The sequence below is a fragment of the Leifsonia sp. 10L418 genome (assembly GCF_056395445.1).
Genome location: NZ_JBFTJN010000001.1, coordinates 1 through 57,671, shown reverse-complemented (window position 1 = coordinate 57,671; position 57,671 = coordinate 1). Strand labels below are relative to the sequence as shown.

49 protein-coding genes (1 of these 49 running past the window's edge) are annotated in these 57,671 nt (G+C 64.3%); 27 read left to right on the top strand and 22 right to left on the bottom strand.

Translation table 11 applies throughout. From position 1 onward, the window contains the following. Window positions 1–2,579 carry the 3' portion of an ATP-binding protein gene (locus AC1DCF_RS00245; RefSeq protein WP_477209267.1) on the top strand. It extends 811 nt beyond the left edge of the window, so 2,579 of the gene's 3,390 nt are visible here — the last part of the coding sequence; the start codon falls outside the window, past its left edge; the stop codon is at window positions 2,577–2,579. Next, window positions 2,576–3,766 (top strand): Wadjet anti-phage system protein JetD domain-containing protein, encoded by a 1,191-nt coding sequence (locus AC1DCF_RS00240; RefSeq protein WP_477209266.1) that lies wholly within the window; start codon window positions 2,576–2,578, stop codon window positions 3,764–3,766. Before AC1DCF_RS00245 ends, AC1DCF_RS00240 begins: the two co-directional genes overlap by 4 nt. Before the next feature lie 54 nt (window positions 3,767–3,820). On the opposite strand, the gene AC1DCF_RS00235 is transcribed toward AC1DCF_RS00240, so the two are convergent. The 5 genes from AC1DCF_RS00235 to AC1DCF_RS00215 all read right to left on the bottom strand — a co-directional run bounded on the left by AC1DCF_RS00235 (window position 3,821) and on the right by AC1DCF_RS00215 (window position 7,839). After that, the gene (locus AC1DCF_RS00235) at window positions 3,821–4,057 is read right to left on the bottom strand and encodes a hypothetical protein (RefSeq protein WP_477209265.1); all 237 of its coding nucleotides are present in this window, start codon (window positions 4,055–4,057) and stop codon (window positions 3,821–3,823) included. A 69-nt stretch (window positions 4,058–4,126) separates the two neighbouring features. Continuing rightward, entirely contained in the window at window positions 4,127–5,368 is a 1,242-nt protein-coding gene (locus AC1DCF_RS00230) for an ATP-binding protein (RefSeq protein WP_477209264.1), read from the bottom strand. An 83-nt stretch (window positions 5,369–5,451) separates the two neighbouring features. Beyond that, window positions 5,452–6,087, bottom strand: coding sequence for a hypothetical protein (locus AC1DCF_RS00225; protein ID WP_477209263.1), 636 nt, complete (start codon window positions 6,085–6,087; stop codon window positions 5,452–5,454). Between the two features lie 215 nt (window positions 6,088–6,302). After that, window positions 6,303–7,166 carry a metallophosphoesterase gene (locus AC1DCF_RS00220; RefSeq protein ID WP_477209262.1) on the bottom strand — a complete coding sequence of 288 codons (864 nt, stop codon included), beginning with the start codon at window positions 7,164–7,166 and terminating at the stop codon, window positions 6,303–6,305. 16 nt (window positions 7,167–7,182) lie between these two features. Beyond that, window positions 7,183–7,839 carry a hypothetical protein gene (locus AC1DCF_RS00215; protein ID WP_477209261.1) on the bottom strand — a complete coding sequence of 219 codons (657 nt, stop codon included), beginning with the start codon at window positions 7,837–7,839 and terminating at the stop codon, window positions 7,183–7,185. Between the two features lie 537 nt (window positions 7,840–8,376). Between AC1DCF_RS00215 and AC1DCF_RS00210 the strand changes: the two genes are divergently transcribed. Continuing rightward, window positions 8,377–9,549: a hypothetical protein gene (locus AC1DCF_RS00210; RefSeq protein WP_477209260.1), complete on the top strand. Its 1,173-nt coding sequence runs from the start codon at window positions 8,377–8,379 to the stop codon at window positions 9,547–9,549. A 171-nt stretch (window positions 9,550–9,720) separates the two neighbouring features. On the opposite strand, the gene AC1DCF_RS00205 is transcribed toward AC1DCF_RS00210, so the two are convergent. Further along, entirely contained in the window at window positions 9,721–9,918 is a 198-nt protein-coding gene (locus tag AC1DCF_RS00205; protein WP_477209259.1) for a hypothetical protein, read from the bottom strand. 193 nt (window positions 9,919–10,111) lie between these two features. On the opposite strand from AC1DCF_RS00205, the gene AC1DCF_RS00200 reads away from it, so the two are divergent. Both AC1DCF_RS00200 and AC1DCF_RS00195 read left to right on the top strand, forming a co-directional pair. After that, entirely contained in the window at window positions 10,112–10,729 is a 618-nt protein-coding gene (locus AC1DCF_RS00200) for a hypothetical protein (RefSeq protein WP_477209258.1), read from the top strand. Between the two features lie 2,181 nt (window positions 10,730–12,910). Next, window positions 12,911–13,864, top strand: coding sequence for a hypothetical protein (locus AC1DCF_RS00195; RefSeq protein ID WP_477209257.1), 954 nt, complete (start codon window positions 12,911–12,913; stop codon window positions 13,862–13,864). Window positions 13,865–14,243: 379 nt separating this feature from the next. Here the strand turns inward: AC1DCF_RS00195 and AC1DCF_RS00190 are convergent, their stop codons facing one another. The 3 genes from AC1DCF_RS00190 to AC1DCF_RS00180 form a co-directional block, all read right to left on the bottom strand. Next, the gene (locus tag AC1DCF_RS00190; protein ID WP_477209256.1) at window positions 14,244–16,325 is read right to left on the bottom strand and encodes a DNA primase family protein; all 2,082 of its coding nucleotides are present in this window, start codon (window positions 16,323–16,325) and stop codon (window positions 14,244–14,246) included. Next, window positions 16,325–16,678: a hypothetical protein gene (locus tag AC1DCF_RS00185; RefSeq protein ID WP_477209255.1), complete on the bottom strand. Its 354-nt coding sequence runs from the start codon at window positions 16,676–16,678 to the stop codon at window positions 16,325–16,327. The genes AC1DCF_RS00190 and AC1DCF_RS00185 overlap by 1 nt, the downstream gene beginning before the upstream one ends. 992 nt (window positions 16,679–17,670) lie before the next feature. After that, the gene (locus AC1DCF_RS00180) at window positions 17,671–19,170 is read right to left on the bottom strand and encodes a recombinase family protein (RefSeq protein WP_477209254.1); all 1,500 of its coding nucleotides are present in this window, start codon (window positions 19,168–19,170) and stop codon (window positions 17,671–17,673) included. 15 nt (window positions 19,171–19,185) lie between these two features. Between AC1DCF_RS00180 and AC1DCF_RS00175 the strand changes: the two genes are divergently transcribed. The 3 genes from AC1DCF_RS00175 to AC1DCF_RS00165 all read left to right on the top strand — a co-directional run bounded on the left by AC1DCF_RS00175 (window position 19,186) and on the right by AC1DCF_RS00165 (window position 21,683). After that, the gene (locus tag AC1DCF_RS00175) at window positions 19,186–19,587 is read left to right on the top strand and encodes a DprA-like winged helix domain-containing protein (protein ID WP_477209253.1); all 402 of its coding nucleotides are present in this window, start codon (window positions 19,186–19,188) and stop codon (window positions 19,585–19,587) included. A gap of 93 nt (window positions 19,588–19,680) precedes the next feature. Next, complete coding sequence (locus AC1DCF_RS00170; protein WP_477209252.1) at window positions 19,681–20,748, top strand: phosphodiesterase; 1,068 nt, start codon at window positions 19,681–19,683, stop codon at window positions 20,746–20,748. Between the two features lie 2 nt (window positions 20,749–20,750). Next, window positions 20,751–21,683 carry a tyrosine recombinase XerC gene (locus tag AC1DCF_RS00165; protein WP_477209804.1) on the top strand — a complete coding sequence of 311 codons (933 nt, stop codon included), beginning with the start codon at window positions 20,751–20,753 and terminating at the stop codon, window positions 21,681–21,683. Window positions 21,684–21,736: 53 nt separating this feature from the next. Here the strand turns inward: AC1DCF_RS00165 and AC1DCF_RS00160 are convergent, their stop codons facing one another. Then, entirely contained in the window at window positions 21,737–22,315 is a 579-nt protein-coding gene (locus AC1DCF_RS00160; protein WP_477209251.1) for a M23 family metallopeptidase, read from the bottom strand. A gap of 350 nt (window positions 22,316–22,665) precedes the next feature. Here AC1DCF_RS00160 and rpsB point away from each other — a divergent pair, with 350 nt between their 5' ends. The 9 genes from rpsB to AC1DCF_RS00115 all read left to right on the top strand — a co-directional run bounded on the left by rpsB (window position 22,666) and on the right by AC1DCF_RS00115 (window position 29,274). Beyond that, complete coding sequence (rpsB, locus tag AC1DCF_RS00155) at window positions 22,666–23,595, top strand: 30S ribosomal protein S2 (protein WP_441790444.1); 930 nt, start codon at window positions 22,666–22,668, stop codon at window positions 23,593–23,595. 11 nt (window positions 23,596–23,606) lie between these two features. Then, a complete protein-coding gene (tsf, locus tag AC1DCF_RS00150) occupies window positions 23,607–24,434 on the top strand; it encodes a translation elongation factor Ts (RefSeq protein WP_477209250.1) in 828 nt (275 codons plus the stop codon). 112 nt (window positions 24,435–24,546) lie between these two features. Further along, window positions 24,547–25,278 (top strand): UMP kinase, encoded by a 732-nt coding sequence (gene pyrH, locus AC1DCF_RS00145; protein WP_477209249.1) that lies wholly within the window; start codon window positions 24,547–24,549, stop codon window positions 25,276–25,278. Window positions 25,279–25,309: 31 nt separating this feature from the next. Continuing rightward, window positions 25,310–25,864 (top strand): ribosome recycling factor, encoded by a 555-nt coding sequence (frr, locus tag AC1DCF_RS00140; RefSeq protein ID WP_441790447.1) that lies wholly within the window; start codon window positions 25,310–25,312, stop codon window positions 25,862–25,864. Between the two features lie 12 nt (window positions 25,865–25,876). Beyond that, window positions 25,877–26,857: a phosphatidate cytidylyltransferase gene (locus AC1DCF_RS00135; RefSeq protein ID WP_477209248.1), complete on the top strand. Its 981-nt coding sequence runs from the start codon at window positions 25,877–25,879 to the stop codon at window positions 26,855–26,857. A 48-nt stretch (window positions 26,858–26,905) separates the two neighbouring features. Beyond that, complete coding sequence (locus AC1DCF_RS00130) at window positions 26,906–27,451, top strand: DivIVA domain-containing protein (protein ID WP_441790449.1); 546 nt, start codon at window positions 26,906–26,908, stop codon at window positions 27,449–27,451. A gap of 114 nt (window positions 27,452–27,565) precedes the next feature. Next, window positions 27,566–28,162 carry an aggregation-promoting factor C-terminal-like domain-containing protein gene (locus tag AC1DCF_RS00125; protein WP_477209247.1) on the top strand — a complete coding sequence of 199 codons (597 nt, stop codon included), beginning with the start codon at window positions 27,566–27,568 and terminating at the stop codon, window positions 28,160–28,162. Window positions 28,163–28,218: 56 nt separating this feature from the next. Then, complete coding sequence (locus AC1DCF_RS00120; RefSeq protein ID WP_441790451.1) at window positions 28,219–28,518, top strand: hypothetical protein; 300 nt, start codon at window positions 28,219–28,221, stop codon at window positions 28,516–28,518. Between the two features lie 21 nt (window positions 28,519–28,539). Then, window positions 28,540–29,274, top strand: a complete 735-nt coding sequence (locus tag AC1DCF_RS00115) for an alpha/beta hydrolase (protein ID WP_477209246.1) — start codon at window positions 28,540–28,542, stop codon at window positions 29,272–29,274. Here AC1DCF_RS00115 and AC1DCF_RS00110 read toward each other — a convergent pair. Then, window positions 29,271–30,320: an AI-2E family transporter gene (locus AC1DCF_RS00110; protein WP_441790453.1), complete on the bottom strand. Its 1,050-nt coding sequence runs from the start codon at window positions 30,318–30,320 to the stop codon at window positions 29,271–29,273. The two genes, AC1DCF_RS00115 and AC1DCF_RS00110, sit on opposite strands and share 4 nt — an antisense overlap. A gap of 51 nt (window positions 30,321–30,371) precedes the next feature. Next, on the bottom strand, window positions 30,372–31,985 hold the full coding sequence (locus tag AC1DCF_RS00105; protein ID WP_477209245.1) for a coiled-coil domain-containing protein: 1,614 nt from the start codon (window positions 31,983–31,985) through the stop codon (window positions 30,372–30,374). 212 nt (window positions 31,986–32,197) lie between these two features. On the opposite strand from AC1DCF_RS00105, the gene AC1DCF_RS00100 reads away from it, so the two are divergent. From AC1DCF_RS00100 to AC1DCF_RS00090, 3 genes are all read left to right on the top strand, one after another. Continuing rightward, on the top strand, window positions 32,198–34,018 hold the full coding sequence (locus AC1DCF_RS00100; protein ID WP_477209244.1) for a DUF8094 domain-containing protein: 1,821 nt from the start codon (window positions 32,198–32,200) through the stop codon (window positions 34,016–34,018). Continuing rightward, window positions 34,015–34,995: a tetratricopeptide repeat protein gene (locus AC1DCF_RS00095; RefSeq protein WP_477209243.1), complete on the top strand. Its 981-nt coding sequence runs from the start codon at window positions 34,015–34,017 to the stop codon at window positions 34,993–34,995. Before AC1DCF_RS00100 ends, AC1DCF_RS00095 begins: the two co-directional genes overlap by 4 nt. A 244-nt stretch (window positions 34,996–35,239) precedes the next feature. Further along, entirely contained in the window at window positions 35,240–36,700 is a 1,461-nt protein-coding gene (locus tag AC1DCF_RS00090) for a S8 family serine peptidase (protein WP_477209803.1), read from the top strand. Between the two features lie 155 nt (window positions 36,701–36,855). Here AC1DCF_RS00090 and glgB read toward each other — a convergent pair whose 3' ends face one another. Then, the gene (gene glgB / locus AC1DCF_RS00085) at window positions 36,856–39,072 is read right to left on the bottom strand and encodes a 1,4-alpha-glucan branching protein GlgB (RefSeq protein WP_477209242.1); all 2,217 of its coding nucleotides are present in this window, start codon (window positions 39,070–39,072) and stop codon (window positions 36,856–36,858) included. Beyond that, complete coding sequence (locus AC1DCF_RS00080) at window positions 39,069–41,090, bottom strand: alpha-1,4-glucan--maltose-1-phosphate maltosyltransferase (protein WP_477209802.1); 2,022 nt, start codon at window positions 41,088–41,090, stop codon at window positions 39,069–39,071. Before AC1DCF_RS00080 ends, glgB begins: the two co-directional genes overlap by 4 nt. Before the next feature lie 164 nt (window positions 41,091–41,254). Between AC1DCF_RS00080 and glgP the strand changes: the two genes are divergently transcribed. After that, window positions 41,255–43,852, top strand: coding sequence for an alpha-glucan family phosphorylase (glgP, locus tag AC1DCF_RS00075; RefSeq protein ID WP_477209241.1), 2,598 nt, complete (start codon window positions 41,255–41,257; stop codon window positions 43,850–43,852). Between the two features lie 12 nt (window positions 43,853–43,864). On the opposite strand, the gene AC1DCF_RS00070 is transcribed toward glgP, so the two are convergent. From AC1DCF_RS00070 to glgX, 3 genes are all read right to left on the bottom strand, one after another. Further along, window positions 43,865–44,788, bottom strand: a complete 924-nt coding sequence (locus AC1DCF_RS00070; RefSeq protein ID WP_477209240.1) for a S1C family serine protease — start codon at window positions 44,786–44,788, stop codon at window positions 43,865–43,867. A 75-nt stretch (window positions 44,789–44,863) separates the two neighbouring features. Then, window positions 44,864–45,361, bottom strand: coding sequence for a Cys-tRNA(Pro) deacylase (gene ybaK, locus AC1DCF_RS00065; protein WP_477209801.1), 498 nt, complete (start codon window positions 45,359–45,361; stop codon window positions 44,864–44,866). Beyond that, window positions 45,348–47,465, bottom strand: coding sequence for a glycogen debranching protein GlgX (gene glgX, locus AC1DCF_RS00060; protein WP_477209239.1), 2,118 nt, complete (start codon window positions 47,463–47,465; stop codon window positions 45,348–45,350). Before glgX ends, ybaK begins: the two co-directional genes overlap by 14 nt. Before the next feature lie 33 nt (window positions 47,466–47,498). Between glgX and AC1DCF_RS00055 the strand changes: the two genes are divergently transcribed. The 3 genes from AC1DCF_RS00055 to AC1DCF_RS00045 all read left to right on the top strand — a co-directional run bounded on the left by AC1DCF_RS00055 (window position 47,499) and on the right by AC1DCF_RS00045 (window position 51,008). Continuing rightward, the gene (locus AC1DCF_RS00055) at window positions 47,499–48,686 is read left to right on the top strand and encodes a cysteine desulfurase family protein (RefSeq protein ID WP_477209238.1); all 1,188 of its coding nucleotides are present in this window, start codon (window positions 47,499–47,501) and stop codon (window positions 48,684–48,686) included. A gap of 58 nt (window positions 48,687–48,744) precedes the next feature. Continuing rightward, window positions 48,745–49,929 carry a tRNA 2-thiouridine(34) synthase MnmA gene (mnmA, locus tag AC1DCF_RS00050; RefSeq protein ID WP_477209237.1) on the top strand — a complete coding sequence of 395 codons (1,185 nt, stop codon included), beginning with the start codon at window positions 48,745–48,747 and terminating at the stop codon, window positions 49,927–49,929. 209 nt (window positions 49,930–50,138) lie between these two features. Further along, window positions 50,139–51,008: an LLM class F420-dependent oxidoreductase gene (locus AC1DCF_RS00045; RefSeq protein WP_441790465.1), complete on the top strand. Its 870-nt coding sequence runs from the start codon at window positions 50,139–50,141 to the stop codon at window positions 51,006–51,008. A 94-nt stretch (window positions 51,009–51,102) separates the two neighbouring features. Here the strand turns inward: AC1DCF_RS00045 and AC1DCF_RS00040 are convergent, their stop codons facing one another. Next, the gene (locus tag AC1DCF_RS00040; RefSeq protein ID WP_477209236.1) at window positions 51,103–51,984 is read right to left on the bottom strand and encodes an SDR family oxidoreductase; all 882 of its coding nucleotides are present in this window, start codon (window positions 51,982–51,984) and stop codon (window positions 51,103–51,105) included. Window positions 51,985–52,093: 109 nt separating this feature from the next. Here AC1DCF_RS00040 and AC1DCF_RS00035 point away from each other — a divergent pair, with 109 nt between their 5' ends. Continuing rightward, window positions 52,094–52,747: a GNAT family N-acetyltransferase gene (locus AC1DCF_RS00035; protein ID WP_477209235.1), complete on the top strand. Its 654-nt coding sequence runs from the start codon at window positions 52,094–52,096 to the stop codon at window positions 52,745–52,747. A 108-nt stretch (window positions 52,748–52,855) separates the two neighbouring features. On the opposite strand, the gene AC1DCF_RS00030 is transcribed toward AC1DCF_RS00035, so the two are convergent. Genes AC1DCF_RS00030 through AC1DCF_RS00020 form a run of 3 tightly spaced genes read right to left on the bottom strand, consistent with a single transcriptional unit; the run spans window position 52,856 to window position 54,400 of the window. Then, window positions 52,856–53,152 (bottom strand): hypothetical protein, encoded by a 297-nt coding sequence (locus tag AC1DCF_RS00030; protein ID WP_477209234.1) that lies wholly within the window; start codon window positions 53,150–53,152, stop codon window positions 52,856–52,858. 51 nt (window positions 53,153–53,203) lie between these two features. Then, window positions 53,204–53,641 (bottom strand): nucleotidyltransferase domain-containing protein, encoded by a 438-nt coding sequence (locus AC1DCF_RS00025; RefSeq protein ID WP_477209233.1) that lies wholly within the window; start codon window positions 53,639–53,641, stop codon window positions 53,204–53,206. 57 nt (window positions 53,642–53,698) lie between these two features. Next, window positions 53,699–54,400 carry a class I SAM-dependent methyltransferase gene (locus AC1DCF_RS00020; RefSeq protein WP_477209232.1) on the bottom strand — a complete coding sequence of 234 codons (702 nt, stop codon included), beginning with the start codon at window positions 54,398–54,400 and terminating at the stop codon, window positions 53,699–53,701. Window positions 54,401–54,696: 296 nt separating this feature from the next. On the opposite strand from AC1DCF_RS00020, the gene AC1DCF_RS00015 reads away from it, so the two are divergent. Then, on the top strand, window positions 54,697–55,569 hold the full coding sequence (locus AC1DCF_RS00015; RefSeq protein ID WP_477209231.1) for an alpha/beta fold hydrolase: 873 nt from the start codon (window positions 54,697–54,699) through the stop codon (window positions 55,567–55,569). Between the two features lie 22 nt (window positions 55,570–55,591). Here the strand turns inward: AC1DCF_RS00015 and AC1DCF_RS00010 are convergent, their stop codons facing one another. Further along, window positions 55,592–56,500 carry a PhzF family phenazine biosynthesis protein gene (locus tag AC1DCF_RS00010; RefSeq protein ID WP_477209230.1) on the bottom strand — a complete coding sequence of 303 codons (909 nt, stop codon included), beginning with the start codon at window positions 56,498–56,500 and terminating at the stop codon, window positions 55,592–55,594. 329 nt (window positions 56,501–56,829) lie between these two features. Between AC1DCF_RS00010 and AC1DCF_RS00005 the strand changes: the two genes are divergently transcribed. Then, a partial coding sequence (locus AC1DCF_RS00005) for a DUF222 domain-containing protein (RefSeq protein WP_477209229.1) occupies window positions 56,830–57,671 on the top strand: 842 nt, incomplete at its 3' end.

Here is a 57,671-nt window from a genome sequence, read left to right as displayed (position 1 = left end):
ACTTCAAGATGACCGACGAGGCGGACAAGGTCAAGGCGCTGCATCGGCTGCCCGGACTGCAAGTAGACCTGACAGACGCCGAGGAGAAAGAACTCCTGATCCGTCAGTTCGGCGCCGACGACCAGGGACCATCCCCGTTCCGTCTGTGGCTGCTGCGCACTGAGCGGGGACTGCTCGACACCGCTGTGACGGAGAACCGTCGCGCGAATGCCGAGACGGTCGCGACGTTCACGCAGGCCAAGGCCGACGAAGCAGAATACGAGCGTCAGCTCGCTCAGATCGCTGACGACAAGCGCAGCAACGGCGGCGACGCCATCGACGAGCGCCGCGACGAGATGTCTCGCCTCGGAACCAGTCGTGACGGGGTGTACGCCGCCAATCTGAAGTTCCAGACACGCACCGAGGCCATCGGCCTGATCGTGCCCGAGACGTTTGAGCAGTTCACCGAGGCGCAGGTCGCAGCGGTGGACTTCTTGGCTGGTTTGAGCGCGCGAGAGACAGTGCTTCAGACGGAGGAAGAAGCGCTCCGGAGCGAACTCTCCCCGTTGACCAGCCGCCATGTGGATCTGATGGGCGAGAGGAAGTCCCTCACAGGGCGCGCTGGCAGTGTCGATCGTCGACCGCACGATGCGAGGGTGCGGATGGCGAAGGCGGCAGGTCTTGACCCCATGGCCGATCTGCCGTTCGTGGCCGAGCTCATCGACGTGCTTCCGGAAGAAGCACACTGGCGCAAAGCTGTCGAGAGCACCCTCGGCGGCATCGCTCGGACCGTGCTTGTTGACCGGCGCATTCGCGACCAGCTCTCCGCCGCAATCGACGGGATCTCGATCCGGCCCCGCATCCGTTTTCAGGCCGTCACCCTCGCCGAGCACGAGGACTGGCGAGGTGATCCCGACCATATCTCGGGGAAGCTCGCGTTCAAAGACTCACCCTTCTCTCGCTGGGTCCAGGACCGGGTCGGCGACCCTGGCGTTGATCACCTCTGCGTTCCCGACTCGGCCTCTCTCGGCGGCGGCCGGGAACCGCGCGTCACCCCCTCGGGACAGACCCGCAACGGCGACAAGGGCGCGCACGGCGAGTCCGGGGACGGCGACATCATCGGCTTCTCCAACGAGCGCAGGCTCGCCGACATCAACAGGCTTCTCGACGAGCTCGACCCGCAGATCACCGCGGTTCGCACGCTGATTGACGACGTGCAGGCGCGCATGGCCGATCTCCGCCGGCAGAAGGAGGCGCACGTCTACGTCCAGGACACGGTCTGGGCCGATATTGACTATCTCGGAATCGACCAGCGCATCGGTGAGCTGGAGGACGAAATCGCTAGGCTCCGCGCGGCCAACAAGATTCTGGATGCCCTACAAGCTGAGGAAGAGCGCATCAAGCCGCTGTTGACGCGGGCCAATCGTGACAAGGTCTTGGCTCATTCTGGTCTGGAGAAGCTAGAGAAGCGCCACGGTGATCTCGTCACAGGGCAGGACAGCACGCAGGACGGCGTGGACGCGATCGTCAATGCGCAGACGGCCACCGTGACCGAGGCTCAGCAGGTCTACTTGGATGCTCTGTTCAGTAGCAACTGGGATGCCACGAGCCTGGAGTCATTCAGCGCAAACATGCGTGCGCTGCGCAAGCGTCTGGGGGACGAGATCGAGACCGCGCGTCGAGGTGCCCGCAACGCTTCGAACGCGATGGAGAGCATCTTCGAGGCGTACAAGAGCCGATGGACGGAGCACAACCTCGGTACAACGGTCACGTCCGCGGACGGATACCGTGAAATTCTCGACAGGATCCAGTCGGAGGGGCTGTATGAGCGTCGGGATCGGTGGCGGCGTGAGTTCGCCGCCTGGTCGAGCGATGACCTGCTGCGCCTCAACGATGCGTTCGACACCGCCCTCCAAGACATCGAGGACCGTCTGCGACCAATCAATCGAATCCTCGAGACGCTTCCGTTCGGTGGCAAGGGAATCTTGCAGATCAACCGCCGGCCTCAGCAGAGCGCCGAACTAAGTGCGTTCCGCCGCGGCCTCCGCGAGCTCTCGTCAGGGCTCGCACACGAGCTCACCGATCAGCAGGTCGAGGCGCGGTTCAAGAAGCTTCGCGAATTCATGACCCGTCTGCGCATCCCCGAAGGACACACGAAGTCCTCGACCTCGCAGCGCGACCGGTACCTCGACGTGCGGCAGCACGTCGTCATCACCGCGGTCTGTCTCGATGAGAACCGGCACGAGCTCGCCAACTACGACTCCCTCGGCGGCAAATCCGGAGGGGAGACGCAGGAACTCATCGCGTTCATCGTCGGCTCGGCGCTGCGGTACCAGCTCGGCGACGAGTCCCGCTCTCGGCCCCGGTTCGCGCCGGTGTTCCTCGATGAAGGGTTCGTGAAGTCCGATAGCGAGTTCGCTGGCCGGGCCGTCAAGGCATGGCAGGACCTCGGATTCCAGCTCATCATCGGCGCGCCTCTCGACAAGGTGACGGCGCTTGAGCCTCACATGGATCTGCTTCTCACCGTCACCAAGAACGATCGCGGGTACTCGTACGTCGTTGATCTGCTCGACGAACCTGATGCCGGAGACGACACATGAAGACACCTAACCTCGTCACGGCGGACATCCGCGGTCGCCTGAGCACGAAGTGGCACATGGACTTGGTCGGCGAAGCCGCCGCGTTCCCGCACACATTCTTCCTGGGGCGCCCGGACTCCGCCGAACTGCTGCACGACTACGCGCCCACCCTCGCGTCGACGGTCGAGTTGCAGGACTGGGCTCGACGTACCGGCGTTTCCCTTGACTACGAGAACCGCAACGCCAAGGGCAGCAGCGTGCAGGCCGTACCTACTCACGCACGAGTCGGGTCGATAGATCACGCCGCAGCGATCGCCGCCGGCGACTGGCCTGACAAGCTAGAGCAGGCTCGAAAGCGGCTCGTCATCCTGCGCGATCGGTTCCCCGACGTGATCGAGATCGGTCGCGCCCTGCGGCTCGTCAACACGTACTCGGACGTCGACTTCGAATTGCTCCTCACCGTCACCGACTGGTACCTCCAGGACCCGACTCGTGCAACGCTCGGCGTCACGCCGCGACAGGTTCCGATTCCCGGTGTGCATGCGAAGTGGCTCCAGTCCCACCGGGCCGGCGTCCAGGCTCTCACTGGCCTTGACGATCTTGGCTTCTTGCCCGGCCACCCGCCCCGTATTCACTTCACCTACCTCGACCCGGAATACAGAGGAACTGGTGCGCGCGTCCACGACTCGGCCACAGTGGGCGATGCCTTCGCGCCTGCCTATCAGCCCCAGGTCGTCGTCATCTCGGAGAACAAGGACACGGCCATCCATTTCCTGCCGATTGCTGGCGGGATCTCCGTCGAAGGTGTTGGCAAGGGTGGCAAGACGATCGCGTCGTTCCCCTGGATTCGAGACGCTCCCGTAGTGGTGTACTGGGGCGACATTGATAGAGATGGCTACGAGATACTCGACGGCTACCGAGGCGACTTCGAACGCGATGTCCCCTCGATCCTCATGGATCCGGTGACCTACGAGGCGTACGAGCGGTTCGGTACCGACTTCGACAAGAACGGGAAGGCGATCACGGCGGGAGCACCGAAACCCGTGGAGACGCTCCATGCTGACGAACGGGCCGTGTACTTGCGTGTCCTGGACGTCGAGCACACAGGGCATCGGCGGCTCGAACAAGAGCGGATTCCGTTGGAACGGGCACGAGAGGCTGTAGAGCTGGTCCGTGAACGGTCTGGATCGGGCAGCGCAGACCAGTGACCGGAGGGTAAGAGAGCTCGGCGCGACAGGGTGCCCGGAATTGTGTACCTGTCGTCAGCGGCCATTCTGGGCTTCGCACTCCTCATCCGCGATGCGTGCGAGCGCTTCGTTCATACCGGCTCGCGCCTCTTCTGGACTCAGCTCGCCGGTGAGGACTTTGAGGACTCGCGACATCGTTTCGGCGTTGGGGAAGTGGCCGGCGAGCTGCTGGCCCTTCTCTATGACGGCCATACCCTGCTCCACATTGAGGTCGGGGCGGTCATGGCTATCGGAGGGAGGGTTCTCGGTCATTGGGACCGCCATTCAGTGGATTCAGGATGCTGGTTGGAGCTGGCCTCAGTTCGATTCAGCTCGTTGTAGTTACTCGACATCTGGCCAGTCGCTAGTGAGGAATGCCTCCACTGCGCGGTGGCGGAACGTGTACGGCTTGCCGCGGTTAATGATGCCTCGCACCGAGTCGAGGCGCTGTGACGTCGGGCCAGCATCGGTGGCTTTCGCCAGGCCCATCTCCTGTGCGATGCGAGTGAGCTTGCGCTCGTTCGCGGGCAATTCAGCCATGGCCTGGATGAATTCGCGCTCACGTACTGGGAGGCGGTCAAGGATTCGCTCCACGTGGGTCACGGCCTCAGCATGCGCAGCCTCCCAGCCGGCCAGAACCTGGTCGCGAGTGATGAGGTCGCCCGTTCCCGCGTACCAGGCCCGCTCACCGGCGAGCTGGAACAGGAACGGCTCACCGCAACAGATGTCGATGACGGCGGCGGCCGCGCCCTTCTCCATGCGGATGCGGCTGACGCCAGCGGTTGACGAGGGGTCAGGCGCCGGCCAGCCGTCGATGATGAATGGCTGGAGAGCGGCGGCAAGGTCGTCTTCACCGAGCGCGGAGAGCGTGGTTGTCTGAAAGCGTCTGGCGAAGGTCGCTCCGGTGCGGGCGCCGGCCAAGTCCGCGAAGTCGGGCAGGCCTGTGAGGTAGACGGTGATCGGAAGTGATCGGGTCGTCTTGAAGCCGCCGGGGAGTGTGATCTCTTCCTCGTGCACGAGGGCGTCGCCGAGCGCGATCAGCAATTGCGAGAGCGCGTTCTCATCGGTGACGTTCTGAATCTCGTCGACGTGGATGAGGACCATGATGTCGCCCTGCCGGATCGCGGCGCGGCCAACCTCGACGAGGAGCTCGGTCATCGCGGTATATGGCTCAGGACCCTCTTGCTGACGCAGGGTGAGAGAAATGCCGGATGCTGCGACAGCCTGCACGCGGTTCAGCGCATCTTTGATCTTCTGCTCTCGGGACGCGGCGAGACCAGCCTTGTCGGCGAGCTTCAAGATCGCGGCGGCGACGAGCTTCAGCGGATCTGCGCCAGAGGGAATGCGCAGCTGCGGCGTGACCCAGTCTCCTGCGGCGGCGGCATCGCGTGCAATGCGGCGTACCAGGGTTGACTTACCGAGGCCTGCTTCGCCAAGGATCGTGCGTCCCCTCTCCGGGAGGCCCGCCAGCCGTCGCGGGCGCACGATGTCGTGCCAGTCACTGAGTTGCGTGGCACGACCGGCCCAGACGTCGGGGACGTTGTCGGAGCCGGGCGTGAACGGGCTGTTGAGTGGGGTACGCATGGTGATAACTTTATCAGGGATTACTCTCGTTGATAAAGTTATCAGCACGTTTCTTGAGCCCGTCAAGAATTCAGCACCCGGGGTTACTCGAACTGGCGACCAATGATGCGCTCGACCGTGGTGGCCTGCTGGTTGATGACGATGCCAGGATCCGCGTCGCCAAGCGGCTCGGGCGCCTCGTCGCCAGGAGCGCCAAACTCCTCGTCAAACCAGTCGATGAAGCCGAGCGTCGTGCCCCACTGCTTCGTGATGCGTTCGTGGATGGCACGCTGATCGTGGCCCGGGAGGAACGTTCGAGTGCCGGCGACTTCTTCGCCGCAGCCACAGGCGCACGTCTTGGCTCCAGCCGAAGGGTAGGTGACCGGGTTCCGGAATCCGTCGACAGGTGAGTCGTAGAGCCGGTCGAAGTCGGGGTCCCCCTTCGCGAGCAGGAGACCGTTGATCGCGAACTTGATCGACTTGCCATCGAGGCTTGCGATCTCGGTGATCGGGTCACTCAGGTCGAGCTTGACGACCATGACCACTCGGCCGTCGTGCGAGAAGGTCGCGAACTCTTCCTTGTAGACGCGGCGACCGAGGAACCAGATACCGCGGTTCCGCTTGAAGTTCTGCTCATGATCTTTCGCGGGGTCCCAGCCCAGCCAGTCACGCTGCATCGGGTCGAGGTGCTTGTCGGGCCAGTCGTGGCGAACGTCGCTGAGCTTGAGATTTAGGGGCACGATTTCTCCTCGCTTGATAACCTGATTGCTTGGGTTTAGTTTATGGGTACTGGAGATAAGTGCAACCCTGGGGTCTGGGTTATGTATTAGCGTTGCGGCGGAGGTCGTAGATTCGCCCAGCCGGATAACCCGTCGACCAGGGGCTTCGGGGCTTTCATCAGCGAACCAGGGCGGGAACGGGTGGTCTTGCCTTGTCGAGCCGACATGGCTCCAGCTCAGTCAACACTTTCCTCATTATTTGGCCTTGTCGTGTACTGGGCCTCCCAATCTTTGGTCCGTCGAACCCGTGGCGGCTTCGGTGTGCCCCTCAACCACCGCCATTTCAGTGTTGAGAGCTCAAGGAGAGCGAGATTCTTGGCCTGACCGTCACGCCCGAGTGACACGACCTGCTGTCCCGAGGGGAGCGTGGAAGCGTCACCCAAATGCATATGGCCGTGAAACAGAACCTTCGGGGCGAGTCCTTCCCAGACTTGCGTGACGAGCGCGCGCGACTGCCGCGAGTATTCCAGCGCCTCCGGGCCCCAGCGCATCGGGTTGCTGCTGAGCACGGACTCCGTAGCCGGGGTGCCCCCATCGATGGTTTCGTGCATGACCAGGACCTCTGTCTGACCGCCGTAAGTGGCATGAGCTACGTCTTGCGCCGTCGGCAGCTCGCTACGGAACCAGTCGACGCCCGCGGATCGCATTTCAAAGTCGACCGAAGCGGCACCGCCGAACGAGGCGAAGGTTCTCTTGCCGATTTCGAATCGATAGCCGCGGGGGAGAACCTCAACCACCGAGCTCAGCACCACTGGCCTGCCGGGGTGTGAGCTGAACTCTTTGTCGAGCCAGTCCCAGTCTTCGTGGTTGCCAGGGGTGACAAGCACGCGGGAGATCCCGGCCCTTTCGCACCAGAAATCGACAGCGTCGAGGTACTTGCGACCTCGCACGCCGGACCAGATTCCAAAGTCGCCGGCGTGCAGGATCGTCCGTACGCCCGAGGTTTCACGGGCGATTGCGGGGATCGCTTTGCCAATCCAGTCGGTGTTTCCGTGCCAGTCGCCGGCCACTACTAAATGAGTCTCGTCGATCGGGATCAACGGAGCCATTCGACGCTCACCACCAATCGCCAGCCTCAACAATCTGCGTCACCTCGCTGATGGCACCGCCGTCACGGAGCCATTCGACCGGAGTTTTGCGCCCCTCGGCGACGAGGCTTGACTGGGGCGTCGACATGAACCCGGCAACAATTTGCCAACGCCATCGCGGAGTGATGACCCTGATGATTTCGGCGAGACCGGGAAGAAGCTTCGTTGGAGATCCGACGTCGAACTGCCAGGTGGGGAAGCGGAGTTGGCCTGATAGTTCGATCGCGTACAGGCGCCCTTCGGATACAGAAGCACGAACGGCGTCTTCGTTCCAGCTCAGGAAGCCGGTGACGGTCTCCATCGACTCTGTTTCGAAGAGGGCGAACAGCCCAACCTCAGCGGCGCCAAATTGCAAGCTTCCTCGGTTCACGGATGCCGAAGTCTTTGCCCACTCTTCAGCAGTAAAAGTGCCCGACTCGATCAAGAAGCACACTTCGTTCTCGGTGAGCTTTTCCATCGAGATAGGTGCCATCGCCAGCAGCATTTCGGTAAGCGAACGAACTATGTAGTCCGAGTCGCGTCCCAAAAGGGCTACTGCTTCCCCGAAGCGTCGCAGTGCGTCGTCCGCCACTTGCTGGCCGACTCGTCGAGCGGCGCTGTCAGAAGGAGGTGGCGTAAGGCTCATGACCAGCAGACTAGAGCAGCTTTCTTCGCCCAATGCGGGTGTGTAGACGAGTCGTAGGAACGTACTTTGCGTTTCCGAGCTGCAGTTCTTACTCAGAGATGAACAGATATGGCCACAGACCGAACACCTCACGGAGCCCGATTTTGAGATCTCGACTCCCGAGGGATTCACAGGTTTGGAAGGACTGGAGCTAGTTACTTCGGCGGATTTACTCTGCAGATTGATGCGCCCGGGTACATGGGCGGTTCTTGATCACCTGAGGTTGAGAGCTGATGCTAGCTATGAAGAAGTATCCACAGGAGCTCAGAGGCTGGCGGTCCTCGCTCGTTGCCAGACTCATGCGCTCCGGGACCGGTTACAGCCCACATCGCGACAAGTAGCTCGCGCGAATAGACCCGGCAACCCGAGAACTTCCAAGGATGACCCACGCATGGCCACGATGAATATTGTCGCTAACTGGTTTCGCGGTGGCTCAGCCGTCCGTGCCTGGACTGCCGAAGCCCGTTGCAGTTTCGCGGTCACTGTACGATCTGCATCATGACTAATGCCCCGCCCGGTTGGTACGCGAATGGAGTTGACTTGGAGTCGTGGTGGGATGGCGAGCGATGGCACGACGTTCATCGTCCGGTCAACAGCACAGTCAGTCCGACGCCAGTTGCCGAATATGCACCGCCGAACGCCTCACAACTGTCAAATTCGGGAGTCCCCGCGCTACTTCTTGGCGACGGCATCAACCTGGAGCGTGGCTCGTCCGGGTTGAAACTCGTCGGTGTTTCGCGTCTAGGGCGGTACACGATCGGCGGGGAGCAGAAGCACATCCCGTACGAGGATCTGTTGACGGTTGAGCTAGTCTCCTCCGGCATCAGGCTACGAGCGGGTAAACACCCGGTCACGGTGCCGATTGGGCGTTCCAATAGGGAGGCCGCTCGGCGCTTCGTTGAGGCACTACTCGAGCAGCATCGAACGACGACGAGCCAGACCATCGGGTCGGGTGAGCGCCTGTCTCGGGCCGCGAAGGCCGCCCTCATCGAAACCGGAGTTCAACGAGCGTTCGAAGCTAGGATCCCGAACCTTCGCGAAGTAATTCGTTCTGGAGACATCGAGGCCGAAGGCCGACAAACCATCGAACTCAAGCGATGGGCGCGCGAGCAGGGCATGAGGTCGTGGGAGGAGCATGTTGACCAGGCGGCGGCAAAGATGCGAGAAGAACTCGACTTGAACCCCCTCGTCTTGATCGGCCGTCTGGGTTCGATACGCGTATATGAGGACCGCCTCGTAGACGGCGGTGAGGCGCATCCCATCGACGCTTTCACGGAAGCACAGGTCTACCTCGATGGCCAGATTCAAGTCACAACTCGCCCGAGCATGGGTGCGGCATTGGTGACTTCGATTTTGCCAGGTACGGCACTGATTGGTGCAATGGCGTTCGGTAAGGAGAAACGACACGACTCACGAGTTGCGTCCTTCCAAGTAGGTTCCACGAACTGGACCTGGAGCGGCTCTGTGCCGCCCCAGACCATCAGCTATCCGCGCGCCCTGGCGCAACGCATCAACGCAATTGCGTCCGCACTTCAGGATGCCGCGGTTGCCAGGCCACCGGCACCTGACCAGCTCACGCAGCTTGAACGAATTGCGGCGTTGGAGCAGTCGGGAGCCCTAAGTGCAGAACAAGCAATCGCAATGCGGTCGAAGGTGATCGCTGAAAGTTAAGATAGCCGTCCCGCGGGACCAGGCGTGCACGATTGTTTCAGCTGCCTGCCGAGCGGCAGTTCACCTGAACATGTAGCTTTTTTGAAATCATGCGCTGCGAAATCGTCCGAAAGTACTCGTTCGGAGCGCTTTTCACCCATTGAGCCTTGCTCGCACGTCTCCCAAGGAGCTCTAGAGGAGCTGCTCGAGGTAAACGCGAGCGGTCGAGGTGCCAGGCTCGATCTCGGTCAGACCGCTGTCGACGATGGTGGCGACCGAGGGGTCGTCTGCGCCGCCATCATGTGCGTGCTCGCTGAAGCGCAGCATCCCGACCTTGAGATCGGGCTTGTCGGCCCAGGCAAGGCGCGTGCTTATCGACGAGGCAAGCACCAGGCGCCGAGCATATGAGCGACCTGCGCCGCGGCCGTGTGCATTCAGGCGCGAAGCCTAGCTTCAATCCCGGTAGTAGGTGCCCGCGTGCGGCGAGCGATCAGTAAAGAACGGTTTCGGGCCTAATTCCCCTCTCGCATGTGCGCTCTTGATGTCGCGGTCGTTCGTGCTGGCTGGCTGGCATCATGGACGCATGGCACAGCACGGTATTGCGGTTGTTGGGGATGACCTCGAAGCGACCTATCACGTGCGACTACGCGCCGTCCAATGGGCCAGTTCTCTCCTGCGGCAGCTCTCGCACTCGAGCGATCGTGAGGCGGTTTCCATCGCGGCCCATTGGGCGTTGAATGCGGTGTATGACCTTTCGGAGGTCTACTGGCCACTCGTCGCGCCGGAGGTAGTGAAGAATCCCGGGAAGTCAATCGGTGGACAGCTCGGGCGCACGGACCATCTCGCGCAGAGCCAGGCTGGAGAGAAGGTCAGCGCGCTCCTGATCGCCCGAGGTAAGGCAACCCACGAGCTTAGTCTCGTGAGCGAGCTCAGTTCATTTCGGGAGCTGCCCTATGAATTCGCGAAGCTCACCGATTGGGCCTGGGCGCAGCCCACGTGGAAGGAGAATGAACATCTGAAGCGACAGACCAAGTGGTTCAGCACGCACATTGCCGGGCGGGCGCTCTGGGTGCCGATTGACGCGGCGTATTACTGGTTCGCCGATCGCGGTCCCGAGTTCCTAACTGGCGAGAGCCTCACTGGCGCGGTTGATTGGGTCAGCGACCTTGCTCTCGTCTTTCACTCAGTCGAGGAGCGTTAGCAACGCAGATCAGGTGATTGGTGCAACTCGGACGATTACCGACGCGGCCCTTCGGTGCTGAATGTTGGTTGAGCTGGGGAGCGGGGCGTGTGCGGCTTAGGGGCTCTGGCGAGAAGACCTCTGCGCAGAGAGTCCGTTTCTGCGGACTCTCGTGACTAGGTGAGAGGAAACCGCCGTGAAGTAGAAGCCCGCGGCAGGCGCGAGTGCGCCGCGAACGAGCCTGGAATGGCTGGGCGGTGACAACTGCCGTGGAGGGCGGGCAGTCAGCCGTACGTGTGACCTAGACGCATCAGCGTGTCACCATCGGTCGCCACGATTCAGCGAGCATTGACAGTGCTGCGGGTGAGGGACTATCAGAATACGGGCCCCATGTTCGAATTGGCAGGTTTGGACCAGATGTTGTCCACTATTTGACCGGTGAAGGTCAATTATTGGACAAAAGCCGGCGGGGTTTTGGCCACTGATGGCGGCCGGCTCGAGGAGCGCAAAAGCTGGGTAATGTCTGGCCACTTGTTGGCCATTCTCTGTTCTTTTTCGGGCATTCATTGGGCATTGGCTGGCCGCTCACTGGGTTATGGTGCTCAATCCGCCAGGTATCGATGTGTGTGATGCCGGGCGGTCTGCAAGCCCGCCGTTGCGAGGCGCAGTGAGCGCAGAAGTGATGCGCGCGCCTCGAGCTCTGTGTCGAATTCGCTGCTGCGTTGCAGCTGCTCTGTATCGACCCAGGCGACCAACGATCATGTCGACTGTCGTCTCCACGAGGTCGCTACGCGGTAGAACCAGAACAGCCGTGGCCCGGCTGTCGCGAGTCCCGTATCGACCTCCTTGCGTCGATCGAAACGGATGTCCGAGACGAGCTCGGACAGGGCTGAAGTCGCATCAGAAGATACTCGGCATAGCCGAGTATCGCGCTGCTGGGAGCAGAGGCGTCCGCGTAAACGCGGCCGACGACGGGGTCGGAAAGAGCATGGTGACAAAGGCGGTCACCAAGCTCTGCGTCGCTACGCTCCAGGTTGTCACCATGATGCCACTCCGTTCTTAATCATGGTGACAACCAAACCCCGTCTTTCCGGGGCCAAAGGGTGCCTCTGTCACCATCCCAAAGCTTGTCTCCTACGTCGACTGGGATGGAGACAGAGAGAGTGGAACCACCCTTTTTCCCCGATGAAGCAGCAATTATGACCACGATTCTCCGCTGAAGCTCCGAATGCGAGGGAGAAAGGAAAAGGGCATAAGGGGGGATGGCTCCGACCGGCGTTTTCCAATCCGCTGCGCTACTTGGAAATCTTGGTCTGAGGTCGGCACAGCCGACATCCCTTCGGTCGCCCCAGTGACTCTCGCTTCGCTCGGTCTCTGTGTCTTCCTCTCCCAAGTCGCTGCGCTTCTTGGGCCCTTACTTCGTCGCTTCGCTCCTTGCCTTCTCAACATCCCTGCGGGGATGTCTCGCCGGTGCCCACGCCCTCCGCGCGTCCGGGCTGCCGACGCCGTGGCCTCCGCTTCGCTATGGCCTCGGGCGCCGACAGTTGATCCGCACGCCGATCTGTCGTGATCGCGACTTGTTCAGCGAAGAGAACCTCTGTGACCGCCGTCGCGATGGCATCGTCCAGACTTTCGGGCCCTGCGTGCAGGGAGCAAGTCGCCATCCAGTTCGGACGTATCTGACTGGAGGCCCGACGACTCCAGCATGAAGGTCGTGAAAGCAATCACTAGCGAATTCATTCACAGAATCATTTGTCGAAAGAATTCGTGCGCCCGGCCCGCTGGTCCTGTTGGGAGTGACGTAGCCATGCCAAGTCTGCAGCTGGGGTGCCATGGCAAGGAAGGCCCCGGGGCGAATCATTCACTGAACGATTTCCGAAATCATTTATCGAATGATTTCGGGCGTTCAGCCCACCGATATTGGAGACGAGCAACGCCGTGCACCGAAGTCGCAACTGCCGCGACACGCCGAGGAGCGCGCCCTTTTGTTCGTAAACGAGGACATCGCGATCAGGTAGTACGGGCGAAGCCGATGAAGCCAGGGAAACATCTATCCTCAGTGCTCATGAACCGCAACACATCTTCGACGGATCCAAGGGTCCGTGCCTGGGGAGAAAAGAGTTCCAAAGCCCGACAGCTGATTCTCCGCCTTGTCGGAGACATCGACACGGTCAGAGCGATCGTGAACTCGGGTGGCTGCTGGTGAGCGCCCACAGCAGGCCGCTCGTGTTCCAAGCGGAGCGGGACCTAGAGGACTACCTTGAAACCCATCTCTCACCTATTCTTTCGCTTCTCGGACTAGAGGTGATGATAATCGGGAGACAGATTGAGGCGGGGGCCCGACGGGCCATCGATTTGCTTGCCATCGACGCAACCGGTGTCCTCTACATCGTCGAGTTGAAGCTGCACCAAGCCGGCCCAACTGTGACCACTCAGGTGCTTGTCTACCGGCGCTGGATCAAACGGCTCGAAAGAACGGATCTCATTCGTGTGGTTTCTGACGGGCGGCTCCACATCAACCTGGAGACTGCGTTCCGACGGCACTTTGGCCACCCGTTGCCGGAAACTGTGAACGAATCCCAGGTGCTTGTGATCATCGGCGACTCGATCCACCCCGGCGCTGCGACCAGCATCTTGGAACTTAAGGACGAGGGACGTTCGGTCGCAGCGTTTCGCTATGTAGTCCAGTCGGGCGTCGTCAGTCTTGTTCCGTGCTGTCGCGATGACCATGACGTTGACGCGCGGAAATCGCACATCGGGTTTTGGCCGCCGGCATCTCCAGCGCCTCATCGCCCTGCGATGCCAAACACGGCGTCGCCCTACACGGTGTGCATTGACGAAAATTTCCTAGAGTTTTGGCTGACTCAGGCCCAGAGTTTCGTCGGTCCCCTGGTGACTTTCAAAATCTTCTATGAGCGATACCGGAACTGGCGCCACGCGCAAGCGGCCGGAGGCGTGCAGGTGCCGCTCCTTACCCAAGGGTTGTTCGGGCGGCAGCTAGCAGCGATGGCCGGGACATCTGGCGAATGGATGCGCGTCTTCATCGCGCCGGGGAATGAGAACGTCCACGAACCGTTGACTGCCCGGACCTCAGTTCGGACGCATCGCGACGCTGATCACAGGATCGTGGCCTACCAGAGGAACAATGCTGCCTGAGGTAGTGGCGAGCTCAAGTTCCTAGGTGGCTTCATAAGGAAGTCGTGACAGGACGCTTCCGGCGACAATGTAGGTCGCCACACTCAAATGCTTTTACGAGGCTGACAGTCGCTGGCTATCTGAGCGTGCTCCAACCCGTCGTGGACCGTGCTCTCCTCTGCTGCGGATCGCGTACGGGCTGCACAGCGCTGCTCGAGCGCTGCACGGCCCGCGAACGCTGCGGCCCTCACGGGCTCCTTCGCGCTTCTGTCGTACGCGTCTTGCTCGACCCGGACCTCTGCGATCTGTTGAGCTCAAACCTCAGAGCTGCGCCTGTATCCAGCTCAGAGTGGGTGCTGTTCATAAGAATTCCCGGCATCGCTTCCCGACGCGCACCTGATCAGGCCGCTAGATCCGCGTGCGCTGCGAGCGCGGCGTACAGCGCCACGTCCAGATCTCGCGAGTGGCTCAGCACAGCGTCGTCGTAGCGGGGCTGTGACCTGACCTTGCACCCACCGCACATGGAACCCATGCGGCGCATCGCCGCGTGCTCGCGCACGTGCGCCAAGTCAGCCACCCCGTCGTCCTTGACCGCACGGCGCTCCCAGAGGGCCGCGTCCTCGGCGACCAGACGCTTGACCTCCCGCAAGTCCTCCACTTCGGGTCCAGGCGCTCCGGCGGTCTTGAATAGGGGCGCGGACACGCTGGGTGCTGTCAGCGCCGCAGCGGCCGCGGCAGCGGCGCGGGACCGCGCGATCGCTATCCGGTCCCGGAACAGTGCGCCACGGAACTGCTTCTTGTTGTCGAGGGCGTTCCACTTGTGGTCCAGGTCGTACTCTGCGATCAGTGGCTCCTTCGCCATCATGTGAACCGACGCCTTTTTTGCCGTACGAGGGGGGAGAGCGGCCCAATCCCCGCCAGATTCCTTCACTGCGGATCGAATGCTCTCCTCAAAGGTTGAGCGGTCGACCAGCCGGCCGCCCGGCTTGTTGCGCGCGAACCACGCTTTGAACAGCTCGTATAGCAGCTCAAACGGCAGGAGGTCCCATACGCACTCGTCCTTGTGCTCGGCCCAGAACTGGCGCGCTGAATCGTTGTGCAGCTTCGCGTCATTTAGTAGGGCCCGAGTGGCATCGGTTTCACTGAATCCCGTGAATTTCATCTCCAGCGCGCGACGAAGGATGTACTGCAGCACGTCGGGACGGCGCATGTAGACATCTTTGATGTATTTGCGGTCGCGGCCCTCAAACTCCGCCGTCAGCGGGATGAAGAGCCACCGGCGCCACATGCTGTCGGAGTGGTCCCCGAATCGCGGCAGGGCATTCAAACAATGTACCTGCGTACCTTCGAACGTCTCGTTGTAGGGGGGCTTGTACTTCGGGTTCACGAAGTACGACTCACGGGTAGCCAGCATCTTGATCGTCTCCGCGTTTTTCACGAAGTCATTGGTCGCGTTTTCATCGGAGACCACGAGCGACTTGCCGGACAGCAATGGCAGCGTCGCATCTTTGGCCAGCGTTGCCACGCTCGCGCTCAGGGTGTTCGCGTTGCCAGCCAACTCGCAGACCGCACGGATGATCGTTCCTTTTCCGTTGTTGCCGACTGGGTTGTACAGAGCAACTGCCTTGTTTGTGCGGACATTGGGTTGTGCCACCGCTGCGAAGAGCTCCCAGAGCAGCTGCTCCGTCCCAGCGTCGCCGTTGGCGATCGCGAGGATGCCGGAGTCGACGTCCCAGTCAGTGCCGTCCTCGTCGTTATGGATCAACGGGTTCTGTGCGTCGGGAACGTAGGCGATGGGTACGCGACTGAGGAACACGCGGTCCGGGGAAAACGGGTGCAGCTCGCCTGTCGCGCGGTGATAGTCGCCATTGGCAACAGCGGCCCACTCGTGGCTTGTCCCATGCCGCATGTGAGGCGCGTGCACACGCAGCGCAGCCATCATGTCCTTCTGGAACTGCAAGCCGCCGTTGGCATACCTGGCAGCAGCGGCAGCGATCGCGTCGGTGCTATTAAGGTAGACCCCGCTCTGCGGGCGGTAGATGACCAGAGGGTCGTTATCATTCGGAATCGCGTCCTCGTCGTGCGAGGGGATGAGCCTCACCACGCGATGCAGAACAGCGAGTATCTGAGCGACCTGACTGTGCGACAGCGTGCGAAGCAGTTGTAGCTGGTTCTTTGAGTTTGCGTCGGCGTTCTTGCCGACCTCTGCGACGCGGCCCGCGTTCTCGATGCGAAGCTCTTTGTTCGTCAAGTCGAGTAAGTCCGCCTCGATCTGTCGCGGGTGCGGCGGGCAGTCTGGATTTAGGGAGGCGAGATGCTTGGTCGCGACTGATTCGACGATTGCGTTGTAGGTGCGCGGCCATAATGGCCCGGCCGGACCTGATCCGGTAGAATTCTCGGTAGCGCCGGCAAACGCTTCTGGGTCCGCTCCACCTTCGGTGGGGCGGATTCTTTCTTCTGGGGATAGTGAGTTCACGGTCATCACGCCACCCCCTTGAGGCGGGCAGCGATGCGGTCGCACTGCTCGTCGGAGAGCGGGCCGCTGAACGCGAGTACACGGTTGGCCGCGATCTCCAGCTCGGCGATGGCGGCGCTAGCTCGGTCGGTCGAGACCTTCACGCGCTCGAGCGCTTCGAGCGCTGAGAGGCGCACGTAGTACTTGATGCCGACGCGCTCGTGGGGGAGCCTGCCGTCCTTAACGCGGCGGCGGATGGTGTACATAGATCCGAAGCGGCGATCGCCGCGCTCGTTGCGGATCTCTGACGCCTCGGCGAAGTCGAGAAGAGCATCGTTAGTTGCTGCGGAGGGCCGCAGGATGGTAATCGTAGGGGGCATGGTCAACCTCAAAAGTTTCGTAACTTTCAAGGGACCGAGTCGCCGAACCTATTAGGGGTTACTTGGCGGTCGTGCACCGACGGTGCGCGTCCTCTCGTAAAACGAACGTCGAGGTGATGTTGCCAGTGCACTTCGAGGGTGTTCTCTGCCCTTAATTCATTCGGGCCATGAACATTCTACTTAGGCATGCATAGCAACTCACGCGATTTGGCTGGTCGGCGTGTCGCTGAGCCCCACATATTCACTGCCGGGAACCGCTCGTCCGGGACGCGTTCAGGGAAGCGGCGAGGGCCCGTCCTGGCCTGCATCGGCACTGGGGTGACACGGGTGACGGGCTGTCACCCGCCTCGTCACCCGCCGTTTGGCCGAGATATCAACGTTCCGAGGGCGCCGGGTGACTGGGTGACACTCAAGCTCGAAACTCTATATAGGGAGAACGAAATAATGGCCGGTTCTGAAATCCCTTCATATAGTCAAAAAAAGTTGTCACCCTGTCACCCAAGCAGCAAAGTCCGTGGAATATCGCGGCAGAACCGGGTGACAGGTTGGGTGACAAGCGGGTGACAGAGCGACCGCTCCGTCACCCGGTCCGCCACCACCCCATGAACTCCTTTCCGGCGAGCATAGCCACGGCCTCCGGGTGCGCAGGCGTCTGTGCCGCCCCTTCCCTGTGCAATGAGAGCGCAGCCAGCCGGGCTGGAGGAACTCTTGGCGGCACAGATCGCCGCGCAGCAGCGGCCGGCCGGATGCCGGCCGAGCAGGCTTTCCTCTGTGTGCCGCTGCTGTGGCCATTTCGCCTCACCTGGCACCTCATGCAGATCCTCGCGCGATCTCCGCCCGATAGAGATGTCGTGCAGTCAGCCCGCCGACGTCCCGAATTCGACGCCTTGCCAGGGTTGGTCCCCCTTCCCCAGCCGCCCATTAGCGAGCAAGGCTGCCATGGTCGGGGCTTGCCGCCCCGGCAGTGACGATCGGCTGCCTCAGAAAACGCTTCAGTCCTCCGGCAGTTCCCATTCGATGCGCATAAGTGCCCACGCCCGCTCGGTGTACTTCGCCCCAGTCTCAGGATCGATGCTGCGTGCGCCCTTGCTCGCAGGCTTGATCGTAAGCCGCAGACCGAGATCGGAGATGATGCGCCGCCGCTCCAACACCGCCAGTGAGTCCCACCTTTCGGGGAGGGACTCGGCCAGCCGAATGTCGCTTAGCGGCGACTCTGCCCTGATAGTGGCGAGCTTCGCAAGGGTGCGCCCGAGGCGCTCGCTCAGATCGGCGAGTTTCTCGCGGGCTTTTGCCTTGTCGATGAGTCCCTCGCCGACCAGTTCCATGACGTCATCGCGTCGCCGCTGGAGGTCGGCGACTTCATCTTGTAGTGGGATGGCGTCGTCGCTTGGGCGTATCGCTTTCACGACGCGCTCGTCCGCCAGCTTCTTCAGCACTACCATCCTCACGAGCGCGTCGACATACTCCCCGCGGATTGATGCGCAGTGCTTGTCGACGCAGACGTACGTGGTCGTCTTGGCACGAGTACCATCCTCGCGCAAGACTGGCACACGAACGGGGTTGCCCTTCGCGTTCAGTCTGTTGGTCCGGGTCCTTAGGTCTTGAGCGTGACTGAACATCTGCCCGCCGCACACGCCGCACGTGAGCATCCCGCTCATTAGGTGCTTCGGCGTCACCGCCCACGAGCGCTTCCTTTTGCGATTGAGCTTCAGCTCTCGAAAGTCCTTCCACTGCCGAGCAGTCAGGATTGGCTCCCACTGGATCTTCTTGCCCTCGTCGAGGTCGACCTCCTGGCCTTTGTACGTGGGGATGCCGCCGTAGTGCGAGTTCTCCAGCAGCCGCTGGACACGTCCCCCAATCCACTTGTCACCGAGCAGCGGCTTAATGCCGCGCGTATTCCAGTCGATCGCGAGCCGGCGGTAGCTCGCGCCCTTGAGCACGCGCTCGTACCCCTCCTGGATGACCGCAGCCTCCGCGGGCACCTGCACGATCTTCCCACCGATCCTTTCGTAGCCGAAGGGCCGGAGGCTGAACTGCCAGTGGCCGTGCTCGGCGAGCTGTTGGTTCTTGGATAGCTGGCGAAGTCGTTTCTGTTCGCCCTCGTATTGCGACCACGCGGCGACTGTGCGGGCGACGGCCCGTCCAGCCGGCGAGGCAAGGTCCAGACCGTTCTCCGCTGAGGCTACGAAGTACACAGGGATGCCGACGTCGATGACGCGCTCCAAGTCCTTCGTCAGACGCAACAGGCGATCCTGGTGCCACGCGACGATTGCGTTAGGTTTTGCCGCGAGCATGGCCTCGAAACCGGGACGCGGTCTGCCTGTAGTCGCGCTCTGATCATTGTCGCTGTAGACATGCTCGACCTTGAGATTCAGCTTCTTCGCTAGCTTCCGGCAGTCCTTTTCGTGCCGCTCGACGCCCAGTTCCTCGCCGCTTCGATCCTGCGACATGCGCACGTAGATGACGCAGCTTGCTTGATCAATTTTTGCCATAGCAAGAGGATATCCTTGAACAACCCTGCAGGGCATGCGGCCGCGCTGGGGAGGCCGCTCGGCGCGGTTCCCGGCCCTGTCACGAGCCCGACGTCAAGCGGATGTCACCGGCTGATCCGCGAGTACGACGCAATCTGTGTCACGAACGCCGCCGAGATGGCGGAACTCGTCGGTTCGATGACCCAGGTGATGTTTGAATTCGCCGACGATGGCGCACCGCAGGGGGCCATCGGTTCCGGGCGCACGAGTGAGCAAGTCCGCGTGTTCGATGCACTCAGCACCCGGGCGCCTCGCCCCATCCCCGACATTGCGCGCCGCGCCGGGTTGTCGACCGGATCCGTGATCGGAGCGCTCGGCACGCTCGACATGGAGGGGGCGGTGCGGCGGCGGGAGTCCGGCTGGGTACGGGCGAGGTAGTGGGGAGGGCGGGGGAGTTCCGGCGCTCATCGGCCCGGTTCCGTGCGCTGTCGGTGCAGCCGTTTAGTCTGGAGCCGAGGGCGAAAGGACACCATGAAACCAGAGCTTCCGCAGTTCGGCCAGTGCCCGCCGGCGACGAGCCTGATCGTGCACCTGAGCGACACCCATTTTCTCGCCGACGGAGCGGCGCTCTACGGCTCCGTCGACACCGACGGCACCGTCATCCAGGCCATGGCGCAACTCGAGCGTTCGGGGATGCGCCCTGACGCGATCGTCTTAACTGGGGACATCGCCGACCGCGGTCAGGCGGATGCCTACCTGCGGGTTCGCGAGATCATCGAAGCGACGGCCGAGCGGCTCGGGTCCACCGTCGTCTGGGTGATGGGCAACCACGATGATCGCGGCGCATTCCGCTCGACGCTCCTACGTGAAGCCGCGCCAGACAAGAGCTCCGACTCCACAGGATCGGTTTCGGCAAGCTCAGTGGAACGCCGTTCCACCGACGAATCCGCCGTCGACGAATCCGCCGTCGACGAATCCGCCATCGACCACTCCGTCAACGATCAGTCCTCGCTGGAACGGCATTCCATCGACCAGCGCGTCGAACACCCGGTCGATCAGGTCTTCGACATCGACGGCCTGCGGATTATCGCTCTCGACACGAGCGTGCCCGGATACCACCACGGTGAACTCACTCCTGAGCAGCTTGAGTGGCTCGCCGACATTCTTCGCACGCCCGCCGCGCGCGGAACCCTGCTCGCTCTGCACCACCCGCCGGTGCCAACCCCGCTGCCGCTGATGAACATCCTGGAACTGCGTGAGCAGCAGCGACTCGCCGACATCGTCGCGGGCAGCGACATTCGCGCAATCTTGGGCGGCCACCTCCACTACGCGACGACGGGCCTGTTCGCCGGAATCCCCGTTTCGGTCGCGGCGGCCACCTGCTACACGATGGATTTGAGCGCTCCGATCCGTGAGCTCACCGGCGTCGCCGGAGGCACGTCCCTCAACCTCGTGCATATTTACGATGATCAAGTCGTGCACTCCGTGGTACCGATCGGTGCATTCGACATCGCGACCCGATTCCCCGCGGGATACCTCGACCAGATGGAAGCGCTGAGTGCCGAAGGCCGGCTCGAAGCGTTCTCCCGTCAGTCGTGACGATGCACGCCCAGATCGAGCAGTACCTGCTGTACCTCACTCTTGAACGCGGCTTCTCGGAGCACACCGTCCGGGCCTATCGGACCGACTTGCGGCAGCTCGCCTCGTTTGCGGCCGAGCACGCCGTGGACTCGACCGATGGGATCACGCTTGAGCTGCTCCGTGACTGGGTCTGGGCGAGCAGCCAGGCGGGACTGGCCAAAGCGACGTTGTCGCGTCGGGCGGCATCGGTGCGCAGTTTCACCGCCTGGCTCGCGCAGACCGGTGCGCTGCCGAATGACCCGGGTGTGCGGTTGAAATCGCCGAAACCCGGCCGACCGCTGCCGCGCGTGATCAACCGGGTGCAGATGCAGGAAGTGCTGGCGTCGCTGGAGCTTCACGCATCGACGGGGGAGCCGAACGCCCTGCGCGATCTTGCCGTGGTCGAACTGCTCTACGCCTCGGCCCTGCGCGTGTCCGAGCTGGTCGGCCTCGACATCGCGGATGTGGATCTCGACCACCTCACCGTGCGAGTGACCGGCAAAGGCTCGAAGGAACGAGTGGTGCCGTTCGGGGTTCCGGCACTCTCGGCGATTGTCGACTACCTGCGCCGAGCACGCCCGGCCCTGGCCTCGGCCGCACTGACTGAGCGTTCCGCCTCGGCGCCGCAGCCCGCTCACAACGCGCTCTTTCTCGGCACGCAACGGAAGCGACTCGGTGTGCGGGCTGTCTACCGCGTGGTGGCCGGCCTGGTTGCCGACCTGCCCGGAACCGGCCCAGCCGGGCCGCACGCCCTGCGTCACACGGCGGCGACACATCTGCTCGACGGTGGAGCCGACTTGCGCGCCGTTCAAGAGCTTCTCGGGCACGCGAGCCTCGGCACCACCCAGATATACACCCATGTCTCCACGGAACGATTGAAACAGACCTACCTCACGGCGCATCCGCGGGCCTGATTTGCGGCGTCGACTCTGCGGCGTCAACTCTCGAGTGTCTGGTGCCCACGGTGCTACCGCGCATCGCGCGGCAAGAGCACGGCGCGGGGGACTCCGCCCAGCATCGTCAGAGGTGATAGATACTGGCCGTGCAAACGCACCCCGAAGTGAAAGCAACCCGGAACGCAATGAACGCCGGCTCCGCCCGTGAACGTGACCGTGCCGATCTGCTGACCGGCGCTCACCCGGTCGCCGACCGCGACACTCGCTTCGACCGGCTCGAAACTCGACCGGAGGTCGCCGGCATGATCGATCGCAATGACGGGGCGATCGACGACGACGCCGGCAAAGCTGACGGTGCCGTCGAACGGCGCGAGCACCGCCGTGCCCGGCTCGGCCGTCAGGTCGATGCCGCGGTGCCCAGCCGCATAGGGCGTCGGGGGCGCAATATAGGGGGCGCTGATCTCGATGGGTAGTCCTCGCGGCCACTCCCATCTCTCTGCAACGTCGATCCGCACGAACTGAGCGGAGTAGACGGGCGTGGGCTGCGGAGGAGCAGTGATCGGAGCAGGGGCCAGAGGCGTTCCGGCAACCGCACCGGTGCACACCGGAACCACGAGAACAATCCTGATCAATCGAGTAATGAGCTGCATGCCTCAACCGTGCCGAGCGCGGGGACGGGGAGGCGGGCCGAGTGCGCATCCGTGGAGAAGCTCACCGGCGCCCGGCTGTGTAGAGATCAGGCGTGTCGTGATCCGGGGTGCAGTGACCAGCCGTGCAGAGGCAATCGGGGCGGCGCGGAGGTGATAGAGTTTTCGAAGCATCCCGGTGATTCGGGATGACTACGCGTGCCCACTCGGCTCCAACATCCACTCGGTCCTGACATCTTCTCGATGTTTGGCGGATGCGTGCCGGGCACCAGGAGTGGTGATCGACCGATCACCGCGCAAACCGATTGGCGTGCGCCGGCTTTGCCGCGTGCGTCGGATAAGGAGAACGGCTCATGGCCGTCGTAACAATCCGCCAGATGCTCGACAGTGGCGTCCACTTCGGGCACCAGACCCGTCGTTGGAACCCGAAGATGAAGCGCTTCATCTTCACCGAGCGCTCGGGCATCTACATCATTGACCTGCAGCAGTCGCTAGCATTCGTCGACAAGGCCTACGACTTCGTCAAGGAGACGGTTGCCCACGGTGGCACCATCCTCTTCGTCGGCACCAAGAAGCAGGCTCAGGAGTCCATCTCCGAGCAGGCAACGCGCGTCGGCCAGCCCTACGTCAACCAGCGCTGGCTCGGTGGCCTCCTCACCAACTTCCAGACCGTTTCCAAGCGTCTTGCACGCATGAAGGAACTGGAAGAGCTGGACTTCGAAGACACCGCGAAGAGCGGTTTCACGAAGAAGGAACTGCTCATCAAGAAGCGCGAGCTCGTCAAGCTTCACAAGAGCCTCGGCGGTATCCGCAACCTCACGAAGACGCCGTCGGCGCTGTGGGTTGTTGACACCAACAAGGAGCACCTCGCCATCGACGAAGCCAAGAAGCTTGGCATCCCCGTCATCGCGATCCTCGACACCAACTGCGACCCCGATGACGTTCAGTACCCGATCCCGGGCAACGACGACGCCATCCGCTCCGTTGGCCTGCTGACCCGCATCATCGCGGACGCCGCAGCCGAGGGCCTCATCCAGCGTCACCAGAAGCCCGAAGAGGGTGCAGAGGTTGAGCCGCTGGCGGCTTGGGAAGCTGAGCTTCTCCAGACGTCGGAGATCATCGACGCTGACACCACCCCGGCACAGTCCTCCGCCGAGACCGCCAAGGTCGCCGACGTTGCTGTTGCAGCCGCTGAAGCCGACTTCGTCGAAGGCGAAGTTGCTGCTGTTGTTGCAGAAGACGCCGCTGTTGTTGCAGCAGACGCTGCTGACGAGACCAAGTAAGGAACCCCCACATGGCAAGCATCAGCCTCGCTGACGTCAAGGCTCTGCGCGAGCGTCTTGGCACGGGCATGGTCGACACCAAGAACGCCCTCGTCGAAGCCGACGGCGACATGGAGAAGGCCGTCGAAATCCTGCGTCTCAAGGGTGCAAAGGGCAACGCCAAGCGCGCTGACCGTTCCACCTCTGAGGGCCTCGTGGCCGCCAAGGAAATCGGCAACATCGCAACCATGATCGAGCTCGCTTGCGAGACCGACTTCGTTGCAAAGGGTGACAAGTTTGTCGCACTGTCCGAGAAGGTTCTGGACGCGGTTGCCGCTGCCAGCGCCACCTCGGTCGAAGAAGGCCTCGCTGCTCCCGCCGGCACCGCCGACGTCGCAACGTTGATCAACGACGAGGCAGCAATCCTCGGCGAGAAGATCGAACTGCGTCGCGTCGCATCCGTCACGGGTGAGAAGTTCGCGATCTACCTGCACAAGACCAGCAAGGACCTGCCCCCGCAGGTCGGCGTTGTGGTCGGCTACTCCGGTGATGACGCTGAGACGGCGCGCAGCGTTGCTCAGCACATCTCGTTCGCGAACCCCGAGTACCTGACTCGCGAAGACGTTCCTGCCGAAGCCGTTGAGGCCGAGCGCAAGATCGTGACCGAGATCTCGAAGAACGAAGGCAAGCCGGAAGCGGCACTGCCCAAGATCGTCGAAGGTCGCGTCAACGCGTTCTTCAAGCAGGTATCACTGCTCGAGCAGGACTACGCCAAGGACAACAAGTTGTCAGTGGCCAAGGTTCTCTCCGACGCAGGACTGACCGTGTCGGGCTTCGCCCGATTCAAGGTCGGCGCCTAAGTCAGAACTTGAGGGAGACCGGATAGCGTAAGCGATCCGGTCTCCCTTTTCTGTGCGCACAGCGCTGCGCCCAGTAGCTTTATCATCAAGATCAATGGAAGGACTCCCACGCATGTCAGAAACAGGCCAGGGCCAGACAATCAAGAAGCGCAGGGTACTCCTCAAGCTGTCCGGAGAGGCGTTCGGCGCCGGCGGACTCGGCGTCAACCCCGACGTCGTCAGTGCCCTCGCGCGTGAGATCGCCGAAGCCGCCAAGACAGTCGAGATCGCCATTGTCGTCGGTGGAGGAAACTTCTTCCGCGGCGCGGAACTCTCCCAGCGGGGGATGGACCGTGGCCGTGCCGACTACATGGGCATGCTCGGCACAGTGATGAACGCTCTCGCTCTGCAGGACTTCCTCGAGCAGGCCGGCGCTGAAACTCGCGTGCAGTCCGCTATTGCCATGACCCAGGTTGCCGAGCCCTACATTCCCCGTCGCGCAGAGCGCCACCTGGAGAAGGGCCGCGTCGTCATCTTCGGCGCCGGCGCCGGACTGCCCTACTTCTCGACCGACACCGTTGCCGCGCAGCGCGCGCTCGAGATTGCTGCCGACGTGGTGCTGGTGGCGAAGAACGGTGTCGACGGCGTGTACTCCGACGACCCCCGCACCAACCCCGATGCGCACAAGATCGACGCCATCACCTACCAGGACGCCTTGCAGCGTGGACTCAAGGTCGTCGACTCGACGGCTTTCAGCCTCTGCATGGACAACGGGATGCCGATGCAGGTCTTCGGCATGGCGCCGGACGGCAACGTCACCGCTGCCATCCTCGGCGCCAACCTCGGCACCCTCGTCTCCAACTAAGATTAGTGAAGCCCACACAGAAGGAGTTCCCGTGATCACGGATGTTCTGTCCGACGCCACCTCACGCATGAGCAAGGCGCTCGAAGCCGCAAAAGACGACTTCGGAACCGTGCGTACCGGTCGTGCAAACCCTCAGTTGTTCTCCAAGATCATGGTGAGCTACTACGGCACGCCGACCCCGTTGAACCAGCTTGCCGCATTGCAGAACCAGGAAGCCCGCACGCTTCTGATCACCCCGTATGACAAGGGTGCCCTGCGCGACATCGAGCAGGCAATCCGCGACACCCCGAACCTGGGGGCCAACGTCGGAAACGACGGCGCCGTCATCCGCGCGTCACTGCCGGAGCTCACCCAGGACCGCCGCAAAGAGTTCGTGAAGATTGTGCGCACCAAGGGTGAAGACGCCAAGGTGTCGGTGCGCAACATCCGTCGCAAGGCGAAGGATGAGCTCGACGCGCTGAAGAGCGAGGTCGGCGACGACGAAGTGGCGCGCGCCGAGAAGGAGCTCGAGCAGATCACGAAGACACACGTCGACGCGATCGACGATGCTCTGAAGCGCAAGGAAACCGAACTCCTCGAGATCTAGGGGTTCAGCGTCATGGTGGAAGATCCTCAGGGGGAGCGCCCGCACCGGCGTGGCCACGGCGTCAGCCGGGCAGAGTTCCGCGCTCAAGTGCGCGCGGCACGAGCCGATGTCGAGCGTCAGGTGCAAGCCACCAGGGCGCAGCTCGATGCGACGAATGCCCGAATTCAAGCCAAAACCGGGCGCAACCTGATCTTGGCAATCTTGATCGGGCTCGCGCTCGGTTTGGTGCTCGTGGTGAGCCTGATTTTCATCAAAGAGCTGTTCATGATCTTCGCCGTGGTGATCGTGGGCTTCACCGCCTTCGAGTTCGCCCAGGCGCTCAGCCATGCCGGGCGCACACTGCCCCGGATACCCGTGGTCATTGCCGCAGTGTCGGTCGTGCCCGCCGCGTTCTACTGGGACGCCGTCGGCCAATGGTTGGCCACCCTGGCCGGCATCCTGCTGATTGCGGTGTGGCGCGTGGCGCAGTGCGCGTGGCCGCGGTATCGCGCCTCGGTCAGTAGTGTGCTGAAAGACATCGGCGCCGGTTTTCTCGTACAGATCTACGTCGTATTTCTCGCGAGCTTCGCCGTTCTTCTCACCACCCAGCCCGGCGGACAATGGTGGACTCTCGCCTTCATCATCCTGGTCATCTCGGCCGATACCGGTGCCTACGTGAGCGGCCTGAACTTCGGCAAGCACAAGATGGCCCCGAAGATCAGCCCGAAGAAAACCTGGGAAGGGTTCATCGGCGCCGCACTGACCTGCTTGGTTGTCGGCGTGCTTCTTGCGCTGTTCATGTTGGGACAGCCCTGGTGGTTCGGTTTGATCTTCGGTGCGGTCATCGTGCTCACCGCGACCTTCGGCGATCTCGCTGAATCACTGGTCAAGCGGGATCTGGGCATCAAGGACATGAGTTCGTGGCTGCCGGGTCACGGTGGATTCCTCGACCGGCTCGACTCGATCTTGCCGTCAGCAGCTGCCGCGTACGCGCTGTATCTGATCTTCGCCTAGCCGTGTCAGGTTTCGACAAGTCGATCACGAGTAGGGGAGAATGAGGCCGTGAGTACTACGTTTCCCCGAACCGGCAAGAAGACCCGTGGCTATTCAGTCAGCGAGGTCGAGAAGTTTCTTGCGTCCGCCCGCAGCGCCTATGACGAGTCGGCTCCCACTGCTCTCACCGCCGTGCAGATCAGGGCCACGGCATTCTCGATGACCAAGAACGGGTATTCTCCCGAGCACGTCGATGCGGCGCTGGAGCGCCTCGAAGACGCGTTCGCGGCTCGCGAGCGTGCGCAGCTTGTGGCGCAGGTCGGCGCAGAGGCGTTGACCGAGAAGGCGCAGGCCGACTCGGAGGTGATCGCCGCCCGGCTCCGCCGTGACGCCGGTCGCCGTTTCTCCCGCGTCAGCTTTCTGAGCCTCGGTTACAACCGTGCGGATGTCGACAGGTTCGCCGGTCGCCTGGTGAAGTACTTCGACAACGACTTTCCGCTGACCGTCGATGACGTTCGCGGCGCGGTTTTTCGCCCGCAGCGCGGTGGATACCGCGAGGTTCAGGTGGACGCCGTGCTCGACAGCGTCGTCGAAGTGATGTTGGCTGTTCGCTGACTCGCCCCGTGCTTCTCCGCCCTCCGCCCCAATCTGGGCTAAGGTCGGGTACCGATGGCTAGTTTCAGAAACGACGTCCAGTCCGTAGCGGTCACCAGACCAGCGAGGGCTGTGATGCACCGACCCCGTTCCCGCAGTAAGGCGTCTCTCTTTCTTTTCGCGTTTTCCGCGGCATCCGCCTTCGTGCTGGTGAACGTGGTTGACCCGTATTCCGGCGCAACGGCGTCGCCGTACTTCCAGGCTGTGGGGGAGCGCTTTGGCGGCCAGGAGGAGCAGAGCATGTTCGTCGCCAGCGGCTTCACCAACACCATCACGCGCGACACGTTCACCTTCACGGCGGCTCCGCCGCCGCCCCCGCCGCCTCCCGTGGCGAAGACGTTCGTCGCGCCGACCGCGGCGATCCCCGACCCGGGTTCGGCTCAGGCCTATGCGGCAGGTGCGGTGTCCTCCCGCGGCTGGGGCGAGGAGCAGTACAACTGCTTGGTGTCGCTCTGGAGCCGCGAGTCGGGATGGCGCGTCAACGCGATGAACGGATCGAGCGGCGCCTACGGAATTCCGCAAGCGCTCCCCGGATCGAAGATGGCCTCCGCCGGATCCGACTGGGAGACGAACGCGGCGACTCAGATCGAATGGGGCCTCGGCTACATCAGCGGGCGCTACGGCAGCCCCTGCGGCGCCTGGGCCCACTCCGAAGACGCCGGCTGGTACTAGCAGCGACTCGCCGCCCGAGATCGGGAGTGTGCGTGGGCAACCTTTAGACTGGTGGGATGCCGCGCAGCAACCGCCCCCGGGGCCGCAAGCCCGGAGGGGACGACGCGGCCGACACCGACCTGTCGAGTGTGCTCTTTGGAACACGTCACACCGAATCAAAACGTGACGGGGACTGGAACGTACAACCCGTACCCGCCATCAAAGCGGTGAAGGTCTACCTGTGTCCCGGCTGCAATCTCGAGATCGCCGTCGGTCGTGAGCACCTCGTCGCCTGGCGCGCCGACGGTGTGACCGGCGACGCTGCCGACCTCGCCGCCCGCCGACACTGGCACACACACTGCTGGCGACTCAAGTAGCAAGCAAGAGAAGGAGCACCCGTGGCGTCCCATGCCGTTGAAGTCCGTGGCGGAATCGAACTTCCGGCCATCCGTGAGCAGATCGAACTGCACACCAGCGACGGCCTGACCCTGGTCGGCGAACTCGCCACCCCGGTCGATCGTGACCCGGTCGCCACCCTGGTCACGTTGCATCCTCTGCCCACCCACGGCGGTTTCATGGACTCCCACATTCTGCGAAAAGCGGCGGCCAGGCTGCCTGCCCTCGCCGACCTGGCTGTGCTTCGGTTCAATACCCGGGGAACCCAGTCGCCGCGCGGAATCAGCGACGGAGCGTTCGGCGAAGGGGTCACCGAGCGTGCCGACGTCGCCGCTGCGATGGCGTTCGTCGCAGAGCGTCGGCTGCCGAACCCCTGGCTCGTCGGATGGTCGTTCGGCACCGAACTCGCCGTCAAGTACGGCTTGGAGCACCCGATCGTCGGTGCGATTCTGCTGTCGCCACCGTTGCACCGAGCCACCGACGTCGACCTGGCCGCCTGGGCGGGAGATTCACGTCGCCTGGTCGCTGTGATCCCCGAACACGACGACTACTTGCGCCCCGATGAGGCCGTCGCCCGCTTCGCGGGCGTTCCAAACGCTCAGCTGATCGCTGTTGCCGGTGGAAAGCACCTCTGGGTGGGGGAGACCCAGTCGCGGCGCATCCTCACTGAGATCGTCGCGCAGGTCAACCCGTCAGCGATCCCACTCCCCACCGAATGGGACGCCGACCGAGGTTAGAGCTCGTTCTGGCGAGGGATGACCACCTGTTTGATGATCATCAGCACGGATGCGGCGACGGGAATCGCAACCAGCGCACCGAGCAGCCCGAGAAGGCTGCCGCCGGCCAATGCCGCGATGACCACGACGGCGCCAGGAACGGAGACGGCGCGGTTCATGATGTTCGGGCTCAGGACATACGCCTCAACCTGCATGTAGATGAGGTAGTAGATTGCCGCGACGAACGCGGTGAGCGTGGAGCTTCCGATTCCCGGAATCAAGCAGGTCAGCACGATGATGATCGACCCGGTGATCGTTCCCACCAGGGGGATCAACGAGAACAGGAATGCGATGAAGGCGAGAAGGGCCGGGAACGGGGCGCCGATGATCGACAGGAAGATGAAGCTCAGCACACCGTTGCAGGCGGCCAGGGCGGCCTGCCCGACCACGTAGCGGCCAACGGCCGTCGTGATCTGCTCGCTGAGGTCAGCGAACCGGGCCCGCTTCGACGCCGGCACGAGCTGGTAGGTCGCGCGCTTGATGTTGTGAAGCGACGCGGTGAAGTACAGCGTCAGAATCAGAATGATCAGGCCACCGAACAGGCCGCTGACAAAGGCGAAACCCGATTGAACGATCGTCGACGTGATCGAGGTGAGGTTTCCACCGAGGTAGTCGGTGACCGACGTGATGATCTTGTCGATGTCCAGCCCGGGGAACTGTGCTTTCAGGTCGTCGATCAACGTTGACGTGTTGATGCCTTCGATGAGCTGAGGAAGGATCTTCGACAGCTTAGAGACCTGGTCGACCACGATCGGGACGATCGCGAGGATGACCCCGGTCAGCACGGCGACCACGCTGAGCAGCACCGTCAAGATTGCTGCCCAGCGGGGGACCTTCTTTCTCTCCAGCCAGGACACTGCCGGGTCGAGGCCCAAGGAGAGGAACAACGCCGCACCGATGTAGATGATGATCGTCTGCAGTGTGATCACCGAGGAGATGATCAGTAGACCGACTCCGACGCCGAGGGTGCCGATCAATCCCAAGCGAAAAGCGTTATTGATCTTCACGCCTCGTCCCCCTCTGTCACGTCATTGCCGAGTCAAGCCTGACTGCCGATGCTACTCGTCGTCGGCGGCGATTCTTTCTGCCTGGGTCAGAACTCCGCGGAGGCTCTCGAAGTAGCCGGCGACGGCATCGCGTTCGACCCTGATCTGGGCCAGACGCGACTCCGCGTCGGCGACCAGTGCCCGGGTGCGCTCCTCAGTCTCGCGGATCAGCTCACGTGCCTTGTCCTCTGCCTCGTGAACGATGCGCTCGGCGTTGTCGTCGGCCTGCTTCTTCTGAGCCTTCGCCTCTTCACGAGCCACCGTGTCGAGCTGCTCGTTCAGTGCACGCAGCTCAGTGGTGCGATTCGTGGTCTCGGTCAGCTGGTTCGTGGCGTCAGCCTGGAACTTCTGCGTCTGGGCGACAGCCTCCTGGTGGCGGGCGAGAAGTTCCTTCTCTGCCTCGTCCCGGCGCGCCTTGAGCTCCACCTCGAGGTCGGCGCGGGTCTGCTCGATCTCACGCTTCTGGCGTGCGGCCTCATGCTCACCGCGTTTGCGGGCAGCGGTCAGGTGGTTCTCGAGATCGATGCGCGCCTGCTCACTCTCCGCGTCGAAGTCGGCACGTGACTGCTCGGTGCTGCGGGCCAGATCGGCGGCGGACTGCTGAATCTCTGCGGCCAGATCGGCGCGAGCGAGTTCGATTTCGTGCGCGACAGCTGCGCGCTTGCGGTCGAGTTCGCGGGACAGGTCGGTGTGCGCCTGGTCACTTTCAACCGTGAGGTCGGCACGGGCCTGCTCGATCTCGCGAGCGAGATCGGTGCGTGCCTGCTCGAGCTCGGCGTCGAGTTCAGCTCGGGCCGTCTCAGTCTCCTGAGCGATCAGGAGCCTGGCGGCGGCAGTCTCGCGCGCCAGGTCGACGCGCGTCTGCTCGGTTTCGGTGGCCAGGTCGATGCGAGCCTGTTCGGTCTCACGCGCGAGATCGGCGCGCTGCTGATCGAGCTCGTGAGCAACCTCGGCGCGGGTCAGCTCGGTTTCGCTGGCCAGCCCGGCGGCGATCTCGCGGGCTTCGGTCGCTTCGCGCTGGGCGACGACACGCACTTCGGCGGCCTCGCGGTCAGCTTCGGAGCGAATCGCTGCGACCTCACGCTTGACGGTGGCGCGCAGTTCGGCAACTTCGGTGGCGACTGCGCCCCGGGCGAACGCTGCTTCGTGGGCGGCATCCTGGGTGATCAGCTCGCGCTCTTCTTCGGCGCGAGCGACGAAGTCGTCGGCCTCGGCACGCGCGTCTTCCAGAATGCGGCGGGCTTTGACCGCTGCGTCAGAGAGCGTGCGCTCTGCGTGCTCTGTCGCATCGCGGCGGAGCGTGAATACCTCGGCGTCGACAGCGGCGCGCAGCTTGTCGGCATCGATGTCGGCCTGGGCGATCACCCGCGTCGACTGCTCTTCTGCCACACGGAGCGTGTTCTCAAGCTTGGTTCCGAGGCCGGAGAAGGTGGGGCTGCCGACCTCTTCGATCTCGGCGTTGAGTTCCTCGATGCGCTGGGTCAGTCGCTTGACCTCTTTAGTCGCTTCGGTACTCTGCGCATTCGACTGGATCAGGTCGCGTCGCAGGCCCTGGATGGCCTTGTCGACTTCGTCCTTGTCATAGCCGCGAAAGGCCTGAGTGAAATCACCCTCGTCGGTCGCCACTGTGTTCTCCTCACATCAAGCCCGATCAACGCGAGCCTCACAATTTTAGCCTGACGCACGGGGCATGTTCGTGCGACTGGCTCAGGCTACTATTAGGCGGCACTCAGGGAGATCAAGTATCGTGATCGGTCTGTGTCTGTTGTCATTCGGGCCCGAACAGGGGAGTGCGTGCACGACTAGCGACCTCGATCTGGCAACACAGGAGGGTTTACGTGCGTTTTGTTTTTGCCATCGTGGCATTTGTACTCGCGGCAGTGATGATTGTGCTGGGCATCGCCCAGCGGACGGTTTTTCTGGAACCGGCATTCACGAGCCTCTCGGCGACCGTGCCCGACGATGCGCCCTATGTGGTCGTCGATTCCAGCGCGCTGTCCGCACACGACGGCGCGCAGAGCGTGACCGTCAGCGGTCCGGGCCCCATTTTCGTCGCCTACGGCCGGAGCGCAGATGTCACGGCCTGGGTCGGCGACTCGAGTTTCGCCAAAGTCACACTGAAGAAAGACGCCGAGAAGTTGTCGGCCAAGGTGCAGAAGGCCGCACCGGCCGACTCGTCCACCCCGGCTGAACCCGCCCCGGCTGAACCCGCCCCGGACGCCGCCCTGCCGACGAACCCGGCCGGCTCGGATCTGTGGCTCGGCGAGTTCAGGGGAGATCGGTCCCTCACCACGACGATCAACGTGCCAGACGGTATCTCGCTGATCGTCGCTTCGGACGGCACCGACCCTGCACCGAAAAACATCAGCATTTCCTGGCCGACGAACAACGCCACGCCGTGGGCCGGTCCGCTCATCGTCGGAGGCGCGCTTCTCGCGCTCATCGGTCTTGCTCTCTATCTGTGGGCTCTTCTTCACCTGCGCCGCTCCCGCGGGCCCCGGCGCAACCTCCCGCGCGGCCCCCGCATGCCCAAGCTTCCCCGTGCACCGCGTCCGAAGATGATCAAGGCGAGCGAGATCACCGGGCAACGGCGTTCCGTGGCGCGCTCGCTCGGTGCCGTCGTGCCGGTGCTGCTGGTGTCGGGTCTCGTGCTCTCCGGCTGCTCGGCTGACTTCTGGCCGAGTTCGGCCTCGTCGCCCTCCGCCACCGGAACTCCGACACCGGATGCCACGGTCGCCCCCGACGCGGCCGCAGATGTGCCGCCGCCGGCCGTGACCGTGCCGCAGCTGGAGCAGATCGTGAAGGAGATCTCCCAGGTTGCGACAGAGGCCGATGCCAGCCTCAACGTCGACGCGATTGCCGCCCGGTTCACCGGCCCGGCCCTCGAGCAGCGTCTCTCCAACTACAAGATCCGCGCGAAGATCGCCGACTATCCCGCACCCACTGCGATTCCTGACTCGAAGTTCGAGCTCATCCTTCCGCAGCAGTCGGCGGGTTGGCCACGCACCGTGATGACCGTCGTCAAGACCAAGGACGATCCGACCGTCGCCCCGATCGCGCTCGTGCTGAGCCAGGAGTCGGCTCGTGCCAACTATCACGTCGACTATGCGGTGCAGTTGGAGCCCGGCGCGCCGGTCCCTGAAGTGGCTCCGGCCTCAATCGGTGCGCCGATCATCAAGCCTGACGTCAAGCTGTTGGTGCTGCCGCCCGACCAGATCGCTGCCGCCTATTCCGACATCCTGCTGCACGGCGAGGCAAGTTCGTTCTACCCGCTCTTTGAGGCAGAGGGCGACTCGTTCCGCGCTCAGATCGCACAGGATCAGCAGGCGAAGAAGGCTGGCCTGCCGACCACCGCATCGATCGAGTTCGGTGCCGCCCCCGGCCCCGGCCCGGCCATCGCGCTCGGCACCATCGACTCAGGCGGAATCGTGGCGGTCAACGTGAACGAAACCGAGACGGTGAAGCCTGTGGATGCCGGCGCGACGGTGAGCCCGTCGGGCGCCAGCGCCGCGTTGTCCGGCGTTGCGGCCACGGCCAAGGGTATTCAGAGCACCTATGGCGACCAGCTCTTGTTCCACGTTCCGGCCGCCGGCTCGAACGAAAAAATCGTCCTCCTGGGATTCGCCCAGGGTCTGATCTCATCTGCGGAGCTCCCATGACCACCGTTCCCCCCTCTGGAGTAAACCTGCGCGGAGCAGTCGACCTGTCGTCGCTCGTGAATCGGCCGGCCCCGGGCGCGGCCGACGCAACCGGTGCCGCCGGTGGCGCGGGTGTGCCCGCCGGTACCGTCATTCCGGTGCCGAGCCTGGTGTTGGAAGGCACAGACACGAACTTCGGTGAGTTGCTTGAGCTCTCGAAGATCGTGCCGGTGATCGTTGATCTCTGGGCCGAATGGTGCGAGCCGTGCAAGACGCTCACGCCGGTGCTGGAGAAGCTGATCGCCGAGTTCGGCGGACGGCTCGTGCTGGCCACCGTCGACGTCGACTCGAACCCGCAGCTGTCACAGGCGTTCGCGGCGCAGTCGATTCCGACGGTCGCCGCGGTCATCGGCGGACAGCCGGTGCAGCTCTTCTCGGGCGCCGTGCCCGAGGCACAGGTGCGCGAGGTGTTCGAACGCGTGTTGGAACTTGCTGCCTCGAACGGCGTCACCGGTACTGCTTCGGCCGCGGATGCCGATGGCGCCGCTCCTGACGCGGCTCCGGCCGAGCCCGTCGAGGTTCCACTGCCCCCGCGCCATCAGGCGGCGTATGACGCGATCGAGCGCGGCGACTACACCGCGGCCATCGCCGAGTACAAGGCGGCCCTGGCCAGCGATCCCCGGGACACCATGGCCGTCGCCGGTCTCGCCCAGGTCAGCCTGCTCGACCGATTGACCGGAAAGACGATTCCCGTGATCCGCTCTGAAGCCGCCGCCGCGCCGAACGACATCGGCGCCCAGCTGCTCGTTGCCGACCTCGACTTGTCGGGCGGCCACATCGACGACGCGTTCGATCGTCTGCTCACCTTGTTCCCGAGCCAGGATGCGGCAGGCAAGAACGTCATTCGCCAGCGCCTGCTCGAGTTGTTCGAGGTTGTCGGCCTTGACGACCCCCGGGTGCCGCCGGCACGCGCGCGTCTGGCCGCGCTGCTCTACTGATATCTCGTTGGCACGCGCCGGTGGTCCTCCTAAGAGTCGACTAGCTGCTTCGGCGCCGCCTCCCTAGCGTTGCTCCTGAGAAGGCCGAGTGCCTTCTCGCTGTGTTCCACCGTCGGCCCACAACGCCGGACGGTGCCGGACGCAGCGTCTGGCTTCATCGAAGCCACAAGAGATCAGGAGCACGATGTTCACTCTCCGGAGCAGTACCGATTCATCCATGAGACGGCGCGGTCTTGTCGCAGGAGTGGCGTTGACTGCCGCCCTCGGCGCCACTTTCCTCGTTCCCAGTGTGGCGACCGCGGCGACCAACTCGCCCCGCCACGGCACCGCGATCGAGCCCGGCGCGCTGATGAACTACGCCATCAACGTGACCACGGCCAATCGAGGTCAAACGCTCAAAGTGGAGCGTGCCGTCACCGCAGCGGGCGGAACCGTCATCGAGTCGTACGCCGAGATCGGCGTGGTGATCGCCCAATCCGACAACGCCGTTTTCGCTCGCACTCTCGCCGCTGAGAAGGCTGTGCTGTCGGTGGGTGCGACGCGCACGGCCGCAGTGGCCCCGACCGACCCGACGTTCGGCGTGAGCGATCCATTGGCGCCGGGCGAATCCGGCAAGCGCAACTCGAACGAGTCCAAGGCCAAGGCCAAGACCAAGACCACGACGAAGGACGAAGGCGTTGAGGCCGACGTCAACCTCATTCCTGACCCCTCAGAAGGCAAACAGTGGGATATCGCCGCTATCGGCGCCGACAAAGCCCATGAGGTCACCGAAGGGAGCCGCGACGTGCTTGTCGCGGTTCTCGACTCCGGGATCCAGGGCGACCACCCTGACCTGGTCGCGAACATCGATGCGAGCGTCTCGGCAAGCTGCAACAGCGGAGTGCCGAACAGCAGCTATGAAGCGTGGCAACCCACCACCAGCTCGCACGGAACCCACGTCGCCGGCACGATCGCTGCGGCTCGCAACGGTGTCGGCATCGTCGGTGTGGCGCCGAACGTCCGCCTCTCAGCGATCAAGGTCGTCAGCGACGACGGCTTCATCTACCCGGAGGCTGCCATCTGCGGCTTCATGTACGCCACCGCAACCGGTGCCGACATCACGAACAACAGTTACTACATCGACCCGTGGGAGTTCTGGTGCGACAACGCTCCAGACCAGGCCGCGGTGAAGACCGCCGTGGACCGTGCTGTGCAGTACTCGCAGAAGCACGGTGTCCTGAATGTTGCTGCGGCCGGAAACTCGGGACTTGATCTCGCCAACAAGACGGAGGACTCCTCGAGCCCCAACGACACTGTTCCGGTGACGAGACCGATCGACGCGAACTGCCACGATATTCCCGCCGAACTCGACGGCGTGGTGACCGTCTCCTCAACCACGTCCGCCGGCGCGAAATCGGGCTTCTCCAACTACGGCCTGGGCGTCATCGACATTGCCGCTCCGGGTTCGTCGATCCTCTCCACGATCACCGGCGGCGGCTATGGAATCAAATCAGGAACGTCGATGGCCTCGCCGCACATTGCCGGAGTCGCAGCCCTGCTGAAGTCGGCGCATCCGGAATACTCCGGCCTGGCGTTGGCCGACGTGCTGTACGAGCAGGCCACCGATGTGGGGTGCCCGGTCGGATCCTTGCAGTGTGCCGGGAGCACCGAGAACAACGGCTTCTTCGGCGACGGACTGGTTGACGCGCTCAAGGCCGTGAACTGACACGTAGTTCGTCTTTTCTAGCGGGTGGTCTGAAGCGGCGCCCGTCGCTGCGTGTTGTTCACGTTTCGTGGGAAGCAGGAACGCTTGTGTCCTGCTTCCCACCGAAACGCGAGAGATTTCGCGCTCGCATGCTCGGCGGGCCCGGCGAGATTCGCTCAGCGAGTGAAACGTAGCCAGAGGCCGCCGAGCGGTGGCAGCGTGAGGGTCGCGGATGCCGGACGCCCGGCCCACGGGTCGGCAACCGCCGTCACCTGCCCCAGGTTTCCGACCCCCGAGCCGCCGTACACCGCGGCATCCGTGTTGAGGATCTCGCTCCAGGCTCCCGCGAACGGCAGGCCCACCCGGTAGTCGGTGTGCGGGGACCCGGAAAAATTGAAGAGGCAGGCGATCGGGTTGCCCTCGTCGTCCCAACGCAGGAACGACACCACATTGTCTGCCGCTGCGCCGCCGTCGAGCCATTCGAAGCCGGCCGAGTCATTGTCGAGCGCCCAGAGTGCCCGATTCTCCCGGTAGCTCCGGTTCAACTGGCCGACGAGAGTGAACAACCCGCGGTGGTCTGGCTGATCGAGCATCCACCAGTCGAGGCCGCGCTGCTCGCTCCATTCGGAGCGCTGACCGAACTCCTGACCCATGAAGAGCAGCTGCTTGCCGGGGTGCGCCCACATGAACGCGAGATAGGCGCGCACGTTCGCCAACTGCTGCCAGGAGTCACCCGGCATCTTCGAAACGAGTGAACCCTTGCCGTGCACGACCTCGTCGTGGCTGATCGGCAACAGAAAGTTCTCGCTGAACGCGTAGGCGAACGAGAACGTGATGTCGTTGTGGTGATACGAGCGGTAGAGCGGGTCGACCTGCATGTACTGCAGCGAGTCGTGCATCCAGCCCATGTTCCATTTGAGGCCGAAACCAAGCCCTCCGCTCACTGTCGGCGCGGTGACGCCGCCCCAGCTGGTTGATTCCTCCGCGATCAAGACGACGCCGGGATTGCGCTTGTAGGCGGTCGCCGTGACCTCCTGGAGCAGGGTGATCGCCTCGAGGTTCTCGCGCCCACCGAACTGGTTCGGTTCCCACTGGCCGTCTTCGCGGGAGTAGTCGAGGTAGAGCATCGAGGCGACGGCGTCGACGCGGAGTCCATCGATGTGGAACTCCTCGAGCCAGTAGAGCGCGTTGGCGACCAAGAAGTTGCGCACCTGCGGCTGGCCGAAGTCGAAGACGTAGGTGCCCCAGTCCATCTGCTCGCCGCGGCGGGGATCGGCATGCTCGTAGAGGGCCTGGCCGTCGAACCGGGCGAGGGCGAACTCGTCTTTCGGAAAATGCCCGGGCACCCAGTCCATGATCACGCCGATGCCAGCCTGGTGCAGTCGGTCGATCAGGTAGCGCAGGTCGTCGGGATGCCCGAACCGGCTGGTCGGCGCGTAGTAGCCGGTGACCTGGTAGCCCCACGAGGGGCCATACGGATGTTCGGCAAGGGGCATGAACTCGACATGCGTGTAGGCGAGTTCCTGCAGGTAGCCGATCAGCTCGTCCGCGAGATCGCGATAGCCGAGACCCGGTCGCCACGAGCCGACGTGCATCTCGTAAACGCTCATCGGCTGGCTGTGCGGATCTGTGCTGCGGCGGGTGGACATCCACTCGTCGTCGGCCCAGTCGTAGTGGCTGGTGCCGATCACCGACGCGGTCTTCGGAGGCAGTTCGGTGTAGCGGGCGAGCGGGTCGGCCTTGGTGACCCAGTGGCCGGCTTGGGTAAGGAGCTCGAACTTGTAGGCCGAACCGGGGGCGGCGCCCGGAACGAACAGCTCCCAGACGCCCGTGCTGCCCATATTGCGCAGGGCATGGCCGACACCGTTCCACCCGTTGAAGTCGCTGACGATGCGCACGGCCTTCGCGTGCGGCGCCCAGACGGCGAACGCGGTGCCGCTGGTCTGGCCGAGCACTCCGGCGTGATCCCGGTAGTGGGCGCCGAGCACGGTCCAGAGGTGCTCGTGGCGGCCTTCACCGATCAGGTGCAGGTCGAGTTCGCCGAGCGTCGGCAGATAGCGGTACGGGTCATCGACGCGCCAGGCCGGGGCATCCGCGTAGTGGGCCTCGATCTCGTAGTCGAGCAACCCGATCGTGGACACGCCTTGCCAAATGCCGTGGTGCAGATGCGCGAGTTCCACGCGAGCGCCGGTCGAGAGTATCGCGACCACCTCGGTGGCCAGCGGCCGCAGGGCACGGATGATGGTGACCGGGTCACTCACGCCGGGCACGCTCGCCAGATGCTGACCGAGCACCGCATGCGGGTCATGGTAGCGGCCGGCCGCGACAGCGTTCAGCACCTCTTCGGGGATCTCCGGAAGCTCGAACACCTGGTCGGGGAGACGGCGGCTCATGCGGGGAGCCCCTTTCGCAGCGGGGTGACGTGAAGGATATGCACGGGTTCGGTGAAGGCGTCGAGGCGCACGTAATTGTCGGCCGACCAGGTCCAGATGCTGCCGGTGACCAGGTCGCGCACCTCGAAGCGGTCGCCGGCCGGAATGCCGAACCGGGTGACGTCGAGGTGCACCACGCTTTCCCGCACCGAATGCGGGTCGACGTTGGCCACGACGATGAGCGCGTCATCCTGGCCGGTCTCGGTGAACTCGCCAGACAGGTATTTGCTGAAGACCAGAATGGCGCTGTCGTCGCTGTCGTGAATGTTGAGGTTCCGAAGCTGCCGAAGCGCCGGGTGCGTGGCACGGATGCGGTTGAGCTGGGTCAGAAACGGTGCCAGCGATTTGCCGCGTTGCTCGGCGCGGTCGAAGGCGCGCGGCCGGTACTCGTACTTCTCGCTGTCGATATTCTCTTCGGCGCCGGGCCGGGCCACGCTTTCGAACAGCTCGAATCCGGCGTAGACGCCCCAGGTGGGCGACGCAGTCGCGGCGAGCGCCGCGCGTATCTTGAATGCGGCGGGGCCGCCGAACTGCAGGTACTCGGTGAGGATGTCCGGCGTGTTCACAAACAGGTTCGGGCGCAGGTAGTCGGCCGTCTCGTGTGCGAGGGAGTCGAAGAACTCAGCAAGCTCGTCCTTCGTGTTGCGCCAGGTGAAATACGTGTACGACTGCGAGAAGCCCACCTTCGCCAGTGCCTGGAGCAGGGCCGGCCGGGTGAACGCCTCGGCCAGAAACACGACATCCGGATTCTCGGCGTTGACCCGGGCAATAAGCCACTCCCAGAAGTCGAGCGGCTTCGTGTGCGGATTGTCGACCCGGAAGATCGTGACGCCCAGGCTGATCCAGTGACGCAGGATGCGAAGGGCCTCCAGACGGATGCCGACCGGGTCGTTGTCGAAGTTGATCGGGTAGATGTCCTGATACTTCTTCGGCGGGTTCTCGGCGAAGGCGATCGTGCCATCGGGCAACGTCGTGAACCATTCGGGGTGTTCGGCCACCCACGGATGATCGGGTGACGCCTGCAGGGCGAAGTCGAGGGCGATCTCGATGCCGACCTTGCCGGCCGCAGCGACGAAGGCCGAGAAGTCAGCCTCGGTGCCGAGATCGGGGTGGATGGCGTCGTGGCCGCCGTCGGCCGACCCGATCGCCCACGGCGAGCCCGGGTCGTGCTCGCCCGCGGTCAGAGTGTTGTTGGGACCTTTGCGAAACGACTGGCCGATCGGATGGATCGGCGGCAGGTAGACGACGTCGAAGCCCATCGCCGCGACCTCGGCCAGGCGTGCGGTCGCCGAGGCGAACGTGCCGCTCTGCCACGAGCCGTCAGCGCGCTGCACGGCCCCCTCTGAGCGCGGAAAGAACTCGTACCAGGCGCCGACACCGGCCCGGGCGCGTTCGACCTGCATCTCCCGAATTTCGGAGAATGTGTCGAGGCGCGTCAGGGGACGCGCGTCGATCGAAGCACGCAGTGCCTCGTCGTCGACGGCCGCCCAGCGTGTCTCAACGGGCAGCGTGGAGTTGGCGAGCAGCGTGGCGGCGGCAGAAAAGCTGCCGCGTTCGGCCTTGCTGCGCTCGCGCTGCCCCGCTGCCTCGCGGCACAGCTCGGCGCCGAGCGTGAACATCAGCTCCACGTCGACGCCCGCCGGAATCTTGATGGCCGCATTGTGCAGCCAGGTGGCAAAGAGGTCGCCGTAGCCGTGCACGCGGTACTGCCAGAGGCCCTGTTCGTTCACTGGAACCAACGCCTCGTACCGGTCGGTGCCCGCACCCGCCAGACGCATCGGATGCCGGGTCTCTGCCCCGCTGGGCGCAGTGAGCAACAGTTCGACGCCGATGGCGTCGTGCCCCTCCCGAAACGCGGTCACGCGAAACGGAACAACCTCGCCCACATACGCCTTCGCTGGCCAGAGGTTGTCGTTCAGCTGGGGGGAGAGATCGAGCAGCGGAATCCTGCCGACGCGGGGCGCGGCATCCTGCTGCACGGCATCTTGCTGCTGCGCGCTCGGCGCTTCTTCGCTGACGGCTGGTTTTTTCACTCGCGTGGCCACACGACGACCGTAGCGCGAAACCAGGGAGATCACTCCGAGGCACGTAACGCTTTCAGACACGTAACCTATTCGTCATCGGACGGTCGTAGGGTGGAGCCGTGAAGGCGATTCGCAAGTTTACTGTCCGTGCGGTGCTTCCCCCGGCGCTGACCGCGCTCGAGGAGTTGGCCGGCAATCTGCGTTGGTCGTGGCATGAACCGACCCGGCGGTTGTTTGAACATATTTCGCCGGATGTCTGGCGCGAGGTCGGCCATGACCCGACGGCGCTGCTCGGCGCGGTCGATCCGGCCCGGCTGGACGAGCTCGCTGCCGATGCTGACTATGTGGCCGGGGTCGCTGCGCTCCAAGCAGAGCTGCGGGCCTACCTGGAGCTGCCGCGCTGGTACCAGCAGTTGGAGGGGGAGAAGCCTGCGGCGATCGCCTACTTCTCGCCGGAGTTCGGGATCGCGGCCGCCCTTCCGCAATACTCGGGCGGTCTCGGCATCCTGGCCGGCGATCATCTGAAGAGCGCCTCCGATCTCGGGGTGCCGTTGATCGGTGTGGGCCTGTTCTACCGGGCCGGCTACTTCAGCCAGGCGATTTCCGCTGATGGCTGGCAGCTGGAAAGCTACCCGCTGCTCGACCCCGACGGCCTGCCGCTCTCGGTGGTGCGTCGTCCCGACGGCTCGGCGGTGCCGGTGACCCTGGCGCTGCCGGACAACCGCACCTTGCACGCCCGGATCTGGCAGGCGCAGGTGGGGCGCATCACCCTGCTGCTGCTCGACACCGACATCCCCGAGAACGACGATGACCTGCGGCAGGTCACCGACCGGCTGTACGGGGGAGGCGGTGAGCACCGGTTGCTGCAGGAGCTGCTGCTCGGAATCGGCGGGGCCCGAGCGGTCAAACGCTGGACGGAGCTCTCCGGGCACCCGGAGCCCGAGGTATTCCACACCAACGAGGGTCACGCGGGCTTTCTCGGCCTCGAACGCATCTCCAGCCTTGTCGGAGAGGGGCTGAGCTTTCAGGAGGCGCTGCAGGTGGCGCGGGCCGGTACCGTCTTCACCACCCACACGCCGGTTGCGGCCGGAATCGACCGGTTCGAGGCACCGTTGGTGCGCCGTTACTTTGAGACCGATTTGTTGCCGGGTCTGAACGCCGATGACCTGCTCGCACTCGGCGCCGAGACCTCCGACGGTTCGCCCAATGTGTTCAACATGGCCCTGATGGGGTTGCGCCTCGGCCAGCACGCCAACGGGGTGTCCCGGCTGCATGGTGAAGTGAGCCGGCGCATGTTCAAGGGGCTCTGGCCGGGCTTCGATGAGACTGAGATTCCCATCGACTCGATCACCAATGGGGTGCATGCTCCCACCTGGACTGACCCGGCGTTGCTCGCGCTCGCCGAAAGCCGGTTGAACACGAGCGACACGTCGACGGCCGACTGGGCCTCCGCGGCCGTCAGCGACCACGACCTCTGGGCGGTGCGGTCGACGATGCGCCGCGCCTTCGTCGACGATGTGCGGCTACGTCTGGCCGCCGCCTGGCGCGAACAGAATCCCGGCGGGATCGTTCCGAGCTGGGTCTCCCAGGTCTTCGACCCGGAGGTGCTGACGATCGGGTTCGCCCGCCGGGTGCCGACCTACAAACGGCTCACCCTGATGTTGCACGACCCCGAACGGTTGCGAGCGCTGCTCACGCACCCGGAGCATCCGATTCAGATCGTGATCGCCGGCAAGTCGCATCCCGCCGACGATGAGGGAAAGCGACTGATTCAGCGGATCGTGCAGTTCGCCGCCGATCCGGCCGTGCGCGGGAGAATCGCCTTTCTGCCGGATTACAACATCGCGATGGCGCAGTTGATGTACCCGGGCACCGACGTCTGGCTGAACAACCCGCTGCGCCCACTTGAGGCGTGCGGTACGTCGGGGATGAAGGCGGCGCTGAACGGCGCGTTGAACCTGTCGATTCTCGACGGCTGGTGGCCCGAGTACTACGACGGTCAGAACGGTTGGGCGATTCCCTCAGCGGATGCCGCCGGTGACTCGGCCGAACGCGACCGGCTGGAGGCGGAGGCCCTCTACGACTTGATCGAGCACCAGGTGGCGCCGCCGTTCTACGACCGGGGCGCCGACGGGGTCCCGACGCGCTGGGTCGCCGCCATCCGCCACACCCTGGCCGGACTCTCACCCGAGCTGTCCGCCGACCGGATGGTGCGGGAGTACGTCGAGAAACTGTACCGGCCGGCGGCACGGTCGGAAGAAGCGCTGTCGCGTGACGGCTACCGGGCCGCGCGAGAGCTGGCTGCCTGGAAGCAACGCGTGGTCGCAGCCTGGCCCGGTGTGGCGGTCAGTCACGTGGAATCGGGCGGGGTCGCCACGGTTCCGCAGGTGGGCGATGAGCTTCACCTGCGCGCCCACGTGCAGCTGAATGGGTTGCGTTCGACGGATGTCACGGTGCAGGTCGTCTACGGCCGAAGCCAAGTGGGCGACGAGCTGAGCGACACGCACACGGCCGATCTGGCGCTGGCGACGGGGTCAGACCCGGATGCCGCGCCCGATGCCCGGCTGGATGCGGGGCCGGGCGCCGGGCCAAGTCTGTTCATCGGCACCGTTCTGTTGAACAGCGCCGGGGGCTTCGGCTACACCGTGCGCGTGCTTCCCCGGCACGACCTGCTGGTCAGTCCGGCCGAGATGGGGTTGGTCGCCGTCGCGAGCTGAGCGGGCCGTCTCTCATACCCGAGGGAGTTCTCTCGGCACCGCGATGACGTCGACCAGGGCTCCGTTCCGCCAGACGGTGATTTCGATCGGGCGGTCGATGGCATCCTCGACCATGAGACGTTGCACGGCGGTGGTCGTGACGATGCGTTTGCGATCGAGTTCCACCACGATGTCACCCGGATGGATGCCGGCGGCCTCGGCCGGGCTGTGCTCCGATACTCCGGCGACCTGGAGACCGGTCGGCGAGCCGATGCGGGCTGCCAGCTCAGGGCTGAGCACGATCTCGATGCCCGCGATGCCGAGCCACGCGCGGCGCACTCGGCCATATGTCATGAGGGTGTCGATGATTCCCTTTGTCGTGGAGTTGATCGGAACGGCGAGCCCGACGCCGACTCCGGCGACCGCCGTGTTGACGCCGATCATCCGTCCGGTGCCGTCGGCCAGCACCCCACCGCTGTTGCCGGGATTCAGCGAAGCGTCTGTCTGGATGACCTCGTCGATCACGCGGCCGGATGCGGTCGGGAGCGACCGGCCGAGTGCGGAAACGATGCCGGCCGTCACACTGCCGGCGAGCCCCAAGGGATTGCCGAGTGCGACAACGAGTTGGCCGACCCGGAGTGTGGCGGCGTCTCCCAGCTCGACGGGCGGCGGACAGCCGCCGCGGGCCAGCAGAACGGCGAGATCTGACAGTGTGTCGCGGCCCACGACGTCGGCGTCGCGTTGTGTTCCGTCGGCAAATGCGACAGTCGCCTGCTGGGCGCCGGCGACAACGTGCGCGCTGGTGAGCAGAAATCCGTCGGGGGTGATCACGCTCGCGCTCCCGGCCCCTACTCCGCGGGCGCTGCGCACGGTGAGGCTCGCAACACTGGGCAGCACCAGCTCCGTCACGCGCACGACGGTGCGCGAGTAGGCATCCAACGCGTCCTCTTCGGCCATGCTCCAATTCTCGTCACGTTGGGGAGGATTGCGCCCCGCGTTCGCCCGCAGCAGAGCCGGGGGCAACCAATCGGTCTAGCGTGCGATCGCCGCGAAGGTGCCGTTCGTCGCCAGGGCCAAATCCGCCGGGGTCAGCTCGATGTCGAAACCGCGTCGTCCGCCCGATACGAACACGGTCTCCGACAGCTCGGCGGTCTCATCGATGACGGTGCGCAGCGGGGTTTTCTGACCGATCGGACTGATCCCGCCGACGACATAACCGGTCTTGCGTTCGGCGAGCTGCGGATCGGCCATGACGGCCTTCTTCGCTCCGACGGCGTGCGCCAAGGCCTTGAGATCCAGAAGACCGGTCACGGGAACGACGCCGACGACAAGTATCCCGTCAGCATCGGCCAGGAGTGTCTTGAATACCCGGTCGGGATCGAGTCCGAGCTTCTCGGCGGCCTCGAGGCCGAAGTTCGTCGCCGCCGCGTCGTGTTCGTACAGGTGGGGGACAAAGCTCACGCCGGCCCGGGTCAGTGCGACGGTAGCGGGGGTGCCGGCGCCTCCAGGCGTGTGCTTAGCCACGGGCATCCTCAGCGGCAGGGGCATCCTCGTTCGCTCTGAACAGTTGCATCGAGGTGCCGGCCACGGTCAGCGTCTCGCCGGGCGCGAATACCCGGAGGGACGCAGCGGACGCAGCAGTGGACACCGCGTCGACGCTGTCGTGGTTCGAATCCCAGAGCAGGGTGTACGACGACACGCCCTCGTGCGTCGGGAGGGTGACGACGATGTCCGTTTCGAGCGAGTGCACGACAAGCAGCACCCGGTTGAATTCTTCGTGTTCGGGGGTGCTGGCGGCCAGGTACTGCAGAGTGCGCTGGCTGGGGGAGTTCCAGTCATCCTCCGACATCGACCCGCCGTCGGCGTCGTACCAGTCCATCTGGCTGGCGCTTGGCACACTCTCACCGAGCCGGCCGTAGCGTGACGGGCGCAACGCCGGGTTCTCGCGGCGCAGTTGGAGCAGACGCCGGGTGACGCGGTGCAGATCCTGTTGCCAGTCGGCCCGGTTCCAGCTCAGCCAGGTGAGCTCGCTGTCATGGCAGTACGCGTTGTTGTTGCCGCGTTGACTGCGCCCGAACTCATCGCCGGCCGTGAGCATCGGCACCCCGGCCGAGAGCAGCAGCGTGCCGAGGAGGTTGCGCATGGCCTTCCGGCGGGTGGCCAGGATGACCGGATCTTCGGTCGGGCCCTCGACGCCATGGTTGAACGAGTTGTTGCTGTCGGTGCCGTCACGGTTCGACTCCCCGTTGCCCACATTGTGCTTGACGTTGTAGCTGGTCAAATCGGCGAGGGTGAAGCCATCGTGGGCGGTGATGAAGTTGAGGGAGGCCAGCGGCCCCCGCTCGAGCGCAAAGGTGTTCGAGGAACCGGCCAGCCGGGTGGCGAATCGGCCGATACCGCTCCCGGCCGACCCGGTCGCCCGGGCAGACGCGATGTCCCGCAGCCAGAAGTCACGCATCCGGTCGCGGTACCGGTCGTTCCACTCGGTCCAGCCATGCGGGAAGTTGCCGGTCTGCCAGCCGCCGGGGCCGACATCCCACGGTTCGGCGATCAACTTCACACCGGCCAGGGCCGGGTCATCCCGGATGGCGGAGAGCAGTGGATGCTGCGGGTCGTAACTGCCGCCGCCGGCATCATCGAGGGAGTCGCGCCCGAGCGTGGTGGCGAGATCGAATCGGAAGCCGTCGATCTGCACGTCGTTCGCCCAGTAGCGCAGGGAGTCGAGCACCAGGCGCTGGGGGATGGCATGACCGAAGTCGACCGTGTTTCCGCACCCGGTCACATCCTGATAGGCCCCGGTGTCGTCTTGGCGGTAGTACGCCGAGTTATCGATTCCGCGCAGGCTGGACACAGGGCCGCCGAGGCCCTCCTCCGAGGTGTGGTTGTAGACCACGTCGAGGATGACCTCGAGGCCGGCCTCATGCAGCAGCTTGACCATGCCCTTGAATTCGCGCAGCACGGCCTCAGGCCCCTCGGCCTGAGCTGCCGCCGTGGCGTAGGGCGCGTGAGGGGTGAAGAAGTTGAAGGTGTTGTAGCCCCAGTAGTTGAGGAGACCCTGCTTGGTCAGGCGCTGCTCTGGCACAAACGTCTGCACGGGCAGCAATTCGATCGACGTGACGCCGAGATCTTTCAGATAGGCGATGGTTGCCTCGTGGGCGAGGCCCGCATAGGTGCCGCGCAATTCGGCAGGAATGGCGGGATTGAGCTTGCTGATCCCGCGCACGTGCGCCTCGTAGACCACCGTGTGGTCGAGAGGGACCCGGGGCTTGGCGATATCGGCCCAGTCGAACCCGCCGTCGACCACGACGGAGAGCCGTCGGCCGGCGGCCATCCGCGCCACCCCACGGGAGTAGGGATCGACGAGCACCAGCTCGGGATGAAAAGCATGCCGGGGTCCGGTTGGCCCGGATACCCGGATACCGTAGCGCCGGCCAGGGGACAGGGTGCGTGTCTTCGCCAACCAGACGTTGTGCGCATCCCTCGTCATGGGAACCGTCTTCACGATCCACTGGGGGTCGGTGTCATCGAAGATGCACAGTTCCATTGCGTCGGCGCTCTCGGACCAGACCCGCAGCTCACCACCGGAGGGGGTCAGACGCACTCCGAGGTTGCGCAGGGAATCGGCCGCACTCATGCGTTCTAGAGTAATCAGTGTGAGAGGTGTGAAATGACCGTCTATCTAGACCACGCGGCGACGACACCGATCCTCCCCGCGGCGATTGCCGCGTATGCGGAGGCGATGACTGTCGTCGGAAACCCGGCGTCGATCCACAGCCAGGGGCAGAACGCCAAACGGATGCTCGAAGAGGCACGGGAGCACGTGGCCGTCAGTGTCGGCTGTGACCCCATCGAAGTGGTGTTCACCGCTGGGGGGACGGAAGCCATCAACCTGGGGATCAAGGGGCTCTACTGGGCCCGCGCACCTCGCACTCGTATTCTCGTGCCGGGTGGTGAACATCACGCAACGCTCGACACGGTCGAATGGCTTGCTGCGCAGGAGGGCGCCACCGTCGAGTGGATTCCCCTCGACACACTCGGACGCATCGATCTGACAGCACTCGAGCAGGCGATTGCCAGAAACCCGGGAGACGTCGCACTCGTCACCCTGCTGATGGCCAACAACGAGGTGGGAACCGTGCAGCCGATTGCCGAGGTGGCGGCGCTCGCCGCGGCCCACGGCATTCCAGTGCACGTCGACGCCGTGTCGGCCTACGGTCATCTCCCGATTGATTTTGCGGCGCTCGCCGCGGTTGGAGTGTCGGCGCTCAGCGTGTCAGCACACAAGATCGGCGGACCGGTCGGGATCGGCGCATTGATTCTCGCCCGTCGGGCCACGGTGGTTCCGCTCATTCACGGCGGAGGACAGCAAAGGCAGGTGCGGAGCGGCACCCAGGATGTCGCGGCCGCCGTCTCGTTCGCGGTCGCAGCGGTGGCGGCGACAGCGGAGCTCCCGGCCGAACAGCTGCGACTCGCTGGATTGCGGGAACGGCTGGTCTCCGGGGTGTTGGCGTCGATACCGGGGGCCGTGTCAAACGGCGACCCCGAGCCATCCGGGCGGATCGCCGGCAACGCCCACTTCACCTTCACCGGTTGCGAGGGCGACTCGCTGCTGTTTCTGCTCGACGCGGCAGGGGTCTCGGTGTCGACCGGGTCGGCCTGTCAGGCGGGCATTCCCGAGCCGTCGCATGTGCTGCGGGCGATGGGACGTAGCGAGATCGAGGCCAGGGGTGCGTTGCGGATCACACTCGGACGCACCTCGACCGAGGCCGATGTCGACGCGTTCCTTGCCGCTCTGCCGGCTGCGTACGCGCAGGCCTCCCGGGCCGGCTTGGCCGACCGCACGCCGACCTTCTGAGCCCGGGCGGGCACACCCTCTGGAGAACGGGCCAGCGGTCGGCGCGTACACTTAACCGGTGAAGGTTTTAGCAGCAATGAGTGGCGGGGTCGACTCCGCCGTCGCCGCAGCCCGCGCCGTCGAGGCGGGGCACGAGGTCGTCGGCGTGCATCTGGCGCTCAGCCGAATGCCAGGGACGCTCCGCACCGGCAGCCGTGGCTGCTGCACCATTGAAGACTCGATGGATGCGCAGCGGGCGGCGAACATCATCGGCATTCCGTACTACGTCTGGGACTTCTCCGAGCGGTTCAAGCTCGACGTCGTCGACGACTTCATCGCCGAGTACACCGCCGGCCGCACCCCGAACCCCTGCATGCGCTGCAACGAGCGCATCAAGTTCGCCGCGCTGCTCGAGAAGGCGCTCGCCCTCGGCTTCGATGCCGTCGCGACCGGGCACTATGCCACCATCGTCACCGACGCGAACGGCAACAACGAACTCCACCGGGCCGCGGCCTGGGCGAAAGACCAGTCCTACGTGCTGGGCGTGCTCACCGCCGAGCAGCTCGCGCACTCGATGTTCCCGCTCGGTGCCACGCCGTCGAAGGCCGAAGTGCGGGCCGAAGCCGCCGAGCGCGGCTTCTCGGTCGCGAACAAGCCGGACTCCCACGACATTTGTTTCATTCCGGATGGCGACACCCGCGGTTGGCTCGCCGAGCGCGTCGGTGCCGAGCAGGGTGCGGTGCTCGACCGCAACGGCGAGGTGATCGGCAAGCACGAGGGTGCCCACGCGTTCACGGTCGGCCAACGCAAGGGCATCAGCGTCGGATTCCCCACCAACGATGGCAAGCCGCGCTTCGTTCTCGAAGTGCGCCCGAAGACCAACGAGGTCATCGTCGGACCGCGTGAAGCACTCGACATCGCCGAGATCGCAGGAACCAAGTTCACCTGGGCCGGGCTCGCTCCGGAACATCCAGAGGTCGCCTTCGACTGCGAGGTGCAGATTCGTGCGCACGCCGACCCGGTGCCCGCTGTCGCCCAGGTCGTCCCTTCGACAGGCTCAGGACAGCGCTCGACGACGGAGACCACCGGGATCGAGGGAACTCTGGAGCTGAAGATCACTCCGACCGACCCGCTGAACGGTGTCGCGCCGGGCCAGACCGCAGTCGTCTACGTCGGAACGCGCGTGCTCGGCCAGTGCACGATCGACCGCACGGTGTCGGCGTTGCCGCTCGACTTGCAGCCGGTCGCAGCGCAGACCGCGTAGTCCGACCCGTTCGCATCTGCCGGGGATTCCTGTTCGGAATCCGCAAGCCGTTCGCGGGATCCGATGCCGCAGGTCTCAGGTGGCACGCTTATGTCCAGCTGTGGCCCTGTGCATCCGCTGGGGAACGCCGCTCTGCCTCAGGGCTGAACCCCCGCGTCCCTTTCTCGTGGGCACGTGCGCAATCACAGGTCGAGGTTTAGCCTGTGGTCATGAAACTGGCCATTCATTTTCCAAACTTTTCTTATCCCGGCGCACCGGGCACGTTGTCGAAACTGATCGGGGCGACGGCCCGCGCGGCCGATGACGGCGGCTGTACGACGATGACCCTGATGGATCACTGGTTTCAGATGGAGCGGCGGGCCCCGGCGACTGAGCCGATGCTCGAGGGATACACGACGCTCGGGTTTCTGGCCGGGCAGACGAAACGCCTCACACTCGGCCTGCTGGTGACCGGCGTCACCTATCGGCATCCGGGCCTTCTCGCGAAGATCGTCGCAACGCTTGACGTGCTCTCGGAGGGCCGTGCGTTCCTCGGAATTGGCGCCGCCTGGTACGAACGCGAGCATCTCGCCCTCGGAGTTGCCTTCCCGTCGCTGACCGAGCGTTTCGGCCGGCTCGAGGAGGCGATTCAGATCTGCGAGCAGATGTGGAGCGACAATGACGGCCCCTACGACGGTCGCTACTACCACCTGGCCGAGACGATCTGCAGCCCTCGTCCCCTTCAATCGCCCCGTCCGCCGATCATGATCGGCGGCTCCGGTGAGCAGAAGACGCTGCGATTGGTTGCCCAGTATGCGGATGCCTGCAATCTGTTCGATCTCGGCCTTGACGGTGTGATGCACAAGCTCGAAGTTCTCGATCGGCACTGTGCTGACCTGGGCCGCGACCCTGCGGAGATTTCGCGCACGATGCTGTCGTTCTTTGATCCGCTGTCCGACGTCGATGGATTCCTGACGTTGATGGAGGCCTATTCGGCGGCGGGAATCAGCCAGGTCTGGCTGTCACCGCGCGGCGACGATCCGGCCGGCTACGTTGCGCGGGTCTCCGAGTTGGTGCTTCCGCGTCTATCGGAGATCTGAACTGCAGAATGCTCCAGCTTCTGAGCGGTCGAGACTCGTTTCCGCCTCAGTGAGCGCGGCCGAACCGAAACTGACTCCTGGGGAGACTTCGGCGTCAGAAGGTCCATCCGGGTAGCTGAAGAGCTTCATCGAGGCTATGCACTTTCTGACCCAAGGCCGAGATCGTCGCGCTGTTGCTCAACTGAAGCGTTCGGGGAAACGCGCGGCCGCCGCCATCTGTGTATGCCTGCAGTGAGCTTGACTGGACGAGCGCAGGATCGAAGCCGAGTCTCTCCGCAACGCGGGTGGCAACGTGGTGTGGGGAGAGCCACTCGGGGCCAACGGCATGGAAGACACCGAGAGCGCGGGTACGCGCGATGTGCGCCAGAATGTCGACCGCGTCGTCGCTGAAGGTCGGAGTGATGACTTGGTCGCTGAACATGGGCGGGAGAGTGCCGGCTCTCAGCTGCTCGCCGATCCGGCGAACGAGGTCGGTCTTGCGATCAGAATGCCGCTGGTAGGGAAATGACAGTCGAGCGATAGCCCACCCGCCGTCAGATTCTTTGACGACGCTCTCGGCGCGGCTCTTCGTGACGCCGTACCAGTCAGTGTGAGCGTCACCGTCGTCCTGCTCGAAGTAGGGGGCAGATCGGTCGCCCTCGAACACGTAGTCGGTGGAAATCTGCACGAAGTGCTTTCCTGCAGCCGCGCAGGCGGCGGCCAGGTTTCGGACTCCGACGACGTTGATCTGGTAGCAGGGTCCATCGACGTCGCCGCTGTGCTGCCGCGCACCTGACACGTCGGTGTAGGCCGCGAGATTAACGACGACCGGAGCGCTCGTCTTCAGAACGGCGGCGTCGACCGCTGCCCGATCGGTGATGTCCACTCCCAACGGTTCCCAACCGAGTTCGGGGAACCGTTCCTTCGCCCGACGACCGATCATGCCGGTCATGCCGGTGGCGGCAATCAGTGGAGATGCGCTAGGTGCGTCGTGCATGCGGTCAGTCTAGGTCGCGAGGCGGGATGCCGAGGTCTGGCCTCAAGCGGCGAGGCGCGAATGGGCGAGCCATCCTCGGTGGCGAAGCTGACACACCTAGGTTGGTCTCATGTCTGAATCAATTGACGTGCTGTGGCCACCGTTTGGACTGAAGATCACGAGTGGGCCGCTTGCTCTTTCCCCCGTTTGCGATGCCGACTTTCCCGAACTCGTTGCCCTTGCTCAGGCCGGCATCCACGCGCCGGAGGAGATGCCGTTCTATTTTCCCTGGACCGCGGGCACCGCGCACGAGGTTCAGATGCGTCTCATTCAGTACCACTGGGCACAACGGGCCGCGATGTCGCCGGCGTCGTGGTCGCTGGAGACCGCGGTTCGCTTCGACGGCGAACTCGTCGGGTGCCAGAGCATCTCCACCAAGGACTACCTCGTCACGAAAACGGGGGAGACGGGTTCCTGGCTCGGCAGGAAGTACCACGGCCGCGGTATCGGCACGGCGATGCGCCAGACGATGTGTGCCTTCATGTTCGATCACCTGGACGCCGAGGAATTGAGCTCAGGCGCATTCGCCGACAATCCCGCCTCGCTCGCAGTGTCGCGAAAAGTCGGATATCGGGAAAACGGGGTCTTCCGTCTCAAACGGCGCGACGGCGAGATGGCCATGAATCAAAAATTGGTTCTCACGGCCGAAACGCTCAACCGGCCCAAGGACGACCTGAAAGTCGAAGGTGTGCCTCAGTTGCGGGCCTTCCTCGGTCTGACGTGAGGGTCGATCCGTTCCGCTGCTCGATGTCGTGACCGGCAACGACGGGGTCACATCCAGACAGATGCCGAATCCGTGCGAATTTCGAACAGCAGCTTCGTCACTACTGACTCACGACTGGGGTTGGTCGAGACCGATTCCTTCGCTGGCGAAGGCATCCTCGATGATCCGGCTGGCCCGCAATGCTCCCGTCTCGAGGGTGCAGGCATCCGCCGTGAAATTGGCGACGATCTCGTTCAACTCGGTGAGACCTGAACGGATCAGGAGCTGCTTCTCGTTGGTGATCCACTCGCCGCGATGAGCCAGGATGGCGTGACCGGCCCGGCATCCCGCTTCGCTGATCAGGCCGGCGCACTGGGCGATGCGGCCGTGCGGCGCGTGGCCGGCCAGCGCGTAGTGGAGCGTCATCCTCGCGCCGGGCAGCCAATATTCGGGAGCAGTGCGGCGCAGAGCGTCGGGTTACGTCGGTCGGGGGAGAATCCCACGGAGTGTGCGGTTCATCGCAAGTTCCGCGAGAAGAAGGTAGCTGGGGATGCCGGCCTGATGAAAGAGCAGCGGTTCAACACTGAATTCGCCGCGCTCGGCCGCGTCCTGGATCGCAACGATGGTATCCAGATCGCGATAGTGGATGTCGATTTGACGCCCCTGCACCATGAACGCGCCACCGCCGTTGAACAGTGGCCCCCACCCACCGAGGTCAGTCGTCTGACCTGACCAGCCCAGCGCGCGAACGTGATCCGGTTCGAACGTTCCTCGGTAGTAAATCGAGAAGTCCCAATCGCTATCCGGTCGGCTCGTGCCCTGTGCGCGGGAACCGCCCAACGCCACTCCAATCGCGCCAGGCAGTTGTGCCAGCGAGCTCGCAACATCGTTCAGGAATGCATCATCGGCGGCCATCCGATGAGACTAACGCAGGGTTTCGCCGGCGCCGACGCCGACGCAGACGTTGCGGAGTCAGGCGAGTCGGCGCGCTCTCACGACGACATCCTCTGTGTGCAGGGCGCCGGCACCGGTGGCCACGTGGCGAGGCCGGGTCTCGTCAACCTCGATCTGCCAGTTGTCGTCAAGAAGAGCAGCGACCTGGGCGGGGCTCACGTAGTCGTCTGGATCAAAACCGTGGGCCTTGGCCTGCTCTGTGCTTGGGGCGGGGTGGTGCACGATGAGCAGCACCCCGCCCGGCGCAACCGCGGCGATGAGCGCGCGCTCCGCACGGTTGTCAGGGGTGCGCAGCAGCGCAGGATACTGCGCGGAAACGAGGTCGAAGGTGGCGTGGGGCAACGGGGCCTCGACGAGGCCTGCGTGCATCCAGTGCACGTCGACTCCACGCCGTTCGGCCTCGCCGGCAGCCCGGTCAAGCGCCACCTGTGAAACATCCAGAGCGGTCACTGCCCAGCCCTGCTCTGCCAGCCAGAGAGCGTCTGCCCCCTCGCCGCAGCCGACATCCAGGGCGCGCCCCGGTCGAAGATCCTGCGTCTCGGCGACGAGTGCAGCGTTGGGCCTGCCGCTCCAGAGGAATTCATTTTCGGCGTAACGCTGATCCCAGAATTCCTCAATCGCGTCCGGATCCCGAGGTGCACGAGCACCGGTTCCTGTGGCCGCGCCATGTCGTGCCTCGGCAGTGTGGAATTCAGAGGGGATGTCGTCAGAGCTAGGCATGCCTCGAGAATGCCTCCTCGGTCGACGACCCGCCAAACGCTGTTGCCAAACCGGCAACGGGAGCCGTGGCGGGCATCCGTCTTGCTCCGACTGCCTGCGCTTCGGGGAGAGTATTGACTTCCCCCGAAACGAGTGCGAGGTTCATGGTGTGGGTCGACTCGGGGCGCACTCCTTGAGCGAGTGACGACGGTCGGCGTTGCTTGTTGCTTGTTGCTCTATACAGAGAACGGCAGGAAGGGGAGTGCGCGATGTTGGCACGATCAAAAGCGGAAGCGGGTTCGCGGCATCAGACGCGCATGACTCCCAAGCACCCGGCGTCGGCATTGGCCGAACGCTGGACGACGATTGACGGCACTGACATCTTCTACCGGGAGTCACCGTCACCGCCGGATGCCCCGGCCATGATGCATCTGCACGGGTTCGGTCTCTCCGGGCGCTATCTTCTTCCAACCGCCGAGTTGCTCGCCGATGAGTTTCACACTCTCGTTCCCGATCTCCCGGGTTTCGGCCGTAGCGGAAAACCCGCTGAGCCCCTGGACGTGCCCGACCTCGCGCACGCCGCGGCGCGGTTCCTCGACGATCGCGGCATCAAGTCAGCCACTCTCGTCGGCAACTCAATGGGCTGCCCGATCATCTGCGAGTTCGCCTTCAACCACCCCGATCGTATCGACCGCGCAGTGCTTGTCTCGCCGGCGGGCGGTTTGCACAACCAGCCGCTGCGCCGGGCCATCGGGCAACTTGCTCGGGACGGCGGACGTGAACCACCCAGCATGATCAAGGTGGCGACCCCCGACTATCTTCGGTTCGGCGTTCCGAGCACGGTCAAGATGTTCCGCGCGCTCACCCGTTACCCGTCACTTCAGCGGTTGCTCGCCTTGCAGATTCCCACTCTCGTCGTCATCGGGAGCAGGGACCCGTTGATGCCAAGCCCCGCTCGCATTCGGGAGGTCGCCGGTCAGAGCGACAACCACGTGCTCGTTGTACTGATCACGGGGGCGGCGCATGCGATCAACTTCAGTCATCCCGGCGAACTCGCCCACGTCATCCGCTCGTTCATGGACGACAAGCCGATCGTCGATGACCCGAATTCCCCAGGTACCGCCCGCAGTATCGAAATCCACCGAGGCACACAGCATCCGCCCATGAAGGAGCGCCCCAGCGATCCCTGATCGCGGTAATCGCTTGGTGCGACTACTGGCTTGCTACTCGTTCAGTGATGGGAATGGCGGTACCGCTGACGACAATGCCGCCCTCCGCCGGAATGTCGACCGTGAGCAGACTCGGTCGGTCGACGTGACGGCCTTGGTAGATGCGGATGCGGGTCGGCGCGGCGACCAGGCCGGTTTCTCGCAGAAAGCCGCCGAGTGATGCGGCTGCCGAACCGGTCGCCGGATCTTCAGTGATCGCCCCGACCGGAAAGACGTTTCTCGCTTCAAACCCGTGCTCCGCCACGGCATGCAGCACGCTGATTGTGCCGGCCCAGCCCTCGGCATCCATCATCTGTCGGGCGTCCGTTGGATTGAATTTCAGGGCGTCGAAGGTGGCCAGATCGCGCACGAAGACCAACGGATGCCAGTTGCCGGCGTAGGCGACCAACAACGGGAAACGTTCGTCGAGATCGGAATCGGCGAGGCCGAGCAGCCGCAGCAACGCAGACCGCACCGTGGGATCGAGCGGCCTCAGCTCGGGAGCGACGCTGGTGAACGCGGCCATGATGCGTCCCTCCTCGATCGAGGTCTGAATCACGACGGCACCGATCGGGGTGTCAAAGGTGAATCGGCCGATACCCATCCGCTCGGCCAGTGCGACCGCCGTCGCGATCGTCGCGTGTCCGCAGAACGGAACCTCGGCGCCGGGCGAGAAGTAACGGATGCTCCGGCGCATCTCGTCCGTCGAATCGGACGGCCCGGCAGTGTCGGTGAGGAACGCCGTCTCCGAGTAGCCGATGGCAGCGGCGATGCGTTGCATCTCCACATCGGTGAGTGCTGCGGCATCGAGCACGACGCCGGCCGGGTTTCCGGTGGCGGTGGTCGCGAGGGACGTTTGAGTCGCTGGGAACGCGGCGTAGCGCAGGACGAGGGGTGCGGCAGGAGTAGTCACGATGTCAAGCCTGCAGCGGCCCGTCGCCGGTGGCAAGTGACCAATCCTCTCTGGGTGGCTGGGTGGCTGGGTGGCCGGGCACCTCGAACTGGCTATGGACGCGAGCGCGCCGACAGACCCGAACCGACTTCGATCGTGTCGATCGTCTCGGCGTCTCGGCGTCTCGGCGTCTCGGGCGTCTCGGCGTCTCGGTGGTCGAGCTTGTCGAGACCCCGCGAACCCGCCTCGAATCCGGCCCTGCGCGTCAGAAGCATCTCGTCCGAACCCGCGTTGTCAACCCCTCGGCTGGTTGCGGTGGGAGTGTCGGTGGTGCCCGGTTGACTGGGGTTATGGATCAGCTGGAACTGTTGCACGACGGGGTCGAAGACTTCGGGGTGTTCACCGACCGTGACCCGCTGGAGTGTCGCTTCGGGATGTCTCCGGCCGCGTTCCCGGGGTTCGTCGACGCGCTGCTGCCCGACGATCCGGGCGAGGGCGTGCGGCAGGAGTCCGGGTACACGGCCCGGTTGAATGAGTACCTCGACGTGGTCGCGGCCGAGGAGAAGCAGCTGGCGGTGCATTCCGCCCGCCGCGCCCGCGCCGTCGACGAGGCCCGGAGGTGGTCGCTGGTCTCCGACGAGTTCGTGCTGCGCAACCCGACGATGTCCGACTCGGAGCGGGCCGAGTGGGCGCACCGGGTCTTCGTCAGCGAGATCGGCGCGCTGCTGCGGGTGCCACAGCCGACCGCGTCCCGGCTGAGCGACGACAGCCAGACCCTCCTGCGCGAGCTGCCCGGCACCCGGGCCGCGTTGGAGGCCGGGACGATCAGTTACCGGCATGCCCAGGTGATCCTCGACCAGGCCCGCACCCTGCCCGCCGAGGTGCGGGCCGCGTTCGAGGAGGCGGTGTTGCCGCACGCACTCCGGCTGCCGGCCGGCCGGCTGCGCCGGAAAGCGATCGCGTTGCGGGAACGCCTGCACCCCGACTCCATCCGCGCCCGGAAACGAGCGGTCACCGCGGAGCGGCGGCTCGCGTTCGAGGCGGCGCCCGACGGGATGGCCTGGTTGAACCTGTTCGGGCCGGCCGCCGACGTGCTGGCCGCGTTCACCCGGGTCGACGAGATCGCCCGGCGCCGGCAGCACCCGACCGACCCGCGCACGCTGGCCCAGCTGCGCGCCGATGTCGCGGTCGA

Bases quoted from the DNA above. Each gene is read 5' to 3' on its own strand.
- AC1DCF_RS00190 (WP_477209256.1), bottom strand. From the start codon at position 16,325: ATGACCGTGAACTCACTATCCCCAGAAGAAAGAATCCGCCCCACCGAA.
- AC1DCF_RS00020 (WP_477209232.1), bottom strand. From the start codon at position 54,400: ATGCCTAGCTCTGACGACATCCCCTCTGAATTCCACACTGCCGAGGCA.
- AC1DCF_RS00095 (WP_477209243.1), top strand. From the start codon at position 34,015: ATGACCACCGTTCCCCCCTCTGGAGTAAACCTGCGCGGAGCAGTCGAC.
- AC1DCF_RS00035 (WP_477209235.1), top strand. From the start codon at position 52,094: ATGTCTGAATCAATTGACGTGCTGTGGCCACCGTTTGGACTGAAGATC.
- ybaK (WP_477209801.1), bottom strand. From the start codon at position 45,361: ATGCCCGTGGCTAAGCACACGCCTGGAGGCGCCGGCACCCCCGCTACC.
- AC1DCF_RS00040 (WP_477209236.1), bottom strand. From the start codon at position 51,984: ATGCACGACGCACCTAGCGCATCTCCACTGATTGCCGCCACCGGCATG.
- AC1DCF_RS00015 (WP_477209231.1), top strand. From the start codon at position 54,697: ATGACTCCCAAGCACCCGGCGTCGGCATTGGCCGAACGCTGGACGACG.
- AC1DCF_RS00230 (WP_477209264.1), bottom strand. From the start codon at position 5,368: ATGCGTACCCCACTCAACAGCCCGTTCACGCCCGGCTCCGACAACGTC.
- AC1DCF_RS00120 (WP_441790451.1), top strand. From the start codon at position 28,219: ATGCCGCGCAGCAACCGCCCCCGGGGCCGCAAGCCCGGAGGGGACGAC.
- AC1DCF_RS00200 (WP_477209258.1), top strand. From the start codon at position 10,112: ATGGCACAGCACGGTATTGCGGTTGTTGGGGATGACCTCGAAGCGACC.
- AC1DCF_RS00180 (WP_477209254.1), bottom strand. From the start codon at position 19,170: ATGGCAAAAATTGATCAAGCAAGCTGCGTCATCTACGTGCGCATGTCG.
- AC1DCF_RS00240 (WP_477209266.1), top strand. From the start codon at position 2,576: ATGAAGACACCTAACCTCGTCACGGCGGACATCCGCGGTCGCCTGAGC.
- AC1DCF_RS00165 (WP_477209804.1), top strand. From the start codon at position 20,751: ATGCACGCCCAGATCGAGCAGTACCTGCTGTACCTCACTCTTGAACGC.
- AC1DCF_RS00170 (WP_477209252.1), top strand. From the start codon at position 19,681: ATGAAACCAGAGCTTCCGCAGTTCGGCCAGTGCCCGCCGGCGACGAGC.
- AC1DCF_RS00055 (WP_477209238.1), top strand. From the start codon at position 47,499: ATGACCGTCTATCTAGACCACGCGGCGACGACACCGATCCTCCCCGCG.
- AC1DCF_RS00160 (WP_477209251.1), bottom strand. From the start codon at position 22,315: ATGCAGCTCATTACTCGATTGATCAGGATTGTTCTCGTGGTTCCGGTG.
- glgB (WP_477209242.1), bottom strand. From the start codon at position 39,072: ATGAGCCGCCGTCTCCCCGACCAGGTGTTCGAGCTTCCGGAGATCCCC.
- AC1DCF_RS00235 (WP_477209265.1), bottom strand. From the start codon at position 4,057: ATGACCGAGAACCCTCCCTCCGATAGCCATGACCGCCCCGACCTCAAT.
- pyrH (WP_477209249.1), top strand. From the start codon at position 24,547: ATGTCAGAAACAGGCCAGGGCCAGACAATCAAGAAGCGCAGGGTACTC.
- AC1DCF_RS00030 (WP_477209234.1), bottom strand. From the start codon at position 53,152: ATGACGCTCCACTACGCGCTGGCCGGCCACGCGCCGCACGGCCGCATC.
- rpsB (WP_441790444.1), top strand. From the start codon at position 22,666: ATGGCCGTCGTAACAATCCGCCAGATGCTCGACAGTGGCGTCCACTTC.
- AC1DCF_RS00070 (WP_477209240.1), bottom strand. From the start codon at position 44,788: ATGGCCGAAGAGGACGCGTTGGATGCCTACTCGCGCACCGTCGTGCGC.
- AC1DCF_RS00215 (WP_477209261.1), bottom strand. From the start codon at position 7,839: ATGAGCCTTACGCCACCTCCTTCTGACAGCGCCGCTCGACGAGTCGGC.
- AC1DCF_RS00025 (WP_477209233.1), bottom strand. From the start codon at position 53,641: ATGGCCGCCGATGATGCATTCCTGAACGATGTTGCGAGCTCGCTGGCA.
- AC1DCF_RS00185 (WP_477209255.1), bottom strand. From the start codon at position 16,678: ATGCCCCCTACGATTACCATCCTGCGGCCCTCCGCAGCAACTAACGAT.
- AC1DCF_RS00125 (WP_477209247.1), top strand. From the start codon at position 27,566: ATGCACCGACCCCGTTCCCGCAGTAAGGCGTCTCTCTTTCTTTTCGCG.
- AC1DCF_RS00135 (WP_477209248.1), top strand. From the start codon at position 25,877: ATGGTGGAAGATCCTCAGGGGGAGCGCCCGCACCGGCGTGGCCACGGC.
- AC1DCF_RS00210 (WP_477209260.1), top strand. From the start codon at position 8,377: ATGACTAATGCCCCGCCCGGTTGGTACGCGAATGGAGTTGACTTGGAG.
- AC1DCF_RS00045 (WP_441790465.1), top strand. From the start codon at position 50,139: ATGAAACTGGCCATTCATTTTCCAAACTTTTCTTATCCCGGCGCACCG.
- tsf (WP_477209250.1), top strand. From the start codon at position 23,607: ATGGCAAGCATCAGCCTCGCTGACGTCAAGGCTCTGCGCGAGCGTCTT.
- glgX (WP_477209239.1), bottom strand. From the start codon at position 47,465: ATGAGTGCGGCCGATTCCCTGCGCAACCTCGGAGTGCGTCTGACCCCC.